The organism is Streptomyces sp. NPDC099050 (genome assembly GCF_044759865.1).
In the GTDB taxonomy this organism is placed as follows: Bacteria; Actinomycetota; Actinomycetes; order Streptomycetales; family Streptomycetaceae; genus Streptomyces.
In genome coordinates this window covers 55,093-111,372 of record NZ_JBIWAE010000001.1, presented here as the reverse complement: position 1 = coordinate 111,372, position 56,280 = coordinate 55,093, and the positions used below count along the sequence as shown (strand labels likewise).

Sequence of the window (56,280 nt, the reverse complement as noted above, 5' to 3'; positions counted from 1 at the left end):
AACGCCCTGATCCTCGACCGGGAGGCGGTGACCCGGTCCGCGGCCTGGGCCGTCGTCGGCTGGTTCATCCCCTTCGCCTTCCTCCGCATCCCGTACAAGATGGCGAAGGAGATCTGGGCCGCGGGCCCGCCGCACGGTACGGACGGCGCCCGCCGGCCGGTCTCCACGGCGCCCGTCACCACGTGGTGGCTGGTGTGGATCACCGCACTGCTCGCCAACCGCGTCTTCGACCTCTTCCACGACCGCGCCGACGACGCGGACGGACTGGCCACCGCCGCGACCGCCGCCGCCGTGTACGGCGTGGTGCTGTTCGCGGCCTCCGTCTTCGCGATCCGCTTCGTGCGCGCGCTGACGGCGGCGCAGACGGCGATGCAGACGGCGGTACACACCGCGACGCAGACCGCCAAGGGCGCGCAGGCCGACCCGTACGCGGCCGAGTAGCCCGCGAAACCCCTTCCTGCCGATCCCGATCCGGATCCCGGATCCCGGATCCCCGATCCCGATCCCGCTCGCTCAGCCACCCGCCCCCGCGGGCCCGCGCCTACCCGGTCCCGGGTTCCCGGGACGGGAGGGCGGAATCCCGGCCGGCGGCATCCCCGGGCGCGGGATCAAGGACGGCGGGAGCCTGGAGCGTTGCATCAGGAGCGGCGGGAGCCCGGACGGCGAACTCGCACCACACGCACTTGCCGCCGCCCCGCGGCTCCACGCCCCAGGCGTCCGCCAGCCGGTCCACCAGCATCAGGCCGCGCCCCGACACCGCCCAGTCGTCGGCCTCCCGCCGCCGCGGCAGGGCGCTGCTGGTGTCCTCCACCTCGATCCGGATCCGGCCCTCCGGGGTCAGCCGCATGCTGACGGCGCCGACTCCGTCCGTGTGGACCAGCGCGTTGGTCATCAGCTCGTCCGCCGCCAGCTCGATCTCGTCGGCCTGGTCCCAGGCACCCCAGGCCGCGGCGGCGGCCCGGATCAGGTGGCGGGCCAACGCCGGGGCGTCCGGGTCGCCCGGGGTGAGGCGGTGTCGCAGCGGGCCGCCGCCGCGCGGGAGCGGGGTGCCGCGCCGGCGCAGCAGGAGCAGGGCCATGTCGTCGCCGCCGCCCGAGTCCCCGACCAGGTCGCACAGCGCGTCGGCGAGTTCCTCCACGTCCGCCGGCCCGTCCCGGACCGCCTCCATGAGGGCGCGCACACCCGTGTCGGGATCCCGGCCGGGTCGTTCGGTCAGCCCGTCCGTGCACAGCAGCAGGGTGTCCCCGGGGTGCAGTTCGAGGCTGGTGACGGGGTATCCCGTACCGGCGGCGGCGGCGGCGACGGAAGCACCCGGAGCCCGGAACCCACCCGCACCGGAGCCACCCGCACCGGAGCCACGCGCACCGGGCGCGTCCGGCTCGCGCGCCGACAGCCCCAGCGGCAGTCCGCCCGCCACCTGCACCCGGTGGCAAATGCCGTCGCCGCGCCGCACCACGGGGTCGAGGTGCCCGGCGCGGACCAGCCGGGCCATGCCGCTGGTGAGGTCGATGTCGGCGTACGTGCAGGTGGCGAAGCGTTCCGTCTCCAGGTCCCGCAGGAAGGCCGAGGCCCGCGCCATGGCCGCGCCGGGGGTGTGGCCCTCGGCGATGTACGCGCGCAGGGCGATGCGCAGCTGGCCCATGACGGCGGCGGCGTCCGTGTCGTGGCCCTCCACGTCGCCGATCATCACGCCGACCCGGCCCTCGCCGAGCGGAACCACGTCGTACCAGTCGCCGCCGATGTCCCGCCCCATCCGGGCGGCCCGGTACCGCACGGCGATCACCGCGCCCGCCACGTCCGGGATCCGGCGCGGCAGCATGGCCTTCTGGAGACCTTCGGCGAGGTCGTGCTCCTGCTCGAAGAGGATGGCCCGCTGGAGGCTCTGCGCGATGCCGCTGCCCAGCGCCATCAGCACGTTGCGCTCCTCGGCGTTGAAGTCGCCCTCCCGCGCGTACAGCAGCCCGAGCGCGCCGACGGGCCGGCCCTGGGCGATCAGCGGCAGGTAGACCCCGCTGCGGACGGCCAGCGGCTCGATGTACGGCCACAGCTCCGGGTAGCGGTGCTGGAACTCCTCGCGGGAGCCGAGGTACACCGGCCGCAGTGTCCGTACCGCCTCGCTCATCGGCAGGGGTGCGTCGATCCGCGTGTACTCGGTCTCCGGTACGTACGCCCCGATCTGCCCCTCCGCGACCAGTTGGATCCGGCCGCCGTCGACCACGCCCAGCATGACGCTGACCGCACCGAGGTGGCCGAGGGCCTCGGGGTCCTTGAGGACGTCGGTGACGTCGTTGACCGTGCGGGCGTGCGCGAGGATCGCCGTGGTCCGCTCGACGACCCCGGTCATCCGGCGCCGGCCCTCGTCGCGCTCACCGGCCGCGCCGGGCTCGCCGGGGTCGTGGACGGCGTCGCGGATGATCCCGATGATCCGGTACGGACGCCCGCGCGGGTCCCGCAGGATGCGGCCCTGGACATGGGTCCAGCCCGGGGCCCCGTCCCGGTCGCGGCTGCGCACGTAGGCCCCGTAGTGACTGCGGCCTGCCTTCAGCGCCTGCGCGATGCGTGCGTCGAGCCGGGCGTCCTCGCCGGGCGCGAGGCGAGTGCACAGGCCGGCCGGGGTGCCCGTGAACTCCTCGGGGCGCAGGTCGAAGACCCCGAGGGCGGTGGTGTCCAGAAACATCTGCCCGCTGTCGAGGTCCCAGTCGAAGGTGCCCATGTGGTTGAGCGCGAGGCTCGTGTCCGTCCGGGCAGGCCACTCGACCTGGGGGGTCACTCCCCTTTCGGCCACACCTTCAGGGTCTCACTCCTGCACGGTCCGCGCCGGTCCGCGGGGCCGTGCCGGGGCGGTACGGGAACGGGCGGTACGGGAACGGGCGCGGGTTCGCGGGACGCGAAGGGGGGCTCCGGCGTGTCGGCCGGACTTCGCCGCCCTCGTGCGCCAGCGCCCCCTCAGGGTGCCGAAAATCGGGACGAAAAAGGTCAGAAGTCCCGGCCTGTCGCGACTTTGACCTAATGAGCTACTTGTACGATTTCACGAAGATCGATCCGTTCATGATCATCTTTGCTGGCGTCAGCAACCCCTCGGCACGGGGTCATTGACGCCCACGGCTGTGTGGGGTGTGGCTTGTCGCAAGCGCCGAAGAGGACCGGAGAACCGGCCGGAATACCTGAGGGAGGGACGGAAGGAGCGGAGAAGAGGACGGAGGAAAGCGCGGAGGAAGGGACCCGGACCCGCGGACGGATATCCGCCCCGCTCACCGGCACCCCGCTCACCGGCACCGCGCGCACCGGCTCCCCGCACCTCGAGACCGACGCACCCGACTCCACGGGCTCGGGCCGACCCTCCGGCTCCGGCTCCGGCTCCAGCTCCGGCTCCGGCTCCGGCTCCGGCTCCAGCTCCGGCTCCGGCTCCGGCTCCGGCTCCGGCTCCGAGGACAGCTCTACCTCTGGGCACAGTTCGACCTTCGGGGACAGCTCGACCTTCGGGGACAGCGCGGCTTCCGACTCCGCCTCCGGGCCCCGCACCGGGCGCGGGAGTCTGGTCGTGCGGCCGTACCGGGATCCGCTGGTCTTGGGGCCCCTCTTCCGCGACGAGGAACCGGCCGAGGCCCGCGTCGCCGCGAACGCCGACCGCACCGCGGGCCCCGCCGCTCCCGGAGGCGCGGCCCGCTCCGGAGGCCCGGGCGGGCCCCACCGGGCCGGTGGTCCGCCGGCGGACCCCGACACCCTCCGGCAGGACCCCGTCCGCGCGGCGATACCCCGGCCCGCTCATCCGGCGGCGGATGCGGCCCCGGCCCACCCCCGGACCCTTCCCGCCGTACTCGACCCCGAGCTCACCGAACACCCCGCGCGAGCCTGTTCCGGCTGGTGGGCGCTGCTCACCGCCGCGCTCGCCACGCTTGGCGCCGCCGCCCTCGCCCGGCTGGAGGAGCTCCGGCCCTCCACCTCCGCCGCCGAGGCCTGGCCCCTGGCCGCCGTCGCGTGCTGCGCGCTCCTCACGCTCAGCGCGCTCTGCGGACTGCGGCGCGGCCGCGCCGGTCAGGCCTGGTCGCTGACCCTCTTCGGCCGCTACCGCGGCACGATCCGGCGGACCGGCCTCATCTGGTCCAACCCGGTGCCCCGGCACACCCGCGTCGACGTGCGGCTGCGCCACTGGCGCAGCGAGCCGCTCCGCGTCGTCGACTCCGAGGGCACCGCGCTGCGGTCCGTGGTCCTCGTCGTGTGGCGGCTCAGGGACACCGCCCGCGCGCTCCTGGCGGTGGACGACCACACCGCGTACCTGCGCGGACAGGTGGAGTCCGCGACCGCCCGGGTGCTCTCCCGGATGCCCGCCGACTCCTTCGACCCGGAGCCGGACGGACCAGACCGACCGAACGGTCCGAACCGTCCGAACCGTCCGAACACCCTGCGCGACACCGAGGCCGTCGGCGACGAACTGACCCGACTCCTCGCCGCCGAGTGCAGGGCCGTCGGCATCGAAGTCTTCTCCGCCCGGCCGCTGCACGTCGAGTACGCCCCCGAGGTCGCCGCGGCGATGCAGCGCCGCCGGGTCGCCTCGATCGACGCCCGGCACCGGGACTCCGTCCTCACCTCCGTGCTCGACGCCGTCGACGACACCGTGCACCGGATGTCGGACCGCGGGCTCGTGAGCCTGGACGACTACGAACGCAAGGCCCTGGTCAAGGACTTGACCGTGGCCTTCTACACGGCGCGCGGCCCTGCCGCCGACGCCCGCTGAAGACACCCCCGATGGAAAAGGAATCATGCATGCGCACGCCCGAGTTCACCGAAGAAATACCCGACAGCTGTGACTGCACCGGCTGCGCGCGCGGCACGACGGCCATGACGGCCCCCGCGGCCCGCCGCCGTCGCTGCACCCTGCGCGGCGCCGTGGTCGCGGCCGTCGGCGCCACGCTGCTGATGGGCACCGGAGTGGGCACCGCGTCCGCCGAGCCGGCGCCGGCGCACGCCGGCTGGGACGGCTCGAAGTACTGGTACAAGGACGCGACCGGCTGGTGGCGCTGGACCCAGCACTACAGCAAGTACGTGGCGAACAGCGGCCGTTCCTCGGCCGGCCCCTCGTCCTCCTCTTCTTCCGCGACCTCCTCCGTGCGCACCACCGAGCCGACCTTCCGCGGCCGTGCGGGCTGGGACGCCACGGACCGCGTGTACTGGTACAAGGACGGCACCGGCTGGTGGCGCTGGACCCAGCACAAGGACAAGTACCTGCGCTTCGCCGGCGGCTCCGGGTCGGGCTCCGGGTCGGGATCCGGCTCCGGCTCTTCCTCGGGCTCGTCCGGTTCCTCGGGATCCTCCGGCTCCTCCGGTACGCCCATCCGCCAGGGCACGGAGGGCGCCATCTCCTTCGCCAACGGCCACCTCGGCGATCCGTACGTCTGGGGTGGCAACGGCCCCCGCGGCTGGGACTGCTCGGGCCTGGTCCAGGCCGCGTACCGCTCCGCGGGCATCACCCTCCCCCGCGTGGCCTCCGACCAGTACCGGGCCACCACCCCGATCTCCCGCTCCGACCTGCGTCGCGGGGACCTGGTGTTCTGGACCTCGAACGGCAGCGTCTCGGGCGTCCACCACGTCGCCATCTACCTCGGTGGCGGCAAGTACATCGAAGCCCCCCGCCCGGGCAAGCAGGTCCGCGTCTCCAGCTTCAGCGCGTACAACCCGAACCTGTACGGGCGCGTCCGCTAGCAGCCGCCTCCGCACGACGGCGGGACGAGACCTCCCCGAGGGCCGATGGCCCTCGGGGAGGTCTTCGTGTCGGGCGGGATCCTACGGGTTGCCGTTACCGGCGCCCGGACCTCCGTCCGAACCCTGCTGGTCGGTGCCGGCTCCGGGCCCGATCGGAGAGGGCGCCGGCGGGGGCGCGATCAGCGAGGTGGCCGGAACGGGCTTCGGGGACGGCGGGGGCGGCGGAGGCGGCGGGGGCGGCGGAGGCGGCGGAGGCGGCGTCGGCAGTTCGGGCTGCGGCGACACCAGCGGCGGTGGCGTCGGCTTGGGCGGCTCGGGCCGGACCGAGGTCACCGGGGGCGGCGGCGCCGCCGAGGAGGTCCTGGGCGGGGGCGTCGGCTCCGGCTCCTCCGAACTGCGCGACGGCGAGGGCGCCACCGCGCTCTTCGAGGGCGACGGGGAGGGCGACAGGGACAGTGACTCCGACGGTGACTCCGAAGGGGACTCCGACCCGTTCACCGACGCCGAAACCGACTCCGGCGGCGACACGGACGGCGACGCCGACGCCGAATCCGAAGGCGACGTGGACGGAGATGCGGACGAGGAATCGGAGGGGGACACCGACGGGGAAGGCGAGGTCAGCGTCGGCGACGGCGACGGCGACGGCGAAGTGACCGTCGGGGAAGGCGAGGTCAGCGTCGGCGACGGCGAAGTGACCGTCGAGGAAGGCGAGGTGAAGGTCGGCGACGGGGAAGTGACCGTCGGGGAAGGCGAGGTGAAGGTCGGGGACGGCGAGGTGAACGTCGGCGACGGCGGGTGGGTCGTGAAGATCGGGGTCGGGATCACCGGCGGCGGGATCGGCCGGTCGTGGCGGCCGCGGTGGTCGCCCCGGTCGCGCTCGAACCAGCGGCTGTCGCGGTAGTCGTAGATCACGAACTTGTTCACGATGGTCACGGACGGTGCGATGACCACGACCTGCGAGGGCTGGTACGAGGTCCAGGGCTGTCCGAACCGCTTCGGGTTGGCCTTCAGCGCCACCGGCGGCCCGAGCGGGTTCCCGCAGGCGCACCGCACCCGCGGCACCCCCCGGTCGTCCACGAGCACGGCGGTCCCGGCCTGGAGGACGGACTGGTAACTGGTGGAGCGGCCGTCCACGTAGCCGTGGTTGGTGACCCGGGTGTCCACCCGGAGCTGGACCGGTGTGAGGGAACGCAGGTACCCCGGCACGGCCGTCGGCGCGATGCCGAGCGACGAGGCGAAGGCGGCGTTCTTGGCGGGCTGCGCCGACAGCACCCGGACCTGCTTCTCGACGTCACAGGCGGGCACGGCCGGCGTGCCCCCGTACAGCTCGGGCGAGGCGCCGCTGACGCTGCGGGTGGCCGTGGTTCCCGTGGGCGCCGGGGCCGTCGGCTCCGGCTGCGACGGGGGCTTCGAGGGCGGCGGGCTCTCGGGCGGCGGCGTCGCCTGCTTGGCGGCGGTGGACTCGGTGAAGGGGTCGGGCCCGGAAGCCGCCGCGGGCTGCAGGAAGACCTCGTTGCCCGCGGAGGTGGTGGTGCCCCCGCCGCCGCTGGGCCTGGTCAGTACGACGACCAGGGTCACGGCGGCGGCGAGGGCGACGATCGTGGTGGCGAGCCGGGGCACCGAGCGCCACCAGGCCTTGTGCGGGGGCTCGGGGGGCCCGGGGGGCACCCCGCTGCCGGATCCTCCGGGAGGGGCCGGCGGAGGCGGGGGCGGGGGCCCTTCCCGGCCCCCGGACAGGGGTCCGGAAGGCGGGCCCGTGGGGCGCCCGGACGAAGACGACGGCGGCTGCGAGGGCGGCTGTGTGGGCCACGGCGGCTGCTGGCCGGAGGGTTGAGTGGTCACGGGCTCTTCTTCCCAGGCGGAGGGGTTCCGGTCCCCTGTGGATGCTCCGCTGCGGACCCTTCGTGCCCTTCGTGCGGTGCTCCGCGGACGTTCCGTTATGGAACTTCCGCGGGTCATCAGCAGAAATCTCCGGATTTCATGCACTCCTGGCGACCATTGTGTGCGCCGTCCGGGTGGTGGCCGCAAGCGGAGCTGCCTACGGTGGCAGGGTGAGCCCTACAACGGCACCGGTCGCGCGAGCCTGGCGCGACGCCCTCGTCGCGGTCCTCGCCGGCTTCGTGGTGATGGCCGTGGTGGCCTCCGCGGGGCTCGCCCTGGCAGGCGCCGGTGATCTGCCCGGCGGCGCGTTCCCGCACGTGGTGGCCGCCGTCGTGCTGATGGCGGCGGGCGGCTCGGTCGACGTGACGGGCGGTGCCGGCTTCCTGGCGGATGCCGACGCGAGCCTGTCCGTACTCCCCCTCTCCGTCAGCCTGGCGGGCGCGCTGACCGTCGGCTGGCTCTTCCTGCGCCCCCTGCACAACCGGGCCGTGGCCGGGGCTCGCGAACTCCTCGCCCGCGCGGTGCCCTTGGTGCTCCTCTGGCTGGTGGCGCTGACCGGTGTCGCCCTGCTGTCCCGGCAGGACTTCACGGTCTCCACCGGCGATTCGATCATCGGCGACATCGGCGAAGTCCTCGACGCGGGCCCGACGGTGGGCTTCGAGGCCGCGATCCCCGCCAGTCTCGGCTTCGGACTGCTGTGGATCCTGGGCCTGTTGCTGATCTCCCTGCTGGTGTCCCGGCGCGCGCCGCTCCCGGCGGGGCTGGTCCGCTTCCACGCGGCGGTGCGCCCCGCGGCGTTCGCCGTCGTCGCGCTGCTCCTCGCGTACGTCGTGATCGGGATCGGCGTCGGCCTGGTGGTGGCGGGGACCCGCGGGCACGCGGACCGCACCCTGGCGGTGATCCTGCTGGGCCTGCCCAACCTGGTCTGGCCCGCCCTGACCCTCGGCTTCGGCGGGGCCTGGGAGGGCAAGGCCGAGGGGCCGTTCGGGCTGCCCGTACCGAAGGTCCTGGACGAGGTGCTGCGCGCGACCGGCCAGGGCTCCGCCCCGGACCTGTCCACCATCGACGTGGCTTCGCTCGCGGAGCGGGACTCCCGGGCCTGGTGGCTCGTGGTGCTCGCCGTCGTCCTGCTGCTCGGCGCCGGCGCGCTCGCCGCCACCCGTTCCCCCGCACACGTCCGCCCCTGGCAGCACGCGCTCCACCTGGCCGTGGCCCTCGCCCTGGGCACCCTGGTGGTGTGCCTGCTGGCCCGGATCCAGGCCCAGTTCGGGCTCTCCCTCCTGGGCATCGGCGACGCGAGCGACCTCGGCGGCCAGGTGGAGCTCCGCCCGCTGCTCTGGCGTACGGTCGGCTTCGCCTTCCTCGCCGGCGCGGTCGCGGGCTTCCTCGGCGCCCTGCTCCCCCGGCGCCGCCGCAACGAACCCGGCCGCCGGGCCCCCGCCGAGCCCGCCCCGCCCACCGTTGCGCCGTTCGAGTGAACAGTCGCACATCGGCTCATCGGCTCATCGGCTCATCGGCTCATCGGGGGATCGTTTCCCCATGACACGCTCGTCCCCGTGAACATGACCAAAGGCGGCCTCTTCCGGCCGCTCCACGCCGCCGGCCTGATCGCCCTCTCCGCGCTCGCCCTGACCCTCTCCACGGCCCTCCCCACCCAGGCGACCGGTCCCGGCGCCCGCCACCTCTCAGGCGACACCGGCCGCAAGGACACCTCCGCCCAGGCCGTGTCCGCCAGCAGGGTGTTCTGTCCCCGCGGCACGGCCGTGCAGTCCGGCGGATACTCCACCACGCACTGGGACCACGGCCGCGACGGCACCCCCCGGCACACCGTCCTGGCCTCCCACCCCGTCGTCGCCGAGGACGGCCGCAGGGGCTGGTACGCCTCCGCCGCCCACGCCGATGTCACGGCCCACGTCGTGTGCGCACCGTCCCCGGAAGAGGACTAGGGGACAAGGGGACTAGGGGACTAGGGACTAGCAGGGGCCAGAGGACTGGCGGGACGGCCTAGAACACCGGCAGTGCCCACCTCGGCGGTGGCGGCGGCGGCCCGTCGGACGGCGCCGGGGCGGGCGCACGGGCGAAGGCCGCCACGCCGACTCCCGCGCCCTCCCCGGCGCCCGCCCGGCGCAGCGCCCCCGTGAACTCCAGGCAGCTCCCCCACCGGTCCTCGGGCAACTTCGCGAGGGCCCGGGCCAGCACCTCGTCCACCCCCGGCGGGAGGTCGGGCCTCAGCGAGGTCAGCGGCGGTGGCGGATCGTACTGGTGGGCCCACAGCAGCGCCATGTCCTCGTCCCGCTGGAACGGCGGGACGCCCGCCATCATCTCGTAGACCACGCACCCCAGGCTGTAGACGTCGCACCGACCGTCGACCGGTTTCCCGGCGATCTGCTCGGGCGCCACGTAGTCCAGGGTGCCGACGAACTGCCCGACGCTCGTGAACCCGGTCAGCGACAGCGACTTCTTCGTCAGGCCGAAGTCCGTCAGGTAGACGTGCTCGGGGTGTTCGCTGTCGGTACCGCCCGCGACGAGGATGTTGCCGGGCTTCACGTCCCGGTGCACCAGGTCGTGGGCGTGCGCCGCGTCCAGGGCCGAGGCGACCTGGCCGGCGATCCGGGCCGCCGCGTCCACCGGCAGCGGGCCCGTCCGGTCCAGCATGGCCCGCAGGTCCTGTCCGGCCACGAACCGCATGGCGATGTACAGCATGCCGTCGGTCTCCCCCGCCTCGAAGACGGGCACGATGTGCGGGTGGTCGATGGCCGCCGCCACCTTCGACTCGTGCGCGAACCGCTGCCGGAAGACGTCGTTGCGCGCCAGTTCGGGCGCGAGGAGCTTCAGGGCGACCGTCCGGTCCAGCCGTACGTCGTGCGCCCGGTAGACGACCGCCATCCCCCCGCGCCCGATCTCGGCCTCCACCACGTACCCGGCGATCCGCCGCCCCCGCAGGTCGGACTCGCGCCCGCGGAACGGCTCCGGGGCCGGACCGGAGCCCATCAGCGCGCCTCGGGCCCGGGCAGCCGCACGATCTTCGTGGGTTCGTGCGGAACGTCCGGCACGTGCGGTGCACGCGGAACATCTCTTACGTCGCCCTGGCCCTCGGTGTCGGCTTCCTGCGGCGGTGTCTGCGGCGCGGGCGGGGCACCGGGTCCCGCGACGACCGCGTAGGTGGCCAGACGGCTCCCGTCCCCGTACATCCACCGTCCCGCCGTCTCGTCGTAGAGCCACACGGACTCCCCGTCGACGACGACGCCGACGCGCAGTCCCCGCAGGGAGCGCCGGAAGGATTCGGGGTCGAGCCGTCCGGCCGCGAGGTCGGTGACGGCCCGCCGGTAGCGTTCCAGTTCCTCGGCGCACCGGGTGAGCAGCGGCTGCGGGTCCTCGACGCGGGTCAGCGGGCGCCCGCCGGTCGGCGGGGGCTGCGGCACGGCGAGGAGCAGGCGTCCGTCCACCCAGGCGGACCAGCCGTTGGCGCACAGGATCTCCCCCCATTCCCCGCGCCGGGACAGCAGCCGTACGGGCAGGAAGGCGTCCAGGGGCACCGTGGGGCGCGACAGGTCCGGGGTCTCCCACGCGGGGAGTCCGTCCTGCGGGACGATGTGGGTGGGCCGGAATTCCGCGGCTTGGCCGGGGCTGGTCATCGCGGCTACTTCCGCATGACGGCCGGCTCGTGGCGGCGCAGCACGCGGCCCACCAGGAAACCGAACAGCACGGCCAGGCCGGCGAGGGCCGCGACCTCCATGAGCCACAGACGGGGTTTGTGGTCGAACATCGGGTCCTGCGTGATCTTGCCGGGCACGATCGCGCCGATGTCGATGGTGGCCGACATCGCTCCCATGGCCCAGCGGGCCGGCACGAACCAGGCGAACTGTTCGATGACGGGGACCCCGGTGAGTTTCAGCAGGGAGCCGCAGAAGACGACCTGCACGATGGTGAGCAGGACCAGCAGCGGCATGGTGACCTCTTCCTTGGTCACCAGGGCGGAGATCAGCAGTCCGAGCACCATGGCGGTGACGGACAGCAGGGCGACGACGAGGGTGATCTCGATCAGCGGGGGCATGAAGAGCCCCTTGCCGCCGGGGGCGTTGGTCTTGACCCCGGCGAGACCGACCAGGGTGAGGACCACGGCCTGGCCGATGGTGATGGCGCCGAGGACCACCACCTTGGACATCAGGTAGGCCGACCGGGACAGCCCCACGGCACGTTCGCGCTGGTAGATGACGCGTTCCTTGACCAGTTCGCGGACGGCGTTGGCGGCTCCGGTCAGGACCCCGCCCACGCAGAGGATGAACAGGGCGTTGAGGGCCGTCTCCGCGTTGAGTTCGCTGCCGGCCAGGGCCCGGGCCATGGCGCCCATGACGAACGGCAGGGCGACCATGATGATCAGGAAGGTGCGGTCGGCGCTGAGCACGGCGGCGTAGCGGCGGATGAGGGTGGAGAGCTGCGAACCCCAGCTCTGGGCCTTGGGCGGCGGCTTCGGCGGGATGCCCGCGGCCCATGCGTCGACTCCCGCGGCCGGCACCCGGCCGGCGACGTCGACGTAGCGGCCGTACAGCGGTGAGGCCCGGTGCTCCCCGGCCCAGTCGCGTTCGCGCTCGTTCTCGAAGGCTTCGAAGGCCTCGGGCCACTGGTCGAAGCCGAAGAAGCCGAGCGCCTCGTCCGGGGGCCCGTAGTAGGCGATGCGGCCGCCGGGCGCGAGGACCAGGAGGCGGTCGCAGACGCTCAGGTTGAGCACGCTGTGGGTGACGACGATGACCGTGCGGCCGTCGTCGGCGAGGCCGCGCAGCATGTTCATCACCGAGCGGTCCATGCCCGGGTCGAGCCCGGAGGTGGGTTCGTCCAGGAAGAGCAGGGAGGGCTTCGTCAGCAGTTCCAGGGCGACGGAGACCCGTTTGCGCTGGCCTCCGGAGAGGCTGTGGATGGGCTGGTCGGCGCGCTGCTGGAGGCCGAGTTCGCCGATCACCTCGTCGACCCGGGCCTCGCGTTCGGCCTTGGCGGTGTCCTGCGGGAAGCGCAGCTCGGCGGCGTAGGCGAGGGCGCGGCGCACGGTGAGCTGGGCGTGCAGGATGTCGTCCTGCGGGACGAGGCCGATGCGGCTGCGCAGTTCGGCGTAGTCCCGGTAGAGGTCGCGGCCGTCGTAGAAGACGGTGCCGTGGTCGGCCGGGCGCAGGCCGGTCAGCGCGCCGAGCAGGGTGGACTTTCCTGCGCCGCTGGGGCCCACCACCGCGAGCAGGGTGGTCGCGCCGACGGGGAAGGTGACGTGGTCGAGGAGGGTCTTGCGGCCGTTGTCGACGGCCACGCCCAGGTCCTGGACGTCGAGGGAGACCCGGCCGGTGTCCACGTACTCCTGCAGCTGGTCGCCGACCAGGCAGAAGGCGGAGTGGCCGATGCCGACGATGTCGCCCTCGCCGATGGCGGCGGCCCCGGTGAGGCGGGCCCCGTTGAGGTAGGTGCCGTTGTGGCTGCCGAGGTCCACGATCTCGTACCCGCCGCCGGGGCGGGCGCGCAGTTCGGCGTGGTGGCGGGAGACGACGAGGTCGTCGATGACGAGGTCGCTGTCGGGGGCGCGGCCGATGCGGACGGCGGCCCGGTCGGCCAGCGGGCGGACCGAGGTCGGCTGCCGGAAGGTGCTGGTCATGTCCGGGCGGGAGACCGAGGAGGGCCGGGAGGTGGCGGCGGGTTCGGCGAAGCGGACGCGCGGTCCGTCGGCGGCGCTGCCGAAGCGGAGCTCGCTGCCGACTCCGACCGCCCACTCGCGGATGCGGTGGCCGTCGACCCACGTGCCGTTGGTGCTGTCCTCGTCCTCCAGCGTCCAGTGGTCGCCGTCCGGGCGCAGGATCGCGTGGTGCCAGGAGACGCGGGCGTCGTCGAGGCAGATCTCGCAGAGGGGGTCCCGGCCGACGTGGTACGTCCGGCGCGGGCTCATCGCGGTGGAGCCCCTGTCCGTTTCCAGGAGGAGCTCTGGGGCGGTCGGCACACCGGGGCGCTGGGCCATGGGGCGATTTTCCCACGATCCGGAGCACCCGGCATAACCGCAGGTCAGGGCGGCGTTATGGGTAATGACAACGGTCCCCGTTGCAGCCTTTGCCCATCGCCTCCAGGTGCGCTTCACTTCAGGCGAAGCGGAACGCGCGAGCGATTCGCCACGACTCACGGGGGACACCATGAGCACGCACGATCCCGCGCCGCACGACCACGGCACCGCCGGCCACGAGGGCTACGAGGGCTACGAGGGCTACGAGGGTCACAAAGGCCCCGACGGTCACGGCCACGGTCACGCGGGTCACAGCCACGGTGTCGCCGCCGACGCGGACCGGCGCTGGCTCGGCATCGCCCTCGGGCTGATCGCGGGCTTCATGGCCATCGAGGTGGTCATCGGCGTCCTGGCGCACTCGCTGGCCCTGATCTCCGACGCCGCGCACATGCTGACGGACGCCGTCTCGATCGTCCTCGCGCTGATCGCGATGCGGCTGGCCGCCCGGCCGGCCCGCGGCGGTTTCACGTACGGCCTCAAGCGGGCGGAGATACTCTCCGCCCAGGCCAACGGCCTCACCCTGCTGCTGCTCGCGGTCTGGCTGGCGTACGAGGCCGTACGGCGGCTGCTCGATCCGCCGCCCGTGGAGGGCGGGCTGGTGCTGGTGACGGCGCTGGCGGGGATCGTCGTCAACATCGTGGCGGCCTGGTGCATCTCGAAGGCGAACCGCACCTCCCTGGCCGTCGAGGGCGCCTACCAGCACATCCTCAACGACCTGTTCGCCTTCATCGGCACCGCCGTCGCCGGTCTCATCGTGCTCACCACCGGTTTCCGGCAGGCCGACTCGATCGCCTCGCTCGTCGTGGTCGTCCTGATGGTCAAGGCGGGCTACGGACTGGTCCGCGAGTCCGGCCGGATCCTCCTGGAGGCCGCCCCGGCGCACGTGGATCCGGACACGGTCGGCGACCGGCTGGTCGGGCAGCCGCCGGTCACCGAGGTCCACGACCTGCACATCTGGACCATCACCTCCGGGCAGGCCGCCCTGTCCGCGCACGTGCTGGTGGCCCCGGAGGGCGACTGCCACGCCGTGCGCCGGGACCTGGAGGCGCTGCTGGCGAAGGAGTACGGGATCACGCACACCACCCTCCAGGTGGACCACGCCCACGACTCCCTCCTCACGGTGGGCCGCCCCGGCGAGGACCGGGCGTCCGACACGCACTGCGCGGACGCCCACGGCCCGGTCCACCGCCAGGGCCCGCACGACCACTGAGGTGGGCCCGGACGGGGTAGGCATCGGGTCATGACCGCGAAGCGCAGCGCCGGGCTCCTCCTGTTCAGGCAGCCCGGCACGACGGACGGCACGTCCTCCCTCCTTTCGCCCTCATCCATCGAGGTACTGCTGGGCCATATGGGCGGCCCGCTCTGGGAGCGCCGCGACGCGGGCGCCTGGGCGATCCCCAAGGGCGAGTACGGCCCCGAGGAGACCCCGCGCGACGCGGCCCGCCGGGAGTTCGAGGAGGAGATCGGGCTGCCGCCGCCGGAGGGTCCGTACCTGCCGCTGGGTGAGGTGCGGATGACCGGCGGGAAGCTGGTGACGATCTGGGCGGTACGCGCGGACCTGGATCCGGCCCTCATGGTGCCCGGCACCTTCACCATGGAGTGGCCGCCGAAATCGGGGCGGACGGCGGAGTTCCCCGAGCTGGACCGGGTGGAGTGGTTCACCCCCCAGGTGGCCAGAACCAAATTGGTGGTGTCTCAGATTCCGTTCGTGGAACGGCTGTTGGACCTGCTGGCGACCGAGGGTTGACCTGACCTTTACTTGCCAACAAACCCTACATGCATGGACATTGCACGCATGACGAACGTCGTGCTGGTGGGAACCCTGGACACCAAGGGTGTGGAGTACGGCTGGCTGCGCGAGAGGCTGCTGCGCGCCGGCGTCGAAGTGATCACGGTCGACACAGGAATCATGAACGAGCCCCGGGTGCCCGCCGACATACCGCGTGAAGCGGTGGCGCGGGCCTCGGGAACGGAACTGTCCGCACTGCGCGAGGCCGCCGACCGGGGTGCGGCCGTGACCACGATGGCCCGGGGCGCGGAAGCGACCCTCTTACGCCTGCACGCCGAAGGCCGGCTGCACGGAGTCCTCGCGATCGGCGGCAGCGGCGGGACCTCCATCGCCACCCGGGCGATGCGCGCCCTGCCGCTCGGCGTCCCGAAGGTGATGGTCTCGTCCATGGCGTCCGGGGACGTGGCCCCGTACGTCGGATCCGCGGACATCACCATGATGTACAGCGTCGTGGACATCGCGGGGATCAACAGCGTCTCCGCGCCGGTCCTCGCCAATGCCGTCGCGGCCGTCGCCGGGATGGCCGAGGCCTACGCCCGCTCCACCCTGGAGCTGCGCCGGCCGGCCCAACTGGGCTCGGGGCCGAGGCCGCTGATCGCGGCGAGCATGGCGGGAGTGACCACGACGGGCGTGGACGCGGCCCGGGAACGCCTGACCGAACTGGGATACGAGGTCCTGGTCTTCCACGTCAGCGGCACCGGCGGCCGGACCCTGGAGACCCTGGCCGGCCAGGGGATCTTCGCGGGCGTCCTCGACCTCACCCTCAGCGAGCTCGCCGACGACCTGTGCGGCGGCATCCTCACCGCCGGGCCCGACCGGCTCAGCGCCGCCGGGCGGGCCGGGATCCCGCAGGTGGTGAGCCTGGGGGCGCTGGACATGGTGAAGTTCGGCCCGATGGAGAGCCTGCCCGAACGGGTCCGGTACCGCCGGGTCCGCGTCCACAACCCCTCGATCACGGTGATCCGTACGACCGAAGCCGAGTGCGCCGAACTGGGCCGCCGGGTCGCCGCCAAACTCCGTACCGCCACCGGTCCCACGGCCGTCTGCGTGCCCCTGCGCGGGCTGTCCACGCTCGGCGCCCCGGGCGGGCCCTACCACGACCCCGACGCCGACGGGGCACTGTTCTCGGCGCTGCGCGACGGGCTGCGGGGCAGCGCCGCCCGGATCCACGACTACGACACCCACATCAACGATCCCGACTTCGGGCGGGCGGCGGCCGACCGGCTGCACTCCATGATCGGAGCACGGGCCGCGGCGGCCTGACCCCGGGCGCGGAGGTACCCCCGACAGGGGAACCGGCCGTGGCGGAAATGTGTCCCAGGTGGTGGCCGGTCCACGGAACGACGGGCTCCGGGGCGCGGTCACGCCACGGCAAGGGGGAAGGCATGAACGGCGTGTGGTCGGTTCCCGGTTACTCGGAGGTCCGCGAGCTCGGTTCGGGCGCCAGCGGCCGTGTCGTCCTCGCGGTCCACGAGGGCACCGGCACGGCCGTCGCGGTGAAGTACCTGAACGACCGGATGCTCGAAAACCCGCTCTTCGTCCGGGAGTTCCGGGCGGAGGCGCAACTGCTCGGCGCCCTGCGCTCCCCCTACGTGGTCGGGCTGTACGAGTACGTCGAGGCGCCCGGCGGCGCCGCGATCGTCATGGAGCTCGTCGACGGCATCCCGCTCAACGCCCTGCTGAAGCAGTGCGGACGGACCGGCCCGGAGGCGGCGCTGGTGCTGCTGAAGGGCTCCCTGCTGGGCCTGGCCGACGCCCACCGGGCCGGCGTGGTCCACCGGGACTACAAGCCGGCGAACGTCCTGGTCGCGGCCGACGGAGCCTCCAAGCTGGTGGACTTCGGGATCGCCACCCCCCTCGGCACGACGCCCGGGGCGGCGGGCACGCCCGCGTACATGGCCCCGGAGCAGTGGCAGGGCCGGCCCGCGTCGCCCGAGGCCGACGTGTACGCGGCGACGGCGACCTTCTTCGAATGCCTCACCGGCCGCAAGCCCTACGACGGACAGAACTTCGCCGAGCTCGCGGTCCAGCACATCGAGGCCCCGGTCCCCGAGACCGAGGCACCCGAGCCGGTGCGCCCGCTGATCCGGCGGGGACTGGCGAAGGCTCCCGAACAACGGCCCGAGAACGCCGAGGCGTTCGTCGTGGAACTGGAGTCGGTGGCCCTGGCGGCGTACGGGCCCCAGTGGGAGGAACGCGGACAGCGCAAGCTGGCCGCGCTGGCGGCCCTGCTGCCCCTGCTGTTCCCCTCCGCGGGAGCCCCGGCGCAGGGCACCACCGCACTGGCCACGACGGTCCTGCCGCCGCCCGCGCCGGGCTGGGCTCCGGGCGGGCGGGGGCTGCTCGCGGCTGGAGCGGCGCTGGTGCTCGGGCTGGTGGCCGTACTCGGCTACCAGGCGGTGGGCTCGGAGCCGCGCGGCGCGCAGGCGCTCAACGCGTTCGCCACCTCGAGCGCGTCGGCGCCGGGCCCGGCCACACCGGCGCCCGGCCCGAGCCCGTCGGCTTCACCGACGCCGACGCCGACGCCGAGTCCGAGTCCGTCCGCGTCCCCGTCGGCGACCCCGAGTCCGGGCTACACGATGCCCCCGCCGACACCCACCCCCACGCCCACACCGAAGCCGACCTGGACGGTGACCAAGCCGCCCACCACGACCCCGACCCCCACGCCGACCCCGTCCCCCTCCCCGTCCGTCAAGATCTCCGCGGTGAACGTCACCTCCTTCCGGCAGACGGCACCGGGCACCACCGCGGCCTCCTTCTCCGTCGACAGCGACGGCGCGGGCCCGTACACCCTGGTCGTCGAGTGGTTCACCGGCGACACCCAGGGCGCCCTGACCGTTCCCGACGGTCGCCAGAGCGTGGAGTTCACCGCCGGAAGCCCCGGCACGCAGACCCTCGCGCACACCTTCGCGCAGGGCGCCGGCTGCTACTGGAGCGTGCGCGCCACCACCAAGCCGGCCGCCGCCAACCAGAGTTCCGTCCAGAGCATCTACATCCGGGGGTGCAAGCCGGCATGAGCGATCCCCACGCCCCGCAGGGCGACGACGACTACAGCGCCACCGTGCTCGGCAGCCACTGGATCACCGGACCCCCCGCGGGCACGGAGCGGACGGCGCGGCTCGGCCTCGACGGCGGGACCGAACGCACCGGCTCCACCGCGCGGTTCGAGGTACCGGTCGGGGCCGTGCCGGACCGGGTCGAGGGCTCGGTCCTGCGCTTCGGACCGGGGGTGACGGCCGCGCTCCCCGCGCCGTTCCCGCCGTACCCCGCCCCGGCCCCCCGCCGGCGGCGCGAGTGGCGGCGCTACACCCTGGCGGCCGCGGTCCTGATCGGAGTCCTCTGCTACCTGGGCTGGCAGCGCTACGGCCCGGCCCTGGAGGTCGGGGACGTGGTGGTGTCCACCGAGGCCGCCGACGCCGGCGGGCCCGGCTGCGACGGGACCGCCGATGTGGTGGCCGTCGTACGGACCAACGGGCGGCCGGGGGTGCTCGCGTACCGCTGGCTGCGCAGTGACGGAACGCACTCGGAGCAGCTCAGCGAGCGGGTGCCGAGCGGCCGGAAGGAGGCCCGGCTGCACCTGCTGTGGACCTTCCAGGGCGCGGGAACCTACCCCGCGAAGGCCGAACTCCAGATCGTCTCCCCCGTACGGCGGACGGCCGCGGCGGAGTTCACGTACCGCTGCCGCCCCTAAGTCGTCCCTGGCGGAAGTCGTCACGGCGAAGGCCATGCCCCTTGCCCAACCCCGGTCCGCCTTTCGGCCAACGGCCCGAGCACGCCGTCCCGTCCTTCCGGCCGGGGTGACCGTGGCCGTGCGGCCGAGGCGCCGCCACCCCCGCCCCTGGAAGACTGGAACGTGTTGGCGAGGGCATCAGGGATGCGGCCCTCACGGCACCCTTGCTGCCACGTTCCAGCCGGCGACACACCCCAACGGAACGTGGCCGTCCCGCACGGATGCCAAGTCCGCGCGGGAGGCCCGCAGCCGCTTTGGGGAGTGGCTGCGGGCCATTTCCGCCTGCCCGTCCGTGGCGGGCGGCAGCTCGGTCCCGCTCCTCCCTCAGAAGCGGGCGTGTGCGGTGATGTCCGCCGCGAACTCCCCCGTCATCGCCGGGGTCACCGTCGGCCGGCACTGCGCCACCGCCTCCAGGTAGTCCTCCGTGCTCGCGCCCAGCTGGGCCGCCGCCGCGCCGCGCGCGCCCACCGCCTCCAGGTCCCGCTCGAAGGACACCTGCGCCGCGATCCGCGCCGCGTGCTCGATGTCGGCCGGGGTGAACAGCTCGCTCGCCGCGACCAGCGCCGCGACGTCCACATCGGGACGGCCGGCCGTGTACCGGGCCCAGATCGCGGCGCGGGCGCCCGCGTCCGGGGTGCCGATCGGGATCAGGTAGTCGAAGCGTCCGGGGCGCAGGAAGGCCGGGTCGAGGGAGCGGATGGAGTTGGTCGCGCAGACCAGCAGCCGTTCGTCGCCCTCGCGGAAGCCGGGTATGAGTTTGAGCAGCTCGTTGGTCACCCCGTGGATCCCGCCGGGCTGGGCGGGCTCGGTGCGCACGGGCGCGATCTCCTCGACCTCGTCGATGAAGACGAGGACCCGCTCCAGCTCGGCGATGCGGGCGAACGCGTCGCGCAGCGCGGCCGCGAGGTTGCCCTCGTCGGCGAGGCGGGAGGGCAGCAGTTCCACGAAGGGCCAGCCCAGCCGCGAGGCGATGGCCCGGGCGAAGGTGGTCTTGCCGGTGCCGGGCGGGCCGAAGAGGGTGATGGCGCGCGGCGGCCGCACCCCGTGCGCGGCGGCCCGCTCGGGCTCGGCGAGAGGCAGCACCACGCGCCGTTCGATGAGGTCCTTCTCCGTCTCCATGCCGGCGACCTTGGCCCACAGGTCGTTCGGCAGGAAACGGCCGCCGAGGTCGTCGAGGAGACCGGCGGCCGGACCGTGCAGCGGCTCGGTCTTCTCGAAGTAGGCGACGGCGGGCTGGCGCGTGTAGCCGGCGTTGAGCAGGCCCTCGCCGAGCAGGTCCTCCTCGGGCAGGACGTACGCGATGCGCCCGACGCGGGCGGCGATGAGCCGCCGCTCCAGCTCCACGAGCAGCGCGCTCGCCAGGCCCCGGCCGCGCCAGCCGGCGGCGATGGCGATGCGCATGACCCAGGCGCGTTCGCCGGTGACACAGGCGAGGGCGGCGCCGATGGGGACGCCCTGGTGGACGGCGACCACGCAGGGCTGCCGGTCGGTGAGGGCGCTGATGCATTCGGCGAGTGAGAAGACCGACTCCTGGCCGAGTTCGGCCGTGGTGTCGATCAGATGGACAACGGCCGCGAGATCGCTCTCGCGGTAGTCGTGGATCAGCCAGTTCACCGGGTACCGCCCCTCGTTCGTGCTCCTGCGTGCCTGCTGCGCACCTTGCTGCCGCGAGGCTAGGGGCGGGCGGGCCGCTCGATCACGCTCCGTCGTGCACAACACCCGGTCGGGGAACCCTCCGTATCGTCCATAGACTGGTGCTTTCCGCCCGAACCGCTGCCCGAGGATCGTCGAGCTTTCATGAGTTCCCACATATCCGCCGCCGCCCGTGTCCGGCGGCCGTACCTCGTGTGGCTGGTTCCGGTCCTCTGGACCCTGGCGCTCGGGGTGTGGGGGCTCTCCCGGCAGAACAGCGTGTGGCGGGACGAGGCGGCGACCTGGCAGGTGGCGGAGCGCTCCCCGGGCGAGATCTGGCACCTGCTCGGACAGGTGGACGCGGTCCACGGCCTGTACTACCTGCTGATGCACGCGCTCTTCGAGGTGTTCGGGGCGAGCACGACCACCCTGCGCCTGCCCTCGGTGCTCGCGGTGGCGGTCGCCGCGGGCTGTGTGGCGCTGATCGGGCGCCGGCTGGCGGGTCCGTGGGCGGGACTGGGCGGCGGGCTGGCCCTCGGGCTGCTGCCGGCCGTGCAGTTCCAGCTCCAGGAGGGCCGGTCGTACGCGCTGGTCGCGGGCGGCGCCGGACTGTCCACGCTGCTCCTGGTCTCACTGATCGCGGCCGCCGGCTCCGGCACCGGAGCCGGCGTCGGAGCCCGTCCCGGGCGACGGACGTGGCCGCGCTGGACGGCGTACGGGGCCCTCGTGCTGGTCTGCGCCCTGCTGAACTGGTTCTCCCTGCTGATCCTGCCCGCCCACGCGGTGACCCTGTGGTGGGCGGGCGCCGGTCGCCGTGTGATGGCGCCCTGGCTGCTCGCCTCGGCGGCGGCCGTGGCGGGGGCGCTGCCGCTGATCCTGTTCAGCCGGACCCAGTCCGGGCAGGTCTCCTGGATACCGCCGCTGACCTGGCACATGCTGATCGGCCCGGGCGTCCTGCTGGCGGTCGGCGGCCTGGCCGCGTGGGCGGACCTGCGGGGCGGGCCGCGCACCGGGCTCCCGGCCCGGCTGACGGCGGCCTCGGTCGGACTGCCGCTGCTGGCGGTGCCCCTGCTGGGGCTGACCGCCGCCTCGCTGATCCAGCCACTGTTCCTGGACCGGTACGTGCTGTTCTCGATGCTGGGCATGGCCCTGCTGATCGGAGCGGCGCTGAGCGCGGCCGTACGGGCCCTCGCGCCCCGGTACCCGAGGGCCTCGGGCGCGCTCGTGCCGGTCGTGGTCGCGGTCTCGGCGGTGGCGCTGCTGCCCGTGGCACTGGCCGACCGGTCGCCGGCCAGCCGGGTGGACGACGTCCTGGCGGTGGCCGGGGAGGTGTCCGCCCTGAAGCGCGACGGCGACGCGGTGCTCTTCGTCCCGGCGGCCCGGCGGGACACCGCGCTGGTCTCGCCCGGAGCGTTCGCCGGCCTGAAGGACATCGCGCTGGTCCGGAGCCCCGCCGAGTCGGGGACCCTCAAGGGTGAGGAGGCCTCCCCGGCACGCATCTCGGCGGCCCTGCGCGAGCAGCGGCGGGTCCTCCTGGTGACGGACTCGGGGAAGAAGGCGAAGCCCTCCGCGTCCCCCGCGGACCGGGCGAAGGCGGCCGTGCTGCGGGCGGAGTTCACCGTGGTGGAGGACCGGCAGGTCCGCGGCCGCCGGGTGACGGTGTACGAGCGGCGCGGCTGAGGGGCGGCTGACGGGCGGCACCCCTTCGGTCGGCCGCCGCAGCACCGCCACGGGGGGGGTGACGCACGGCGGATCCCCGGCGCGGATCCCCGGCGGATCCGCGCCGGTGATTCACAGCGGATTCACAGGGACTCCCCGGCCCCGGTCACAGGTTGCCCGGCAAGGCTCGGAGCATGATCCAGCGCCTTCCCTCCCGACCGGACCGCCGCTCCCGCGCCCGTGCCCGTGCCCGCGGCAGGCGCCTCGCCCGGATCCCGCTCGCCCTGGCCGTCATGACGGCCCTGCTCGGCGTCGACGTCCCCCACGCGCCCGCCGGACCTCCGCTCGGCGTCACGGTCACGGCCCCGGCCGACGAGACGGCCGGGCGGGTCGGCGCGCTCTTCGCCGGCGGCCTCGACGACGGGCACTTCTGCACCGCCTCCGTGGTGCGCAGCCAGGACCGGGACGTGATCGTCACCGCCGCGCACTGTCTGGGCGGCCCGGAGACCACCACCTTCGCCCCGGGCTACCGCGAGGGCAGGGCCCCGTACGGCCTGTGGAAGCTGACCGGCACCTACGTGGCTCCGGGCTGGACGGACGGCGAGGACCCCGACCAGGACATCGCCTTCGCGACGGTGGCTCCGCTGGACGGTGAGCAGGGGGCTGACCTGCGGATCGAGGACCTGGTCGGGGGCTTCCCCGTCGCGCCGCGGCAGCCGGCCGGCGCCACGGTGTCCGTCGTCGGCTACCCGAGCCGCGACGACTCCCCGCTGTACTGCGCCAACACCACGACCCTGTCCTCCGGGACCCAGCGCCGCATCGAGTGCCCGGACCTCAGCGGCGGCACCAGCGGCAGCCCCTGGCTCGTAGACGGCGCCTTGGCCGGCGTCCTCGGGGGCTACGAGGGCGGCGGGACCGTGCCGGAGGTCTCGTACAGCGCGGTCATGGGCGACCAGGCGGTGGAGCTCTACCGCGAGGCGTCCGACAACGGCTGAGCGGGGGCCGCGAACCAGGTCGGCTCGTCCCGCAGGGCCTGGCGGATCCGGTCCACCGCGAAGGACTCCAGCGGCTCGGGCAGCGCGTCCGGTGCGAACCAGGCCACCTCCAGCGACTCGTTGTCGTTGACCCGCGCCTCGCCGCCCGTGGCCCGGCAGCGGAAGGTGATGTCCTGGAACTGGCAGACGTCCCCGTTCGGATAGGTGATCGGCGGCAGCATCTGCACGAGCACCACCCGGTCCGGTACGCACCGCACGGCCGTCTCCTCGTACACCTCGCGCACCGCCGTGTCGGCCGGCTGCTCCCCCGGCTCCGCGATCCCGCCGACGACCGACCAGCGCCCGGTGTCGGCGCGCCGGCCCAGCAGCACCCGCCCCTCGTCGTCGACGACGACGGCGGTCACCCCGGGCAGCAGCAGCAACTGGTGTCCGGCGGTGGCGCGCAGGGTGCGGATGAAGTCAGGTGTGGTCATTCCCCGACCTTACGGACCTTACGAGGCCCGGCGCATCCGGCGTACGAGGGTCCAGCCGAGTCCGGCCGCGGCCACGGCCAGCAGGAGGTACTCGGCGAGCGGGCCGAAGCGGGTGGCGGGGGTCTGCGTGGAGCGCAGCGGGATCTCCGCGACCAGGGCGTCGGCGGTGAACATCTTGGTCTGCTGGACGATCTCGCCGTCGGGGCGGATCACGGCGCTGACCCCGCTGGTGACGGGCACCAGGACGGTCCGGCTGTGCTCCACGGCCCGCACCCGGTCCATGGCGAGCTGCTGGTAGGTCATCTCGGTGCGGCCGAAGGTGGCGTTGTTGCTGGGGACCGCGAGGACCTGGGCGCCGGCCCGGACGGTGGAGCGGACGGCGTCGTCGAAGGCGGCCTCGTAGCAGGTGACCATGCCGACTCCGCTGCCCGCCATGTCGAAGACCCCGGGCTCCTTGCCGGGGCCGAAGTCGCGCTGCACCCGGTCCACGTCGGAGCTGAAGAGCCGGACGAGGGAGCGCATCGGGATGCGCTCGCCGAAGGGCTGGATCTTGCGCTTGTCGTAGGTGTCGACGGGGCCCTTGACCGGGTCCCACAGGATCATCGTGTTGCGCAGCGGGCCCGTCTCCGGGGCCAGTACGGACCCGATGGCGACGGGCACGCCGATGGTCTTGACCGCGTTGTCGATGACGGCGTAGGCGTCGGGCTCGGCGTACGGGTCGATGTCGGAGGAGTTCTCCGGCCAGACGACGAAGTCCGGCTTCGCGACCTTGCCGAGCTTGATGTCCTCGGCGAGCCGGATCGTGCGGTTGGCGTGGTTGTCCAGGACCTGGCGGCGCTGGGCGTTGAAGTCGAATCCGGCGCGGGGCACGTTGCCCTGGATGACGGCGGCCACCACGGTGCCGTCCTCGGCGGCGTCGGAGACCAGCGGCCGGGCGGCCAGCGCCCCGGCGAGCGGGGCGGCCACGGCGGTGGCGGCGAGCAGCGCGGCGGTGGCCCGGCGGGTGTCGGCGCCGACGCGCAGGACCTCGTACAGCCCGAATCCGCACAGGGCCACGGCGAAGGAGAGCAGCGGGGTGCCGCCGAGCGCGGCGAGCGGCAGGAAGACCCCGTCGGGCTGGCCGAAGGCGAGCTTGCCCCAGGAGAAGCCGCCGAAGGGGACCCGGGCGCGCAGCGCCTCGCCGGCGATCCAGACGGCGGCGCCCCACAGCGGCCAGGCGGGGAGCCGGCTGACGAGGGCGATGCCGAGGGTGGTGAGGCCGATCAGCAGGGATTCGAGGGTGACGAGCGCCAGCCACGGCACCGGGCCGACGCCCTCCCCGGTCCAGACGAGCAGCGGCAGCAGGAATCCGAGCCCGTGCAGCACGCCGAGGCCGAACCCGGCCCGCGCCCGGCGCCCGTACAGGCACCAGCCGAGCAGGGCGAGGGCGAGGGGGGCCATCCACCACAGGGGACGGGGCGGGAAGCTGAGGTAGAGGAGCACTCCGGAGAGGCCGGCGAGCGCGGGCCGCGCGAGCCGGGCGGCCCGGCGCCGCAGGGGGGAATCCGCCACGGGCTCCCGCACCGGCCCCCGCCCTTCGTCGTTCGGGGCTTCGTTCACGGCTTGGTTGCCGGCTCGGTTGCCGGCTTCGTTCCCGGCTTCGTTCCCGGCCGCGCGGGTCGCACTGCTGCTCATCTGGCGGAGTGTACGTCCCCTGCCTGTGCCTGTGCCGGTGGCGGTGCCTGTGCCGGTGCCGGTGCCGGTGGCGGTGTCAGTGGGCCAGGGCGCGCAGATGGGCGCGGATCACGAGGACCGCGTTCTGCGCGTCGTCGACGGTGACGGTGAAGAGCTTGCCGTCGCCGAGCCGCAGCTCCAGGCCCTCGCCGCGCCGGACGATGACGGCGGTGCCGCGCTCGGGGCGCCAGCGGTAGCCCCATCCGCCCCACTGCTGCGGGGTGATCCGGGGCACGTACTCGGCGGCCTCCACCTCGGTGAGCCGGATCCTGCGGCGCGGCAGCCCGATGTGCCCGCAGCGCACCTCGACGGCCTCGGCGTCGACGGTGACGGCGGCGTGCACGAAGGCGAGGGTGCCGAAGAGGATGAGCAGACCCGCGGCGAGGCAGCCGATCACCGCCATGAGCAGCGCGACGATGCCGACGTCCCAGGCGTGGTCGACGGCGATCTCGATCCCGAGCGCCAGGAAGGCCGCACCGGCTCCGGCGAGCAGCCACTGCACACGGTTGGAGGCCCGCCCCGTCCAGAGCGGCCCCGGAGGGTGACCCGTCATGTGTAGCAGCGTACTCACGTTCCCCAGGGACGCCACCGACCTCTCTACCGGAGTCGCACGTGAGGTTCCGGCCGACCGACCGGCCGGGGCAATACAGCTAGCCCGGCAGCAGGCCGACGAGCGCGTCGCGCAGGGCCGGGCGGCGGACGGTCATGAAGCGGTGCAGGGTCCGGGAGCCGAGTGCCACCCGCTGGGCGCTGCGGCGGCGCTCGCCCTCGTACGCGCGCAGTGCGGCGGGCAGTCCCCCGGGGCCGTGCGCGGCGACCGCCCGGGTGAGGGCCTCCGCGTCGAGGAGCGCGGTGCAGGCGCCCTGGCCGAGGTTCGGGGTCATGGCGTGGGCCGCGTCGCCGACGAGCGCGACCGGTCCGGGTCCGGCCGTGCGGGTGAAAGCGGGCAGCGCCGGGTGGAGGTGGCGCATCCGGTAGCGGATCCAGGTCTGCGGGTCGGTGTCGGCGAGCACGCGCGGGATGGGGGCGTGCCAGCCGGCGAAGGCGGCCCGCAGTTCCTCGGCCGTGGTGGCCTCGGGAACGGTGGCGTACCAGTTGGTGCGACCGGGTTCGACCGGTGTCATCCCGAAGAAGCGGCCCCGGCCCCAGGTCTCGCCGTAGACGCCGGTCTCGAAACCGGCGGTGCCGATCCAGGCCGTGGTGCCGAGCTCGTGCGGCCGGCTCCCGCCGTCGAAGCGAGCGGTGCGGACCGCGCTGTTGATCCCGTCGGCGCCGACGAGGAGGTCGGCGCCCCGCGCGGCCGAAGCCTCGTAGGCCCGGCCGTACGCGATCTCCGTGCCGCCGAGCCGTGCGAGCTCGGCGAGGAGCGCGTCGATCAGGTAGGGCCGTGAGATGAGGAGTTCGGGGCGGCCCGCCTTGCGTTCGATCCGCTCCAGCGGCAGGGCGGCCAGCACCCGGCCGTCGGGGCGCCGGATCAGCGCGTCGCGGTACGGGACCGCGCGCTCCCGCAGCGCCCCGCCGAGGCCCAGCCGGTCCAGCGCCGCCTGGGCGGTGGGGTGGATGCCGAAGGCGGTTCCGTACCGCTCCGGCTCGGCCCGGCGCTCCAGAACGGCCACCGCCCATCCGGCCCGGCGCAGGCCGATGGCGGTGGCGAGACCACCGACGCCGGCGCCGACGACCACCGCGGAGCCCTGCTCCGCACCCTTGCCCACAACGCTCGCGCCCATGGCGCACCCCCTCGCTCGAGTCGCCCTCACTCGACTACCACAGCTGTGGTGCCACACCTGTGGTACCACGGGTGTGGTTAAGCTGGCAAGGTGAACCAGGACCGCAGGGACCGGCTGCGCGACGCGGCCATCGAGGTGCTCGCCGAGGCGGGTGGGCGGGGCCTGACCCACCGGGCCGTCGACGCGGCGGCCGACGTGCCGCTCGGCACCTCCAAAAACTACTTCCCGACCCGCGACACGCTGCTGCGCGCGGTCGCCGAGCGCTGCCTGGAGCAGTACCGGGAACTCGCCGCCCGGCTCGCCGGGGCCGGCCCCGGACCCGGCGACCGGGACGGACTCTCCGCGCTGCTCGCCGGGCTGCTCCGCGATACGGCCGGAGCCGGCCGGCCGCGCGTCGTGGCGTACATGGAGCTCCAGGCCGAGGCGACCCGGCGACCGTGGCTGGCCGCGCTGCTGGACCCGATCGCGGCGGCGGACTTCGCGGCGTTCGGGCACCTGCTGGCCGCCGCCGGACTGTCGGCCGGTCCGGAGCGGGCCCGCGCACTCACCCTCGCGCTCCACGGAGCCGTCCTCCACCTCCTGACGGGCGCCCCGGCCACTCTGGTCACGGCCGGGCTGGACGACCTGGACGCCTTCGCCCGTGGTCTGCTGGACTCCGTATCCCCATCCCCATCCCCATCCCCATCCGCATCCCCATCCCCATCCCCCTCACCCGGACCGGAGGAGGAGGGCCCGTGACCGACCGGACCGACCGGATCGACCGTGCCGTCGGCGCCGTGCTCGGATCGGCGGCCGGGGACGCGCTCGGCGCGCCCTACGAGTTCGGGCTCGCCGGGCAGTTGAGTGCCCGCGGCGAGGAGATGCGCGGGGGCGGCGGCTGGGATCCGGGCGAGGCCACCGACGATACGCAGATGGCGGTGCTGGTCGGCGAATCCCTGCTGGAGTGCGGCGGCCTGGAACTCCCCGACGTCTTCGCCCGGTTCCGGCGCTGGGCGGCCGGGGACCCCAAGGACATCGGGCTGCAGACGGAGATCGTGCTGACGAGCGGCGACCCGTGGGACCTGGCCGCCGCACTGCACTTCCAGGTCAACGCGCGGGCGGCGGGCAACGGTTCCCTCATGCGCGCCTCGACCTCGGCGGTGTACTTCGCCCCCGCCGGCCGGGACGCGACCATGGCCGCCGCCCGGCGGATCGCCGCGCTCACGCACGGGGACCGGGCCGCGTGGGAGGGGACGGCCGTCCTCCACGAACTCGTACGGGTGGCCCTGGACGGCGGGGACCCCCTCGCCGCGCTCCCCCCGGCCTTGACGCAGGTGCATCCGGACCACCGCGAGCGGTACGCGCGGGTCCTGGCCCCGGACTGGCATCCGGACCTGGCCACCGAGTTCAACGGGGCGGTGTGGCCCTGCCTGGGCTCGGCGGTGTGGGCGCTGCGCACCACATCGGGCTTCGCGGACGCCTTACGGGCCGCCGTGGACCTGGGCGGCGACACCGACACGGTGGCGGCGGTGACCGGCACCCTGGCCGGGGCACGGTACGGCGCGGCGGCGGTCCCGGAGTCCTGGACGGCCCCGCTGCACGTCCCCGTACCGGGCTACGGGGACCACGTACTGGACGCCGCCGGGCTACGGGACCTGGCCCGGCGCCTCGCGACGGCCGGGGCCGGGGCCGCGGTACGGAACCGCTGGGCAATCCTCAGACCCCCGTGGCGGAGCCCGGACGGATGATCATCAGGACGGTCACCGTGGCCCACAGCAGATTGAAGACCCCCGTGAGCATCGCGAGGCGCGAGGCGGACCGGGCACCGGGACGGGGACCGGGATCGGGATCGGATCCCTGCTGAGGTCCTTGCTCCGGCTCCTGCTCCTGCTCCGGCTCCGGCTCCGGCTCCGGCTCCGGCAGCGCGGTGAGGGCGGCGTCCTGGCCCGGAAGGATGAGCAGGGCGAGGTCGGCGGCCGCCGCGGTGGTCAGCACGATCGAGAAGGTCTTCACCCGTACCCGCCTGCCGGACGGGCGCCCGGGCTACCAGATCCGGGTGTGCGCGGAGCAGCCGGAGGTCGACGCGGGTTCCTTCGCCCTGCGCGCGCCGTGGGGGCTGGAGGGGCTCCAGGGCGCGGACACGATCATCGTGCCCGGTACCGACGTCCCCACGGCCCCGCTCCCGGCCGCCGTCCGGGCCGCGCTGCTGTCGGCGGCCGCGCAGGGCACGCGCATCGCCTCGATCTGCTCGGGCACGTTCCCGCTGGCCGCGACCGGGCTCCTGAACGGCCTGCGGGCGACGACCCATTGGATGGAGGCCGGCCTCCTCGCCGCCACCCATCCACCGGACATCGAGGTCGACCCGGACGTCCTGTACGTCGACAACGGCCGGATCCTCACCTCGGCCGGCGCCGCCGCGGGCCTGGACCTGTGCCTGCACATGATCCGCAAGGACTACGGCTCGGCGGTCGCCGCCGACGCGGCCCGGTTGTCCGTCATGCCCCTCGAGCGGGAGGGCGGGCAGGCGCAGTTCATCGTGCACGACCACGCGCCCGCTCCCAGGGGTTCCGTGCTGGAACCCGTGCTCTCGTGGCTGCAGGAGAACCTGGCCCGCGACCTCACGCTGGCCGACATCGCCGCCCGCGCCGGAACCAGCACGCGGACCCTGATCCGCCGCTTCCGCGAACAGACCGGGACCACCCCGCTCCAGTGGCTGCACCGCGCCCGCATCCGCCAGGCACAGCACCTTCTGGAGACCACCCGGCATTCCGTCGAACGCATCGGCGCCCAGGTCGGCTTCGGTTCGCCCACCGCCTTCCGCGACCGCTTCAAGCGAACCACCGGGGTCAGCCCCCACGCTTACCGCCGCGCGTTCAGCTGACCACTTCAGGTGACGTCTTAAGCCGACCACTTCGGCTGACCTCTTCGGCTGACCTCTCAGCCGAGGTCGCGCCGCACGACGTCCGAGCCCTCGGGGGGGTCGGTCACCCCGTGACGGATCCTCCGACGACTTCCCCGACCCCGGTGCTCCGCCCGGCCAGCAGACGGCCTTCGGCGTACCCGAGGGCCGGCCTCGGCAGCGTGCCGGGGCGGCCGCTGAGCAGGACGGTCAGGCTGCCGGTGGCCGGCAGGCCGGGCTCCGGTCGGGCGCCGAGCCGGCGCAGGGCCTGGACGGCGACGGGCTCGGCGGAGCCGTGGAAGACGTACGCACCGCCGCCGGTGCGACGGTCGAGCGCGGCCCGGATGGGGGCCTCGACCAGCTCGTAGTGGGTGCAGCCCAGCACCACGTCGGTGACGTCGGGCGGGGTCAGCGCGGCGGCCGCGGCCACGGCCCGTACGACGGCGGCCTCGTCGCCGGCCTCGACGGCGTCGGCCAGCCCCGGGCAGGGCACCTCGGTGACGCGCGCCCCGTCGGCGAAGTCACGGATCAGGCCGCGCTGGTAGGGGCTGCCCGTGGTCGCGGGGGTGGCCCAGATGGCCACGCGCCCTCCGGCGGCCGCGGCGGGCTTGATCGCCGGTACGGTCCCGATGACCGGGATCGCGGGCTCCAGCGCGGCGCGCAGCGCGGGCAGGGCGTGTACGGAAGCGGTGTTGCAGGCGACGATCAGCGCGTCCGGCCGGTGCGAGGCGGCGGCCCGCGCGACGTCGAGGGCCCGCCCGGTGAGGTCCTGCGGGGTCCGCGGACCCCAGGGCATCCCGTCGGGGTCGCAGGACAGCACCAGGTCCGCGTCCGGCCGCAGCCGCCGCATCGCGGCGGCCGCCGCGAGGAGGCCGATGCCGGAGTCCATGAGGGCGATCTTCACTTGGTCACCTTAATCGATCCCCCCACCCCACCCCAGGCAACAGGCCCCACCACCCCCTTGCCCGCCCGCGCGGAACCCCGGCCGCCCCACCCCGGTGTCCCGCCGCTCCCCGCGGCCTCGCGCGCGGCACACTGCCGGGATGGGTTACCTCCTCGTCGCCGCGTGCGCCTCGCTCGCCGTCTGGCTCTGGCTCACCCTCGGCCAAGGCATGTTCTGGCGAACCGATACGCGCTTGCCTCCCCGGCACGCCCCCGCCCGCTGGCCGTCCGTCGCGATCGTGGTCCCGGCCCGGGACGAGGCCGGGGTGCTGCCGTACAGCCTGCCCTCGCTCCTCGCGCAGGACTATCCCGGCGAGGCCCAGGTCATCCTGGTCGACGACGGCAGTACGGACGGCACGGGCGACCTCGCCCGGCGGCTCGCCGACGCGCACGCCGGGCTGCCCCTGACGGTCCTCTCCCCCGGCGAGCCCGGCGCGGGCTGGACCGGCAAGCTCTGGGCCCTCCGGCACGGCATCGCACACGCCCGCTCCGGCGCCCGCCCGGGCCCCGCGGCCCGCCCGGGCCCCGGGCCGGACCCCGCCCCCGGTTCCAGCCCGGGTTCGGGTCCGGGTTCCGGTCCGGGCCCCGCACCCGAGTACCTGCTCCTCACCGACGCCGACATCGCCCACGAACCCGACAGCCTGCGCGAGCTCGTCGCCGCCGCGACCACCGCCGACCTCGACCTGGTCTCGCAAATGGCCCGGCTGCGCGCCGTCAGCGTCTGGGAGCGGCTGATCGTTCCCGCCTTCGTGTACTTCTTCGCCCAGCTCTACCCCTTCCGCCGGATCAACCGCCCCGGCTCGCGCACCGCGGCAGCCGCCGGAGGGTGTGTCCTGCTGCGCACCGAGGCCGCCGTGCGGGCCGGGATCCCGGAGTCGATCCGGCAGGCGGTCATCGACGACGTCTCGCTCGCCCGGGCGGTCCAGCGCACCGGTGGACGGATCTGGCTCGGCCTCGCGGAGCGGGTGGACAGCGTGCGCCCGTACACCTCCCTCGCCGACCTGTGGCGGATGGTCTCGCGCAGCGCCTACGCGCAACTGCGCCACCAGCCCCTCCTCCTGGCCGGGACGGTGGCCGGGCTGGTCCTGGTCTACCTGGTGCCGCCGGCCGCGCTCCTCGCCGGCCTCGCCGGCGGCCGGCCCGCCGTCGCCTGGGCCGGCGGCCTGGCCTGGCTGCTGATGGCCGGGACCTACCTGCCGATGCTGCGCTACTACCGCCAGCCGGCGGTCCTCGCGCCGCTCCTCCCGGTCACCGCGCTGCTCTACCTCCTGATGACCGTCGACTCGGCCGTGCAGCACTACCGCGGACGCGGAGCGGCATGGAAGGGCCGTACCTATGCCCGCCCCAGTGACGCCTGAAACCGGACGCCCCCCTTCGACTTCACGTCCTCCGAGGTCACGGGGTTATGACGCTTCGTCAGCGCCAGGTCGGCGCATCATCCGTGCAACACCCAACCGGTGAGTACGAGTAGGAGCAAGACGGGGCGGAAGTGGCCAAATCGTGCACGTGAACAAGAAGTGAAAGCTGTGGCCCTGACCTGCGAATATGCAGGTCAGGGCGGTGTTGACGGCACCTCGCTATGGACCCGGTGAAGTCGTGGGCTTAACTTAGGTCCATGACCTCCCCCCGCTCCACTTATGGCGGCGGTTACTACTCCGCGCCCTCCTTCCCGGACACCCCTATCTACGACTCCCTCGTCGCCGAACGCGGGACCCCGCAGATCGCCCCGATCCGGGTCCCCGCCGCCTACGACTCCCCGAGTGCCGGCTACTCGAGCGGTGGGTACCTCCCGGCCCTCGCGTCCGCGCTCCCCGCCCTCCCGGCGGCGCTGCCGCCCGCCCGGCCGCAACAGCAGCAGGCCCCTGCGTACGGGTACCCGTACCAGCAGCAGGCCGCGCCCCAGCAGATGCCGCACATGCAACAGATGCAGCAGATGCCGCCCATGCCGCAGCCCATGTCGATGCCGATGCCGCTCCAGCAGGCGCCGGTGCCGTACGTGCCACAGCAGCCGCAGCCGTTCGCGGCCCGCACGGGTTACGTTCCGCAGCCCCAGCCGCAGCAGCCCCGCCCGGTCGCCACGGGCACCGGGTACGAGGCGATGCGCCCGGCCGCGCCGCGTCCGATGCAGGCGCAGCCCGCGCCCGTCCCGGCCGCCTCGTTCGAGGATCCGTACGGGCGCCCGTACCAGCCGCAGGGGCGCGGTTACTGACCGCCGCTCCGGGCCGGCCCCCCGCGACGAGGTCGCCGCGGAGTCCGTGAGGGAGGCTGGCAGTATTTGCCCATGGTGAAACTGCGTGTCCAGGCGCTCCACGTCCATCCCGTCAAATCGGTGGCGGGGACGGCACCCGACGAGGTGGCCGTGGAGCCCTGGGGTCTGTCCGGTGACCGCCGCTGGGCGGTGGTGGACGCGGAGGGCGCGGTCATCACCCAACGCCAGCAGCCGAGGCTGGCCTTGGCGCGGGCCCGCCCGCTGGGGGGCGGCGGGTTCGAGGTCTCGGCGCCGGGCATGGCGGATCTGACGGTGGAGGTCCCGGGGCGGGGTCCGCTGGAGCCGGTGATGCTCTTCGGCAAGAAGATCGAGACCGTGCCCGCCGCGCGGGCCGCCGCCGACTGGTTCTCCGCGTACCTGGGCGTACCGGCCCATCTGGTGCACCTGGACGACCCGGCCGTCCGCCGGCCGGTCGATCCCCAGTACGCGCTGCCCGGCGAGACCGTGAGCCTCGCCGACGGCTATCCGCTGCTGATCACCACCCTCGCCTCGCTGGACGCGCTCAACGCGCTGATCGCCCAAGGCGGCCATCCGGAGGAGGGTCCGCTCCCGATGAACCGGTTCCGCCCGAACGTGGTGGTGTCCGGAGCCGAGGCGTGGGCCGAGGACGGCTGGGAGCGCCTCGCGATCGGCGACGCCGTCTTCCGCGGGGCGCGCGAATGCGGGCGCTGCATCGTGACGACCACCGACCAGACGACGGCGCTCCGGGGCAAGGAGCCCCTCCAGACCCTGGCCAGGCACCGGCGGATCGGGAAGTCACTGGCCTTCGGGCGGCAGCTGGTGCCGGTGCGGCTGGGGACCCTGCGGGTCGGCGACGAGGTCCGCGTCCTGGCGTGAGGGAGCCTCCACAGGGCCGGTGGGACCACTCGGAATGACACCTTCGAGGGGCTCTCGCGCCACCCTGGAACCAACCGCCACTGCCTGCCCGTTGGAACATTCGGGACGTGAGCACCGGATCGGGTGACACACGTCTCGCGCGTCCCGGAATGCGGGTGGCCGGGGCATGCGGGAGGCTGGGACGGCAGGCAGGCGGAGACTGGCACAAGTAGGGGGAGCCGGACCGTGCGGACAGCAATGGGAGTGTGGCGTTGGCGGCGCAATCCGCTGCGCCGCCAGACGGATCTATTCGAGGCCTGGGTGGCCTTCGCGGCACTGGTGTGCGTCCTGCTGGTGGCTCCGGCCATCGGCTGGGCGGCCGGCCTGAGGGTGGACGGCACGCTGCAGCGAGCCGTGCGCGAACAGCGCGAGGAGCGTCATCTCGTACCGGCGGTGGTGGTCCGGCAGACACCGGATCCGCTCCTGGGCGCGGCCACCGAACCGGCGGCGCAGCGCCAGGCCCCGCAGCGTACGCAGATCGTCGCCTCGTGGACGGCGCCCGACGGCAGCAACCACCAGGGCACGGTGCCGGCCGCGGAGGAACCGCCGCATCCCGGCGACCGGTTCCGGATATGGACCGATACGCGCGGCCGGCTCGTCGGGCAGCCCCTGGAGCCCTCCTCCGCCAGTTTCCACGCGGGTGTGGCCGGGCTCGCCGCGGCCCTGGGCATCGCCGCGCTCGTGGAGACGCTTCGCCGTCTGGTCGTACGAAGGCTCATGCATCGGCGGTACATCCGGCTGGACCGCGCGTGGGCCGCGGCGGGACCCGACTGGGGCCGGGCGGACGCGGGCAACTGACCTGGCAACTCACCGGCCCCGCGCGCGCTACGGTGGAGCGCCGGAGCGGCTGCTCCGACCAGCGGCCGGACATGACCAGCAGCCGGGCACGACCAGCAGCCGGGCACACGGAACCGGACACACGGAACACGAGGGTGGGGGCACGACAGCACCATGGCTCAGGGCACGGTCCAGGTGACGCACGGCGGTTCCTCGCGGTGGCGTCGCCGCTCCGGTGATTATCCGACGCTGACCGCCGCGCTGGCCGCGGCGGGCGACGGCGACGTCCTGTCCATCGCGCCCGGCACGTATCGGGAGAATCTGGTGCTGCACCACGCCGTGACCCTGCGCGGCCCGGAGGGCTCGCTGGGGGGTTCGGTGCGGATCGCACCGCTCGACGGGGTCGCGCTGACCGTCCGCGCCTCCGCCGTCATCCAGGACCTCCACCTGGAGGGCCAGGACCCCACGGCGCCCGCGCTCCTCATCGAGGACGGCTCTCCCGAGCTCAGCGACCTGCGGGTGAGCACCCGCTCGGCGGCCGGCATCGAGGTCCGCGGGAGCGGTGCGCGGCCGCTGGTCCGGCGCTGCACGGTGGAGAACTCCGCCGGATCCGGCATCGCCGTACTGGACGGCGGCGGCGGGGTGTTCGCCGACTGCGAGGTCGTGGCCGCCGGCCAGACCGGCGTCTCCGTGCGCGGAGGCGGCCGCCCCCGGCTGGAGCGCTGCCGGATCCACCACGCCACGGGCGCCGGGATCGCCGTGACCGGCGACGGCTCGGGCCTGGAGGCGCTGGGCTGCGAGGTCTACGAGATCAAGGGCGCCGGCGTGCAGATCGCCGCCCGGGCCTCGGCCGTGCTCACCGACTGCGCGGTCCACCGCACCACGGCCGACGGGGTCACCCTCGACACGGACGCCGTCCTCACGCTCGCCGGCTGCGACATCCACGACATCCCGGAGAACGCGGTGGACCTGCGCTCCCGCTCCGTACTCACCCTCAGCCGCACCACCGTCCGCCGCTTCGGCCGCAACGGCCTGTCGGTGTGGGATCCGGGCACCCGCGTCGTCGCCGACTCCTGCGAGATCCACGACAGCACCGGCGACTACCCGGCCGTCTGGATCAGCGACGGGGCCGCGGTCTCGCTCGATTCCTGCCGGGTGCACGACGTACCGGACGCTCTGTTCGTCCTGGACCGGGGTTCCCGGGTTGACGTCGTGGACAGCGACATCTCCCAAGTGCGCAACACCGCCGTCTCGGTGAGCGACGGGGCGACGGCCCAGCTGGACGACTGCCGGATCCGGGAGGCCGCCACGGGCGCCTGGTTCCGCGACCACGGCAGTGGCGGCACCCTCGCCAACTGCTCCATCGACTCCGTCCAGACCGGCGTGATCGTCACCAAGGGCGCGGACCCCGCGCTGGAGCGGTGCACGGTCAGCTCCCCTGCCGAAGCCGGCTTCTACGTGTCCGCGGGCGGGCGCGGCACCTTCACGGCGTGCCGGGTCACGGGCAGCGCGGGCTTCGGTTTCCACGTCATCGACGGCTGCCGCACCTCCCTGCACCGCTGCCACACCGAGCGCTGCGCGCGCGGGGGCTACGAGTTCGCCGAGGATGGCCCCGTCGCCGAGGACTGCACGAGCGACGAGTCCGGACCGCGCCTGGCGGCCCGGACGGGCTCCGGCGCGGGCGCGGGCGCCGACCCGGGTGCGGGTACGGGTACGGGTGTGGGCTCGGCGGCGGCCGGGGAGCGTACGGCGATCCGTACGGTATCGGCGGCGCCCGGCCCCCTGGCCGCGGCCACGGCCGAGCGGGTGCCGGCCCAGCGGCCGGCCGACGAGGCGGACGGCGCCGCGGCCGGACAGAGCGCGGCCCGCGGTTCGATCGAGGTGCTGGGGCACCTGGACGCCCTCGTGGGGCTGGACAGCGTCAAGCGCGAGGTCCGCGCGCTCACCGACATGATCGAGGTGGGCCGGCGCCGGCAGCAGGCGGGGCTCAAGGCCGCCTCGGTCCGCCGCCACCTGGTCTTCACGGGCTCCCCCGGCACCGGAAAGACCACCGTGGCCCGGCTGTACGGGGAGATCCTCGCCTCCCTCGGGGTACTGGAGCGCGGCCACCTCGTGGAGGTGTCCCGGGTCGACCTGGTCGGCGAACACATCGGGTCCACCGCGATCCGCACGCAGGAGGCCTTCGACCGGGCGCGCGGCGGGGTGCTGTTCATCGACGAGGCGTACGCGCTGGCGCCCGAGGACTCGGGCCGCGACTTCGGACGCGAGGCGATCGACACGCTGGTGAAGCTGATGGAGGACCACCGGGACGCGGTGGTGGTGATCGTCGCCGGGTACACGGCGGAGATGGACCGCTTCCTCACCGTGAACCCGGGGGTGGCGTCCCGCTTCTCGCGGACCATCACCTTCGGGGACTACGGGCCCGGGGAGCTGCTGCGGATCGTGGAGCAGCAGACCGAGGAGCACGAGTACCTGCTCGGCGAGAAGACCGCCGAGGCACTGCTGACGTACTTCACCGACCTGCCCAAGGGGCCCGCCTTCGGCAACGGCCGCACGGCCCGCCAGACCTTCGAGTCGATGGTCGAGCGGCACGCGGGGCGGGTCGCTCAGCTGTCGGAACCGAGCAAGGAGGATCTCACCCTGCTCTACCCGGCGGACCTACCGGAACTCTGAACCGAAGCGGGTTCGCCGTCCCGCGGGCGGACAACTGACGGACCGACAGCTAGGGTGACAGCCCGCCGTCGACTGCACCGGCCGTCCGCCGAACCGAGGGAGTTTCCCATGGCCCGCCGACTCCGCCCCGTAGGGCTGGACTTCATCGAGGTGGCCCCCGCCCGCCTGGTCTTCGCCGGCCGGACGACGGCCGCTCCCGAGGACGTGTACCGGGCGCTGGCGGAGGAGTTGGAGGGCTGGCCGAGCTGGTTCCGGGCCGTCACCCTGGCCCGGCCCACCCACGGCGGGGCCGGGCGCGAGATCAGGCTGGCGGGCGGGGTCCGGTTCCAGGAAACGATCATGGCCGCGGATCCCGAGCGGCGCTACGCGTACCGGGTCGACGAGACCAACGCCCCCGGCATACGGGCCCTGCTGGAGGAGTGGCGCCTGACCCCCTCCGGCTCCGGCACCCACGTCCAGTGGACCTTCGCCGCGGACGGCCCGACCGCCGTCCGCTTCGCGCTCACCGCGGCCCGCCCCGCATTCGGGCACTCCTTCCGCTCGGCGGTGCGCGCGCTGGACCTGCGGCTGGCGGAGCGGCGGCGCGGCGCGGACCAGTAGGAGACGGGCAGGAGGCGGATCGGTACGGGGCTTCCTGCCGGGAGGAGCCGTCGGGGCGGATGCCTGCCGATCGACACGAGCACCAGGGCCACACCCGGCAGCCCGCCCCTGGACGGACGGGGCGGGCGGGGCGGGCGGGGCGGGCGGGGCGGGCAGGGTGGGCAGGGTGGGCGCGAGGGCTCCGGGCCAGGCGCGAGCCGACCTCGAAGACCGCACAGCGCAAGCAGTCGGCGCCGCCGCGCCTACGGAGTTCTCGCTACGGGCCCGTCACGGTTCAGACCGCGGGGTGCCGCACGGCCAGGTCCCCGTAACCGCCCGCCGACCAGACCCGGGTCCGGAACTCCTGCAAGGACATGGCCCGTTCACCGGTGAAGTGGACCGTGCCGCAGCGGCCGCAGTACCAGCCCTCCGCCCAGACCTGGTCCGCGGCCACCCGGCCCGGTCCGGTCCGGCGGCGCCATGCCCGTACGGCCCGGCCCGACAGCGCCAGCAGGACCGGGGCCAGGAGCAGCGAGGCCGCCGAGATCCAACCCAGGTAGGTCGTGGGGTCCTCGACTCCGAAGGGGAGGTCGCCGTCACCCCCGTAGAAACGTGGGGTCGCCTCGCCCTCGAACCATTTCCCCGCCATGCCGCCCCAGACGAACGCGCCGATCGCCACCAGGACGAACACCGCCCCGAGGCAGCCCATGGCGCTGTCGTCCGGCTCGTCTGGGGCGATCGCGAGGACCAGGCGGTCAGGGCAAACGTTTCAGCCGATCGGCTCGCTCCACACGCCGGTCTCCAGCATGGTGTCGAGCGTCCGCGCGTACGGGGTGATGTCGAGCCCCTGCTCCGCCAGCCACGCGTCGGAGTAGTACTTGTCGAGGTAGCGCTCGCCGCCGTCGCAGAGCAGGGTCACGACGCTGCCCGTGCGGCCCTCCGCGACCATCTCCGAGATGATCTTCAGCGCGCTCCACACCCCGGTACCGGTGGAACCGCCCGCCTTGCGGCCGATCACCCGCTCCAGCGCCCGGCACGCCGCGACGCTCGCGGCGTCCGGGACCCGCATCATCCGGTCGATGGCCCCGGGGACGAAGCTCGGCTCCATCCGGGGGCGGCCGATGCCCTCGATCCGCGAGCCGCAGTCGCTGGTCGCGTGCGGGTCGTTACGGGTCCAGCCGTCGAAGAAACAGGAGTTCTCCGGGTCCGGGACGCAGATGCGGGTGTCGTGCTGCATGTAGTGCACGTAGCGGGCGATCGTCGCGGAGGTGCCGCCGGTGCCGGCCGTGGCCACGATCCACGCGGGCTCGGGGTAGCGCTCCAACCGCAGCTGCTGGTACATCGATTCGGCGATGTTGTTGTTGCCGCGCCAGTCCGTCGCCCGCTCCGCGTACGTGAACTGGTCCATGTAGTGGCCGCCGGTGCGGGCGGCGAGCTGGGCCGACTCCTCGTACATCTTCATCGAGTCGTCGACGAAGTGGCACTCGCCGCCGTGGAACTCGATGAGCCGGCACTTCTCGGGGCTGGTCGTCCGCGGCATGACGGCGATGAACGGAACGCCGATCAGCTTGGCGAAGTACGCCTCCGAGACCGCTGTGGACCCGGACGAGGCCTCGATGACGGGGCGGCCCGGCCGGATCCAGCCGTTGCAGAGGGCGTAGAGGAACAGGGAGCGGGCGAGGCGGTGCTTGAGGGAACCCGTCGGGTGGGTGGATTCGTCCTTGAGGTACAGGTCGATGCCCCAGGCCTCGGGGAGCGGGAAGCGCAGCAGGTGGGTGTCGGCGGAGCGGTTCGCGTCCGCCTGGACCTTGCGGACGGCCTCTTTCAGCCACGCACGGTAGTCCGCGTCGCTCCGGTCGACGTCGATGGTCGTGGCGGTCCTACCGGTGGTGGTGCTCATGCGCCGTGCTCCTTCGTACTTCCCGAGGTCCCGAGTGCGCGCCGGGCGTTTGCGCCCACCGCCCGCTTTCGAAATGTACTCCGCCCACCTGCACAAACGGTCACTTTGGGTATCTATGCGAAACGCTTTCGATCGCGTTCGGTTGCACACCGGCCCACAGTGGGTGACCCTGGGGAGGCGTCACCGAGGGTGCAGCACCCGTAACACTGATGTCGGGGAGTCGCAGCCGTGATCAGTCATTCCCGCAGGCACTGCGTCGTCGAACTGCAGGCCCTGCCCTTGCGGATCGGACAGATCCGCCGAATCGTTTCGGCGCAACTGCGCCACTGGCAGCTCGACCCGCTCATCGACCGGGCCGCGCTCGGCGTGACGGAGCTGCTCAGCAACGTCCACCGTCACGCGCAGCCGGACAAGACCTGCACGGTCGAGATCGAGCTGCGCCTCGGCCGGCTGACCGTCTCCGTCTACGACAGCGATCCACGCCTCCCGCAGCTCAGGGACTCCGCGGCCGCCGGGGCCACCCGGTCCGCGGGCACTTCCCCGGTCGACGCTCTGGAGACCTCCGGCCGCGGGCTCGCGCTCGTGGAGGCCCTCAGCGAGGCGTGGGGGGCCCGGCAGCAGGACGACTGCCCGGGCAAGGTGGTGTGGTTCTCCCTGCGCGCCGCCCCCGGCCCGGCCGCACCGGAACACCACCCGGTGCTCCTGGCGGAGAAACCGGCGCACCGGGCCGCGAAGACGCCCGTACGGGAACCCGCCCCGGCCCGGCCCGTCGCCGCACCCCCCGAGCCGGTCTCCGCCGGCCTGTCGGTGACCGCCTCGGTCGGCGCCCGGCCCGGGTAGCCTCCGGTCGCCGAACCCGCCCGGAGCCTCGGGAACAGCGGTCAGGCCGCCGCGCCCAGGGTCCCGAGCGGGTCGTCCAGCACCGGCTGCCACGCCAGCTCGGCGGCGCCGACCAGGCTGTTGTGGTCGAGCGTGCAGGGCAGGATCGGCACGCCGCCGCTGCGCCCCCACAGGCTGCGGTCCGCGACCACCGCGCGCAGCCGCTCGGGGTCGGCGTAGAGCAGTTCGCGGTGGAGTCCGCCGAGGATGATCCGGTCCGGATTCAGGATGTTGACCAGGCCCGCGAGGCCCAGGCCGAGCCGGTCGATGAGCTCCTCCGTGGCGGCCCGTACCCCCGGGTCCGCGGCCTCCTCGCGCAGCAGGTCGCGGGCCTGCTGGAGCAGGGACACCTCGGGGCCCGGGGTGCGCCCGGCGGCATTGAGGAAGGCCAGCGGGTCGGCCTCCACGTCGAGGCAGCCGCGGCTGCCGCAGTGACAGGCGCGCCCCTCGGGGTTCACGGTGAGGTGGCCGACCTCCAGGGCCAGGCCCGAACTCCCGCTGTGCAGACGGCCGTCCAGAACCAGCGCGCCGCCGACCCCGCGGTGCCCGGTGGCCACGCACAGCAGGTGCTGCGCGCTGCGGCCGGCGCCGTGCCGGTGCTCGGCGAGCGCGGCGAGGTTCACGTCGTTGCCGGTCAGCGCCGGGCCGTCGATGCCGGCCTGCTTCACGCAGTCGGCGAAGATGGCCCGGACGGGGGAACCCGCGGGCCAGGCCAGGTGCAGCGGGTTCAGCGCCGTGCCCTCCGGCTCCGCGACCGCCGAGGGCACCGCGAGCCCGGCGCCGATGCAGCGCCGGCCGGTCTGCGCGAGCAGCGCGGCCCCGGCTTCGACGACCGCGCCGAGCACCTGCGCGGGGTCGGCCGACACGGGGACCCGGCCGGGAGCCGTGGCGACGATCCGGCCGCCGAGGCCGACCAAGGCGGCCCGGAACCCGTCCGAGTGCACCTGCGCGGCCAGGGCCACCGGGCCGTTCTCGTCCACGGAGAGCCGGTGCGAGGGGCGGCCCTGGGTTCCGCCGGCCCCGCCGGGGCGGGAGTCCACGCGGATCAGCCCGAGCGCCTCCAGCTCGGCGGCGACGGCGCCGGCGGTGGCGCGGGTGACGCCGAGCTCGGCCGTCAGGACCGCGCGGGTCGGGGCCCGGCCGGTGTGGACGAGCTCCAGCGCCGGGCCGAGCGCGCCACGGCCCCGCTCCAGCTTGGTCCGCGCGGAGCCGGCTGCCGCAGCCGCAGCCGCTGCCGCTGCCGTGGAAACCGCGGCGGCCCCGGAGGCGGACGCCTTCGGCGCGACGGACGCATCGGCCTGGCCCGGTCCCTCGGCCGTGCCGGGTCCCTCGGCCCTGCCGGATCCCTCGGCCGTGCCCGGTTCATCGGCCTTGCCGGGTCCCTCGGCCGTGCCGGGTCCTGCGGTCCCGTCCGTCCCAGCGGACACCGCGGTCACTTCCCCCACCCGCCGCGGGGCCCCGTTGCCGTTCATGAGAGCGATCCTCGCATGATCGGAGCGTCCAAAACGCCGCCCGCTATCCGAGCCCGCCGACCCGGAGCGTGATGTTCAGCCGCCCGGTGAGCCCGAGGCCCGGCGGAGCGGTGCCGGGCAGGACTTTCGGCACCCCGTGAAAGGCCCGTCGGACGGGCCCGCCGAAGACGAACAGATCCCCGCTGCGCAGCTCAACGTCCCGATACGGACGTCCGCGCGAGGCGGTGTTGCCGAAGCGGAAGAGGCAGGAATCACCCAGGCTCAGCGAGACCACCGGGGCATCGGAGCGCTCCTCGGCGTCCCGGTGCATGCCCATGCGGGAGTCGCCCTCGTAGAAGTTCACCAGCGCGATGTCGTAGGCGATGCCCGGATCCGGAGCCCGCCCGTACGCGTCGGCCACGGCGCCGCGGCCCAGCAGCGCGAGCCAGTCGGGCATCGGCTTGACCGGAGCGCCGTCCCCGTCGACGGCGTTGAGCGCGTATCCGTACGGGTACCAGTGCCGCCCCAGGCACACCTGCCGGGCGCTCATCGTGCCCCCGCCCGGGGTGCGCACCGTACGCAGCCCGGCGGGCGGCCGGGCCCATCCCCGGCAGGCCTCCACCAGCTCCCGCTGCCGCCCGGGCCCCAGCCAGTCGGGCACGTGCACGGCCCCGGGCACGATCTCGGTGCGCTCGCGCGGGAAGAGCCCGTGCGGGAAGGGCTCGTGCGGGAAGGGCTCGCCGTCCCGGTCCTCCATGGCTTCCTCCCACATGACTTCCTCCAACCGCTCCGCCACCCCCGTCACAGCCTCCATCATCCTTCGTTGTGCGGGGCCGCGGGCGGCTGAGAGACTCCCGCCATGGAGATCATCAGCTATGTGAAGACCGTGGCCCGCGAGGGCGAGCAGCTCGCCGACATCGCCGAACGGGCCGGTACGGACGCCCTGGTGCCCACCTGTCCGCAGTGGCGGGTCGCCGATCTGCTGCGCCACACCGGCTCCGTGCACCGCTGGGCCACCGGGTACGTGGCGCGGGGCCTGACCGAGCGGGCTCCGTTCCCGGACGCGCCGGAGCTGGTGGGCGCGGAACTGCTGGCCTGGTTCCGCGAGGGCCACGCGACGCTGGTGCGGACCCTGACCGGGACCTCCGCCGACGCGCGGTGCTGGACCTTCCTGCCGACCGCGCCGCCTTCGCCGCTGGCCTTCTGGGCGCGCCGCCAGGCGCACGAGACCACGGTGCACCGGATGGACGCGGAAGCCGCGCTCGGCGTGCCCTTCGGGGCGGTGGACCCCGGTTTCGCGGAGGACGGGGTGGACGAGCTGCTGACCGGGTTCCACGCGCGGCCGCAGAGCCGGGTACGGACGGCGGAGCCGCGGGTGATGCGCGTACGGGCCTCCGACACGGGCGCGGTGTGGACCGTACACCTGTCGCCCGAGCCCGCTCGCACGGTGCGCGCAGACGCCTACGGCACGGACGGCACGGACGGCACGGAGGCCGACTGCACGCTGACGGGCGAGGCCGCCTGGCTCTACTCGGCGCTGTGGAACCGGCAGCCGCTCACCGGGCCGGGTGTGACGGGCGACGCGGAACTGGCCCGGCTCTGGGCGGAGACGGCCGGAATCTGACCCTGGGCGCACCGTGGGCGCCCTTGTCGTGGTGCGGCCCGCGCGGCGAGACTGCGCACATGGATCAACGCAGTCAGGCCGACCGGGACGCGGTCACCATCGAGATCGTGTTCGCCTTCGTCAGCGGCGCCTTCGCCGCCGGACTCGCCTTCGCGGCACTGTACGGCCCCGCCCTGGCCTTCGACCTCTCCCCCACCACCGGCCGGACCCTGGCGATGGTGGGCGGCGTCCTGGCCGGGACGGTGTTCCTGCTCCGGATCACCCACGTCCTGTGGCGCTTCGCCCGCCGCCCGGGGAAGTACGGCGACCCGGCATGATCCGGGCCCGGGGCGCCCGTCCGGACCGGGCAGGCGGCGCGCGGGTATCGCTCCTGGTGCTGTACACACCGCGGGTGGAGGAATGCCGCCGGTTCTACGGCTCCGCCGCGCGGCCGCGGATCGCCCCGGGGCGCCACCGGCTCGTGGATCCCGACGGCCGTACCGTCGAGATCACCGCCGTCGGGCGGACGGAGTCCGGCTCAGCCCAGGGTTGAGGCGTACGAGGTCTGGGCGCGGTACTTCCAACCGGGCTGGGCGTCCCAGGGGTTCGGCATCCGCGCGCTGGTAGCGTAGGCGTAGCCCGCGCCGCGCTCGAAGGCCGTACGGAGCGTCGCGCGCATCGCGGCGGCGTCCGGGACGTCGTGCACGAGGTGCCAGAACGCGGTGCCGCTCGGGTCGAGTTCGGCGCCGGAACGGTAGCCGGTGAGCGCGTTGAAGACGTTGCCGCCGAGCCAGCCGGCGCCCGTGTGGGCCGCGTACGTGTCCTCGAAGGTGACGAACACGTCGGCGGTGCGGCGGCCGGGCTCCAGGAAGCAGTCGGCGATGGCCGTCCCCGGGTTGTTGACGACCAGGTCCGGCGTGCCGGGGGCGATGGCCTCCATGATGTCCTGCACGTAGTGGCGCAGCTCCGCGTAGTGGTCGCGGGTGGCGTTGGCCGGGCCGCAGTCCCGGCTGACCACGTCGAAGAAGATGCCGTCCACGTGGAGGCGGCCGTCGGGCGTCTTCAGGTAGTTGTCCACGGAGGCCTTCACGGCGCCGATGTCGCGGTTGCCGTGATCGGTGTGGACGTAGCCGAGCACCTTGGTCTTCTCACCGGTGGCGGTGGTGCCGGTGCGCAGGACATCGGCTCGGGCCCGCCAGGGGGCGTCGAACGGGGAGTCGCCGTTGCCCGGGTTGAGGACCACCACCGAGGCGGCCGGACTGGTGGCGGTGAGGTCGACGAGCATCGGGTCGTTGGCCCAGACGTACGCCGGGACGGCTATCTCCAGGCCCCGTACGCCGGCCGCCCGGGGCGTGGGTCTCACCTCGGGGGTCGGAGCCGGGGCGAGGGCCGGGGTACGGTCCCGGGCCTGGGCCCGGCCGGGCTCCGAACTCGCCGACGCGGTGACGGCCGGCGCCGGCGCGGCGAGTAAGAGGGTGGCCAGGATGGCGTAAACGGCCTTCGCGGCGCGGGTCATGGCTGCTCCTCGGGGCGGCGGCAGAGCGACGGAGGGGTCGGCGCCGGGGCGATGGCCGGGCGCCGGGGACGGCAACCGGGACGGACCCCGGCCCGAGAAACACTAGACGGGCCGCCGGGCACGCCAGGGCCGATTCCCCCGCTTCCGTACGACGAACTGACAAGCGAACTTTCCCCACCCCCGCCGGTGCCGCCCGGCCCTGCCCTGGGGACTGGCGTCACGCTCCCGCCGTCGCCCGAAGGGCGGCCGCGCGGCGTCCGGGAGTTTGACGACGGGCCCTAGACGGCGGGCAGGCCGACCCCGTGCGCCAACTGCCCGGCGGCGTGCGCGAAGAAGGCGTCCCGGTCCTCGACGACCCGGTCGAACTGGCCGAACAGCTCGAAGGAGACCAGTCCGACGAGCTGCGCCCAGGCGGCCACCAGGGCCGCGGCGGCCTCCGGCGGCAGCCCTTCGGCGAAGTCCGCGGCCATGCGGGCGGCTTCGGGGCGCAGCTCGGCGGAGAGCGGCGGGAGGGCGATGCCACGGCCCTCGTAGGCGGCGCGGACGATGCCGATGAGGGTGTTGCCCACGCGGGAGGCCGGGCCGACGGTGTCGATCGGGGCGGTGTAGCCGGGGACGGGCGAGCCGTAGATGAGGGCGTACTCGTGCGGGTGCTCCAGGGCCCAGGCGCGTACGGACGCGCAGACCGCGGCCCAGCGGGCGCGGGGGGTGCCGGCGGCGGCGAGCGAGCGGGCGTCGGCGGCCTCGGCGGCGCCGCCGACGCTGTTGTAGGCGTCGACGATGAGGGCGGTGAGGAGCTCGTCACGGCTGGGGAAGTAGCGGTAGAGGGCGGAGGAGACCATGCCCAGCTCGCGGGCGACGGCGCGCAGCGAGAGCTTGGCGGCGCCCTCCGCGGCTAGTGCGCGGCGCGCCTCGTCCTTGATGGCGGCGGTGACTTCGATGCGGGCTCGTTCCCTCGCCCCTCGCACGGTGCTCATGGGGGCCAGTGTGCCACGCGACCAGAGCACCGCCCACCAACGAGAGCGCCGCCCCATTTCGAGAGCACTGCTCTTGTTTCGGAGCGCCGATCCGTGCACACTGTTCTCAAGCGAGAGCAGTGCTCTCCCAAATGCCCCGGAGGCCACCATGAACGCGCCCAAGCCGTACTACGTCCAGGCCGGCCCGCTCGGCACCCGCTTCAACGCCCTCATCGGCAAGCTGGCCCGCTCGGGCATGAGCCTGGCCGGCACCGCCGAGCTGTCGGTGCGCGGCCGCACCTCCGGCACGATGCAGCGGATCCCGGTGAACCCCTACCTCCATGACGGCACCCGGTACCTGGTCTCCGCCCGCGGCCACTCCCAGTGGGTCCGCAACATGCGCGCCGCGGGCGGCGGCGAACTCCGGTTGGGCCGCACCGTGCAGACCTTCACCGTCACCGAACTCAGCGACCCGGCGGAGCAGGCCGTCATCCTGCGCGGCTACCTGAAGAAGTGGGGCTGGGAGGTCAACCGGTTCTTCAACGGAGTCACCGCGAAGTCCTCCGATACCGACCTCCGCGCCGCCGCCCCCGACCACCCGGTCTTCCGCATCACCCTCACCCCATGACCCACCCGCCGGCCCGCCCAGGCGATCCGCGCGCGCCCTCGAGCCAGGCCCCGGCCCCGAGAACGAGGCGGCGGCTCCGCCGGTGGACCCGGCGAGACCGCCACACTGCAGTACTTCGGTGCCACCGCTCCTCAGCGGGAGCGGCGACTCCAGCCCGGGGCGCGCCCCGGGTCACGCCCCGGGCTCACCCCTTGGCCCCGCCCTGAGATCCGTCCTGCTCCCCGGACTTGGACCCGGTTCCAGAGCCGGACCCGGCCCCGGCACCGGCACCGGAAGCCGAACCGACCTCCGCCCCACCGCCGGCCCCACCGCCGGCCTCAGCGCCGGCCTCAGCGCCGGCCCCGCCCCGGCCCCGCGCCTGCCGCGCGTCCAGCACGTGCAGCGCCTTGCGCGCCAGCGGGTACGTACGCACCATCTCCGCCAGCGTCAGCGACCCCCGCGCGATCCGCGCGAAGGCCAGCCAGGCCGGCCGGAAGCCGGTGATCGCCGCGTGCAGCAGGCCCGGCTTGGCCTCGAAGAGTTCCAGCATCCGCTTGCCGACGCCCATCTCCACACCCAGCCCCGCCTTGACGGCGAAGGCGTAGTTGAGGGCCTGGCGGCGCGCGTCCACCGCGTCCTGCGCCTCGGAGATCTTCACGGCCCACTCCCCCGCGAGCCGCCCCGAGCGGAGCGCGAAGGAGATGCCCTCCCGGGTCCACGGCTCCAGCAGTCCGGCCGCGTCGCCCGCTACCAGGACCCGCCCGCGCGAAAGCGGCGATCCGGGCTTGCGGCAGCGGGTCAAGTGCCCGGAGGAGACCGCCGGTTCGAAGCCGGACAGGCCCAGCCGGGCGATGAAGTCGTCCAGGTACCGCTTGGTCGCGGCGCCCTCGCCCTTCGCCGAGATGACCCCGACGGTGAGGGTGTCGCCCTTGGGGAAGACCCAGCCGTAGCTGCCGGGCAGCGGCCCCCAGTCGATGAGGACCCGGCCCTTCCAGTCCGCGGCGACGGTCTCCGGGACGGGGATCTCCGCTTCCAGGCCGAGGTCGACCTGGTCCATCTCGACGCCGACGTGCGCACCGATCCGGCTCGCGCTGCCGTCCGCGCCGACCACGGCCCGGGCCAGTACGGTCTCGCCGTCACCGAGGACCACCGCGACGGTCCGCCGGTCCGGCACGGACGCCCCGTGCTGTTCCACCCGCGCGACGGCCGTACCCGTACGGACCGTGGCCCCGGCCTTCTCCGCCTCGGCGACCAGCGCCGCGTCGAACTCGGGCCGGTTGATCAGCCCGAACAACATCTGCTTCGAGCGCCGGGTCCGGGCGAACTTCCCGTCCAGCGAGAAGGTGACCGCGTGGACGCGGTCCTTGAAGGGCAGCACGAAACCCGGCGGGAGCGCATCGCGCGAGGGGCCGATGATGCCTCCGCCACAGGTCTTGTACCGGGGCAGTTCCGCCTTCTCCAACAGCAGAACGCGCCGCCCCGCGGCGGCCGCCGCGTGCGCGGCCGATGATCCGGCCGGCCCGGCCCCGACCACGACCACGTCCCACACCTCGCCGGTCTCCCCGGCCGTCTGCGCGTCCGCCCCCTGAGCGGTCTGTCCTGCCGCCGCGTCGCGTACGTCGCCGCTGTCGCTCTCGTCGCTGCTCACGATGTGCTGCTGCTCCTGATCATGCGGTTCATGCCGTTGCTCCGATGCCGGGGAAATCCTACGGCGCGAGATCGACTGCCCCGTTGTGCGAGGATCGGAAGAGTCTTTTGCCGTAGCCCGCATACGCACACCCCGCGCATGCGGGTCGCGTATACGTAACCCGTACACGTACACGTACACGTACCCCAACGTCGCACCCAAGAGGAGCGTGCCCATGCCGTCTCAGTCGATCGCCGAGACCGTCGCCTCGCTGATGCCCCGCGCCAAGCAGGAGCTGTCCGAGCTGGTGGCTTTCCAGTCGGTGGCGGACTGGGCCCAGTTCCCGCAGAGCGAGAGCCAGGCGGCCGCGAACTGGGTGGCCGACGCGCTGCGCGCCGAGGGCTTCCAGGACGTGGCGCTGCTCGACACCCCCGACGGCACCCAGTCGGTGTACGGGTTCCTGCCCGGTCCGGCGGACGCGCCGACCGTCCTGCTGTACGCGCACTACGACGTGCAGCCCCCGCTGGACGACGCGGCCTGGATCTCCCCCGCCTTCGAGCTGACCGAGCGGGACGGCCGCTGGTACGGCCGCGGCAGCGCCGACTGCAAGGGCGGATTCATCCTGCACCTGCTCGCGCTGCGCGCCCTGAAGGCCAACGGCGGCGTCCCGGTGAACGTGAAGGTGATCGTCGAGGGCTCCGAGGAGCAGGGCACCGGCGGTCTCCAGCAGTACGCGACGGCGCACCCCGAACTGCTGGCCGCCGATGCCATCGTGATCGGCGACGCGGGCAACTTCCGTACGGGCCTGCCGACGGTCACCGCGACCCTGCGCGGCATGTGCCTGCTCAAGGTCAAGATCGACACCCTGGGCGGCAACCTGCACTCCGGCATGTTCGGCGGGGCCGCCCCCGACGCGATGGCCGCCCTGATCCAGCTCCTCGCCTCGCTGCGCGCGCCCGACGGTTCGACCACAGTGGACGGGCTGGCCTCGGACGCGGTGTGGGAGGGGCTGCAGTACCCGGAGGCCGACTTCCGTTCCGACGCGAAGGTGCTCGACGGGGTCGAGCTCATCGGCGAGGGCACGATCGCGGACCGGCTGTGGTCCCGGCCGGCCGTCACCGTGCTCGCCATCGACTCCCCGCCGGTGGTCGGCGCCACCCCCTCGGTGCACGCGAGCGCGGGCGCGCTGGTGAGCCTGCGGGTGCCGCCGGGCACGGACACCGCCGAGGCGATCAAGCTGCTGGAGGCGCACCTGGTGGCGCACACCCCGTGGAAGGCGCACCTGGAGCTCGAAGTCGTCGGCCAGGGGCAGCCGTTCCAGGCGGACACGGCCAGCCCCGCCTACGCCTCGATGGCGCAGGCCATGCAGGAGGCCTACCCGGGCCAGGAGATGCAGATCAGCGGCATGGGCGGTTCCATCCCCCTGTGCAACACGCTGACCGAGCTGTACCCGGACGCGGAGATGCTGCTCATCGGCCTGAGCGAGCCGGAGGCGCAGATCCACGCGGTGAACGAGAGCGTCTCCCCGCAGGAGCTGGAGCGCCTGTCGGTGACGGAGGCGCTGTTCCTCCTCAACTACGCGGAGTCCAAGCGCGCCTGACGGCGTCGCGGGCGGTTCCCCGGCGCTCCGCTACTGGCGAACCACGCTACCGGCGCAATCTCCGCCGATGGCGTGGCTCGCCCCCGTACGTTCGAGTGATGGATCTCGTAGAAATCATCCGCGGCCGCCTCCACATGCTCCGCTTCCCCATCGGCCAGGCCTACCTCTGGCGCGACGGTGAGGCCCTGACCCTGATCGACGCGGGCCACGCCGGTTCGGCGGACGCGATCGAAGGGGCGATACGTTCCCTCGGGCTGCTGCCGGAGCGGCTGGAGCGCGTCGTCGTGACCCACTGCCATGGCGACCACTTCGGCTCGGCGGGCGAGCTCTCCGCTCGCTGGGGCGCCCCCGTACTGGCGCACACGCTGGACGCCCCGGTGATCCGCGGCGACCGGCCGGTGCCGGATCCGGTGTTGCTGGACTGGGAACTTCCGCTGTGGGAACACGCCATGACGGCTCCTCAGGCCCCTGCGACCCCGGTGGAGCAGGAGTTGACGGACGGGGAGGTACTCCCCTTCGGCGGCGGGGCGGTCGTCGTCCATGCTCCGGGTCACACTCCGGGCAGCATCGGCATCCATCTCCCCGCACACGACGTGCTGTTCACGGGTGACTGCGTCGCCGGTGTCGGCCAGGTGATGCTCGGCGTCTTCAACGTGGACCGCACCCGGGCCGTCGAGTCGATGCTCCGGCTCGCCGCGCTGGCCCCGTCGGTGGCCTGCTTCGGCCACGGCGACCCCCTCACGTCGGACACCGCGGCCACCCTCCTCGCGGCGGCGGAGACGGCGGCGAAAGCGGAAGCCGGGTCGGAAGCCGGGGCAACAGCCGCCGCTCAGGCTCCGCCGACCCCGACGGGCTGACGCGGACCGTGGCGCCGGGGCCGGGCCCGCCCCGGCCCCACGCGCCCCACGTCCCCCGCCCCCACGCCCGCCGACCCAGGCCCCGGACCCCAGCCCCCGCCCGCCCGCCCGGCCGCTACGGGACCGCCCGCCCCGCCTCCAAGTACGCCGCCCGTCCCCGTTCGCGTGCCCGCAGGGCCCACCGGAGCCGCTCGTACCGCACCTGCGGCAGCAGGTCCGCCGCTTCCCCCTCCGTCACGAACCGCCAGGCCCGCAGTTCCGGCCCGGGCAGCCGCAGCCGCCCGGTCTGCGCCGCCGACAGCCGGCCCCCGTCGAACAGCAGCCGCAGCCCGCCGTAGCCCGCCGGAGGCTCCGGCGGCTCCCAGTCCACGACCAGGAGCTCCGGGAGGGCCTCCAGTACGAGGCCGAGTTCCTCCTCCACCTCCCGCACCCCCGCGCACGCCGGTGCCTCCCCGGCCTCGACGACCCCGCCGGGGAACTCCCACCCCGGCTTGTACGTTGGGTCGACCAGCAGCACCCGGTCCGCGTCGTCGAAGAGCAGCACCCCGGCCGCGACCGTCTCGCGCGTCGGCTGCGGGGTCTGCACGATGTCGCAGACCCGGGCCGCGTCGGTGCGTACGGCCTCGGCGATCCGCTCGGCCGTCTCCCGTACGGTCAGGGCCCCGTTGTCGATGACGTGCGCGTCGGCCGCCAGCCAGCCCAGCGCGTGCCGGTAGGCCGGCATGTGGTCGTAGCACCACTGCCGCACCCGCAGGTCCACGTCCGCGGGCGCCCCGGGCTCCTCACGGGTCGCGATCCGCTCACGCAGGATCGTTTCCTCCGGGGCCAGCAACACATGTCGCACCGCGATCCTGCGCGCCGCGAGCCCGCCGAAGATCTCGTCGCGGTACTCCTGCCGCAGCAGCGTCATCGGGACGACCAGCACCCCGCCCAGCTCCGCCAGCATGGCCGCCGCCGTGTCCACCACGAGCCGCCGCCAGCTCGGCAGGTCCTGGTAGTCGGTCACCTCCGCGAGGCGTTTGCGCGGCAGCAGCACGCGGAGCGCGTCGCCGATGAACTCCGGGTCGAACAAGGTGCTCTCCGGCAGGAGGCCGGTCAGCTCGCGCGCTGTGCTGCTCTTGCCGGCGCCGAACGTGCCGTTGATCCAGACGATCACGTCTACCCCTCTCCCGATGCCCCCAGTGGCTTGCCCGCACCACCCTGCCACGGAAACCCCGGCGCCCCGCCGAGTGCTTATCCTCAAGGTCAGGGGCCCGTCCGCAACGCCGGGCCCGCACCGTCCCCACACCCAGCCCTCCCGGAGGTCCGACACCGTGCCGCACACCCGCCGCCCGTCCGAACCCCGCTACGGCAACCGGCCGACCATGAAGGACGTGGCGGCCCGGGCCGGCGTGGGCCTCAAGACGGTGTCACGCGTGGTCAACGGGGAGCCCGGGGTCACCCCGGACACCGAGCAGCGGGTCCAGGAGGCCATCGACGCGCTCGGTTTCCGCCGCAACGACAGCGCGCGCGTGCTGCGCAAGGGCCGCACCGCCACCGTCGGCCTGGTCCTGGAGGACCTCTCCGACCCCTTCTACGGGCCGCTCAACCGGGCCGTGGAAGAGGTGGCCCGCGCCCACGGCGCCCTGCTCATCAACGGCTCCAGCGCCGAGGACCCCGACCGCGAGCGGGAACTGGCGCTCGCGCTGTGCGCCCGCCGGGTGGACGGCCTCATCGTGATCCCGGCCGGGGACGACCACCGCTATCTGGAGCCGGAGATCCGGGCCGGGGTGGCCACGGTGTTCGTGGACCGCCCGGCGGGCCGGATCGACGCGGACGTCGTCCTGTCCGACAGCTTCGGCGGCGCCCGGGCCGGTGTGGCCCACCTGATCGCCGGCGGCCACCGCCGGATCGGCTTCATCGGCGACCAGCCGCACATCCACACGGCGACCGAGCGGCTACGGGGCTACCGCGCGGCCATGGCCGACGCCGGCCTGCCGGTCGCCACCTCCTGGGTCTCCCTGGGGACGACGGCCCCGGAACGCGTCTCGGCCGCGGCCCGCTCGATGCTGTCGGGCCCGGAGCCGGTGACGGCCCTCTTCGCCGGCAACAACCGCGTGACGGTCACGGCCGTACGCGTCCTCGCGTCCCTGCCCCGCCCGGTGGCCCTGGTCGGCTTCGACGACTTCGAACTCGCCGACCTGCTGAACCCCGGCATCACGGTCATCGCCCAGGACGCCGCGGCGCTGGGCCGCGTGGCCACGGACCGCCTCTTCCAACGCCTCTCGGGCGCCGACCTCCCCCCGTCCCGCATCGAACTCCCCACCCGCCTGATCCCCCGCGGTTCGGGCGAGATCCCGCCGGTCACCGGATGAGACCGCGCAGCACGGGCACCGCGGCCCCGGCCGCGGTCAGTCCGGCGAGCACCGAGAGCGCGGCGACGGTCCCCCCGAGGTAGGTGAGCACCCCCGCCGCGAGGCCGGTCAGGACGGCGCCCAGCAGGACGACCGCCGTGTGCAGGGAAAGGAACGGACCGTGGTCCGACGGGTCTTGATGTGTGGTCATGGTCCGATTCCAGCGGACCGGGGGCCCGAACCCGCACGGGCCGAACGGATCCGCCGGCCTCTCGATCACTGCCGGACCGGCGAACACTTCCGCCGGTGTCCGGCACCGTTCCGACAAGTCCGGGACCGTTCGGCGGATCACGCTCTAACCTGATGGCCCGAACGGTCCGGGGGGCACGGGTGGGCACGGTACAGAACGGCTTCGACGAGGAACTGAGCCGCCTCGCGGGCGACTTGCGGGAACTGCGGATCGAGCGCGGCAATCCCGCCTATCGGAAACTGGAGGCCCGGGCGTCGAAGTCCGGGGCCGGGATCCGGCTCCCGGTGGCCACGCAGAGCGACGCGTTCCGGGGGAAGCGGCTGCTGAGCCTCGACACCCTGATGGCGCTGGTGCGGATCCTGTACTCCTACGACGAGTTCGGGCAGGAGACCGTTGTCCCACCGCACAGCTCCCCCCAGTTGGAGCCCTGGCGGAGCCGCTGGCGGGCCCTGGCCTCCCTCCAGCCGACGGCGCCCGACCGCGCGAGGGCCGTACCCGCGCTCGCCCCCGGGGACGCGAAGGCCGTGCCCGGGGACGCGCCCGGCTCCTGGCCCGCCAAGGCCGTGCCCGCGCCCGGCTCCTGGCTGGTGGCTCCCGCGCCGCCGTACACGCCGACCGGTGGGAGCGGGTTCTCCGTCGCCCACCGGCTGACCGTGCGCGAGTACCCGAACCACGGCGCGGTGTTCTCCCCCGACGGACGGATGCTCGCGACCGTCGGCGGTGGGGACGTGCACCTGTGGGATCCCGTCCGCGGCCGGCTCGTGGGCGAGATCGGCCCCGAGGAGCACATCGTCGCGGTGACCTTCTCGCCGGACGGCCGGACCCTGGCGACGGGCGACGACCAGGGTGCGGGAAGGCTGTGGGACCTGTCGGACCTCACGCCCGTGGGCCCGGCCCTTCTCGGCCACGAAGCGGCCGTCGGCGTGCTGGCCTTCTCGCCCGACGGCCGCGTGCTCGTCACCGCCGCCGACGACGAGAGCGTGCGGCCCTGGAACACCGCCACCGGGGAACCGGACGGGGCCCCGTACATCGGGCACTTCGGGGAGGTCCGGGCGTTGGTCTTCCTCCCCGGCGGTGATCTGCTGGCCGGGATCAAGGGAAGGCACGTCCTGCGGCTGTGGGACCCCGTCGCGGGAGCGAGCGTCGGGGAGCCCATGCCCGGGCACGAAAACGAGGTGATGGCCTTCTCGCCGGACGGGAGACTGCTCGCCACGGTGGGCCTCGACGGGACCCGGCTGTGGGACACCTCCACCGGTGCCGCCCTCGGCGGGCCGCTGGTGGTACCGGACGGTTCGACCCTCGGAGCGGCTTTCTCCCCGGACGGCAGGCTGCTGGCGACGGCCTGCGACGACGGCACCGTACGCCTGTGGGACACCGCCACGGGCAGTCCGGTCGGCGACCCACTGGCCGGGTCCGACATGGCGCTCCACGACGTCGCCTTCTCGTCCGACGGCCGGATGCTGGCCGCCTGCGGCGAGCGGGACACCGTGGTGGTCTACCACCGGAACCCGGTCACCACCGGGTCCGTGCCTTCCCTCGGAGCGCGGTCCGCGGCCGCGATGCTGCGCCAGGGGCACGCCCTCGCCCTGCCCCCCGTGTCGAGCGGGACCGGGAAGCCACTGGGCCGACTCGCCTTCTCCCCGGACGGCTCCCGGCTCCTCGTCCAGACGGCCGACCGGAGGATCCTGACCTGGGATCCGGAGACCCGGACCCGGTTGCAGGAGGTTCTGACGCTGCCTCTCGGCGGCCCGTGGGGACTGGAGTTCCCCGATGACGGCGGCCCTGCTGCCCTGTGGAGCCGGGAAGCACCCCGGACCGCGCCCCTGCGCGCCCCGGTGTCGCTCCTGCCGCACGTGTCGTTCAGCGCGGACGGCCGGCTGGTGGCCACGGTCCGCGCGGGCGGCCTGTCGCTCCTCCCTACGGCCGTCGACCCCACGGACGTGGTCACCGAGGGACCCGACCCGGTGTCGGCCCCCTTCGCGGTGGCCTTCTCTCCCGAAGGCCGCACCCTGGTCGCCGCGCACGACACGATGGTGACGCGGTGGGACCTGACCCAACGGGACCCGGCCGGCCGGGACCTGGAAACCCACGGGCCCAAGCTCGGCGCCATGGCCCTCTCCCCTTCCGGCCGGCTGCTGGCCATAGGCGATCTCGTCGGGACCCTCCAGCTGTGGGACCACGCCACCCAGCGACCGCCCAACCAGCGACTCGTCGCGCATGCCGCGCGGGTCTACGACCTGGCCTTCTCCCCCAACGGGAGACTGCTCGCCAGCGCCGGTGCGGACGGTGTCGTCAAGGTGCTGGACACCCGCACCCGCGGGTTTGCCGTCCATCCGCCCCTGACCGGACACTCCGGCGCCGTCCGAGGCGTCGCCTTCTC

49 protein-coding genes and 2 pseudogenes (2 of these 51 cut by a window edge) are annotated in these 56,280 nt (G+C 74.0%); 30 read left to right on the top strand and 21 right to left on the bottom strand.

Going from position 1 to position 56,280, the window contains the following annotated elements; all coding sequences use genetic code 11:
* Positions 1-441: the 3' portion of a DUF4328 domain-containing protein gene (locus ACIQV3_RS00520; protein WP_403708195.1), read on the top strand. Its footprint begins 366 nt before the window's first position; only the last 441 of its 807 coding nucleotides appear in the window; its start codon lies off the left edge, out of view; its stop codon occupies positions 439-441.
* Between the two features lie 100 nt (positions 442-541).
* Here ACIQV3_RS00520 and ACIQV3_RS00515 read toward each other — a convergent pair whose 3' ends face one another.
* Positions 542-2,785, bottom strand: coding sequence for a SpoIIE family protein phosphatase (locus ACIQV3_RS00515; protein WP_403708192.1), 2,244 nt, complete (start codon positions 2,783-2,785; stop codon positions 542-544).
* Positions 2,786-3,121: 336 nt separating this feature from the next.
* Between ACIQV3_RS00515 and ACIQV3_RS00510 the strand changes: the two genes are divergently transcribed.
* Together ACIQV3_RS00510 and ACIQV3_RS00505 are read left to right on the top strand one after the other, a co-directional pair.
* On the top strand, positions 3,122-4,735 hold the full coding sequence (locus ACIQV3_RS00510) for an SPFH domain-containing protein (RefSeq protein ID WP_403708190.1): 1,614 nt from the start codon (positions 3,122-3,124) through the stop codon (positions 4,733-4,735).
* Between the two features lie 29 nt (positions 4,736-4,764).
* Positions 4,765-5,700, top strand: coding sequence for a C40 family peptidase (locus tag ACIQV3_RS00505; RefSeq protein WP_403708187.1), 936 nt, complete (start codon positions 4,765-4,767; stop codon positions 5,698-5,700).
* A gap of 465 nt (positions 5,701-6,165) precedes the next feature.
* On the opposite strand, the pseudogene ACIQV3_RS00500 reads toward ACIQV3_RS00505, so the two are convergent.
* A pseudogene (locus ACIQV3_RS00500) lies at positions 6,166-7,542 on the bottom strand (DUF6777 domain-containing protein); the annotation flags it as partial.
* Positions 7,543-7,751: 209 nt separating this feature from the next.
* Here ACIQV3_RS00500 and ACIQV3_RS00495 point away from each other — a divergent pair.
* Together ACIQV3_RS00495 and ACIQV3_RS00490 are read left to right on the top strand one after the other, a co-directional pair.
* A complete protein-coding gene (locus tag ACIQV3_RS00495) occupies positions 7,752-9,059 on the top strand; it encodes a streptophobe family protein (protein WP_403708184.1) in 1,308 nt (435 codons plus the stop codon).
* 78 nt (positions 9,060-9,137) lie between these two features.
* Entirely contained in the window at positions 9,138-9,527 is a 390-nt protein-coding gene (locus ACIQV3_RS00490; protein WP_403708181.1) for a hypothetical protein, read from the top strand.
* A gap of 58 nt (positions 9,528-9,585) precedes the next feature.
* Here ACIQV3_RS00490 and ACIQV3_RS00485 read toward each other — a convergent pair whose 3' ends face one another.
* Genes ACIQV3_RS00485 through ACIQV3_RS00475 form a run of 3 tightly spaced genes read right to left on the bottom strand, consistent with a single transcriptional unit; the run spans position 9,586 to position 13,570 of the window.
* On the bottom strand, positions 9,586-10,572 hold the full coding sequence (locus ACIQV3_RS00485) for a serine/threonine-protein kinase (RefSeq protein WP_403708178.1): 987 nt from the start codon (positions 10,570-10,572) through the stop codon (positions 9,586-9,588).
* Positions 10,572-11,216, bottom strand: coding sequence for a hypothetical protein (locus ACIQV3_RS00480; protein ID WP_403708175.1), 645 nt, complete (start codon positions 11,214-11,216; stop codon positions 10,572-10,574). The genes ACIQV3_RS00485 and ACIQV3_RS00480 overlap by 1 nt, the downstream gene beginning before the upstream one ends.
* Before the next feature lie 5 nt (positions 11,217-11,221).
* On the bottom strand, positions 11,222-13,570 hold the full coding sequence (locus ACIQV3_RS00475; RefSeq protein ID WP_403708172.1) for an FHA domain-containing protein: 2,349 nt from the start codon (positions 13,568-13,570) through the stop codon (positions 11,222-11,224).
* Between the two features lie 169 nt (positions 13,571-13,739).
* Here ACIQV3_RS00475 and ACIQV3_RS00470 point away from each other — a divergent pair, with 169 nt between their 5' ends.
* The 5 genes from ACIQV3_RS00470 to ACIQV3_RS00450 all read left to right on the top strand — a co-directional run bounded on the left by ACIQV3_RS00470 (position 13,740) and on the right by ACIQV3_RS00450 (position 19,089).
* On the top strand, positions 13,740-14,819 hold the full coding sequence (locus ACIQV3_RS00470; protein WP_403708170.1) for a cation diffusion facilitator family transporter: 1,080 nt from the start codon (positions 13,740-13,742) through the stop codon (positions 14,817-14,819).
* A 30-nt stretch (positions 14,820-14,849) separates the two neighbouring features.
* A complete protein-coding gene (locus tag ACIQV3_RS00465; protein WP_403708167.1) occupies positions 14,850-15,356 on the top strand; it encodes an NUDIX domain-containing protein in 507 nt (168 codons plus the stop codon).
* Between the two features lie 48 nt (positions 15,357-15,404).
* Complete coding sequence (locus ACIQV3_RS00460; RefSeq protein ID WP_403709105.1) at positions 15,405-16,661, top strand: Tm-1-like ATP-binding domain-containing protein; 1,257 nt, start codon at positions 15,405-15,407, stop codon at positions 16,659-16,661.
* A gap of 122 nt (positions 16,662-16,783) precedes the next feature.
* Positions 16,784-18,415: a serine/threonine-protein kinase gene (locus tag ACIQV3_RS00455; RefSeq protein ID WP_403708164.1), complete on the top strand. Its 1,632-nt coding sequence runs from the start codon at positions 16,784-16,786 to the stop codon at positions 18,413-18,415.
* Positions 18,412-19,089: a hypothetical protein gene (locus ACIQV3_RS00450; RefSeq protein WP_403708161.1), complete on the top strand. Its 678-nt coding sequence runs from the start codon at positions 18,412-18,414 to the stop codon at positions 19,087-19,089. The genes ACIQV3_RS00455 and ACIQV3_RS00450 overlap by 4 nt, the downstream gene beginning before the upstream one ends.
* A 363-nt stretch (positions 19,090-19,452) precedes the next feature.
* Here ACIQV3_RS00450 and ACIQV3_RS00445 read toward each other — a convergent pair whose 3' ends face one another.
* On the bottom strand, positions 19,453-20,742 hold the full coding sequence (locus ACIQV3_RS00445; protein WP_403708158.1) for an ATP-binding protein: 1,290 nt from the start codon (positions 20,740-20,742) through the stop codon (positions 19,453-19,455).
* 183 nt (positions 20,743-20,925) lie between these two features.
* On the opposite strand from ACIQV3_RS00445, the gene ACIQV3_RS00440 reads away from it, so the two are divergent.
* Both ACIQV3_RS00440 and ACIQV3_RS00435 read left to right on the top strand, forming a co-directional pair.
* Complete coding sequence (locus tag ACIQV3_RS00440; protein WP_403708155.1) at positions 20,926-22,440, top strand: hypothetical protein; 1,515 nt, start codon at positions 20,926-20,928, stop codon at positions 22,438-22,440.
* A gap of 173 nt (positions 22,441-22,613) precedes the next feature.
* On the top strand, positions 22,614-23,414 hold the full coding sequence (locus tag ACIQV3_RS00435) for a trypsin-like serine peptidase (protein WP_403708152.1): 801 nt from the start codon (positions 22,614-22,616) through the stop codon (positions 23,412-23,414).
* On the opposite strand, the gene ACIQV3_RS00430 is transcribed toward ACIQV3_RS00435, so the two are convergent.
* From ACIQV3_RS00430 to ACIQV3_RS00415, 4 genes are all read right to left on the bottom strand, one after another.
* Positions 23,387-23,887 carry an NUDIX hydrolase gene (locus ACIQV3_RS00430; protein WP_403708149.1) on the bottom strand — a complete coding sequence of 167 codons (501 nt, stop codon included), beginning with the start codon at positions 23,885-23,887 and terminating at the stop codon, positions 23,387-23,389. The two genes, ACIQV3_RS00435 and ACIQV3_RS00430, sit on opposite strands and share 28 nt — an antisense overlap.
* A gap of 18 nt (positions 23,888-23,905) precedes the next feature.
* A complete protein-coding gene (gene lnt / locus ACIQV3_RS00425; protein WP_403708147.1) occupies positions 23,906-25,561 on the bottom strand; it encodes an apolipoprotein N-acyltransferase in 1,656 nt (551 codons plus the stop codon).
* Positions 25,562-25,637: 76 nt separating this feature from the next.
* Positions 25,638-26,153, bottom strand: coding sequence for a hypothetical protein (locus ACIQV3_RS00420; RefSeq protein WP_403708144.1), 516 nt, complete (start codon positions 26,151-26,153; stop codon positions 25,638-25,640).
* A 97-nt stretch (positions 26,154-26,250) separates the two neighbouring features.
* On the bottom strand, positions 26,251-27,327 hold the full coding sequence (locus ACIQV3_RS00415; RefSeq protein ID WP_403708141.1) for an FAD-dependent oxidoreductase: 1,077 nt from the start codon (positions 27,325-27,327) through the stop codon (positions 26,251-26,253).
* Positions 27,328-27,417: 90 nt separating this feature from the next.
* Here ACIQV3_RS00415 and ACIQV3_RS00410 point away from each other — a divergent pair, with 90 nt between their 5' ends.
* Together ACIQV3_RS00410 and ACIQV3_RS00405 are read left to right on the top strand one after the other, a co-directional pair.
* A complete protein-coding gene (locus tag ACIQV3_RS00410; RefSeq protein ID WP_403708138.1) occupies positions 27,418-28,065 on the top strand; it encodes a TetR/AcrR family transcriptional regulator in 648 nt (215 codons plus the stop codon).
* Positions 28,062-29,054 carry an ADP-ribosylglycohydrolase family protein gene (locus tag ACIQV3_RS00405; protein WP_403708135.1) on the top strand — a complete coding sequence of 331 codons (993 nt, stop codon included), beginning with the start codon at positions 28,062-28,064 and terminating at the stop codon, positions 29,052-29,054. Before ACIQV3_RS00410 ends, ACIQV3_RS00405 begins: the two co-directional genes overlap by 4 nt.
* Here ACIQV3_RS00405 and ACIQV3_RS00400 read toward each other — a convergent pair.
* Positions 29,023-29,307 (bottom strand): annotated as a pseudogene (locus ACIQV3_RS00400) (protease); the annotation flags it as partial. The gene ACIQV3_RS00405 and the pseudogene ACIQV3_RS00400 sit on opposite strands and share 32 nt — an antisense overlap.
* Here ACIQV3_RS00400 and ACIQV3_RS00395 point away from each other — a divergent pair.
* Positions 29,291-30,187 carry a GlxA family transcriptional regulator gene (locus ACIQV3_RS00395; protein ID WP_403708132.1) on the top strand — a complete coding sequence of 299 codons (897 nt, stop codon included), beginning with the start codon at positions 29,291-29,293 and terminating at the stop codon, positions 30,185-30,187. The pseudogene ACIQV3_RS00400 and the gene ACIQV3_RS00395 sit on opposite strands and share 17 nt — an antisense overlap.
* A 103-nt stretch (positions 30,188-30,290) precedes the next feature.
* Here the strand turns inward: ACIQV3_RS00395 and ACIQV3_RS00390 are convergent, their stop codons facing one another.
* Positions 30,291-31,109 (bottom strand): glutamate racemase, encoded by an 819-nt coding sequence (locus tag ACIQV3_RS00390; RefSeq protein ID WP_403708129.1) that lies wholly within the window; start codon positions 31,107-31,109, stop codon positions 30,291-30,293.
* 139 nt (positions 31,110-31,248) lie between these two features.
* Here ACIQV3_RS00390 and ACIQV3_RS00385 point away from each other — a divergent pair, with 139 nt between their 5' ends.
* The 6 genes from ACIQV3_RS00385 (at position 31,249) to ACIQV3_RS00360 (ending at position 38,342) form a co-directional block, all read left to right on the top strand.
* Positions 31,249-32,505: a glycosyltransferase gene (locus ACIQV3_RS00385; RefSeq protein ID WP_403708126.1), complete on the top strand. Its 1,257-nt coding sequence runs from the start codon at positions 31,249-31,251 to the stop codon at positions 32,503-32,505.
* Between the two features lie 257 nt (positions 32,506-32,762).
* Positions 32,763-33,356: a DUF6643 family protein gene (locus ACIQV3_RS00380; protein WP_389436859.1), complete on the top strand. Its 594-nt coding sequence runs from the start codon at positions 32,763-32,765 to the stop codon at positions 33,354-33,356.
* A 72-nt stretch (positions 33,357-33,428) separates the two neighbouring features.
* Entirely contained in the window at positions 33,429-34,253 is an 825-nt protein-coding gene (locus tag ACIQV3_RS00375; RefSeq protein WP_403708121.1) for an MOSC domain-containing protein, read from the top strand.
* 225 nt (positions 34,254-34,478) lie between these two features.
* Complete coding sequence (locus tag ACIQV3_RS00370) at positions 34,479-35,090, top strand: hypothetical protein (protein WP_403708118.1); 612 nt, start codon at positions 34,479-34,481, stop codon at positions 35,088-35,090.
* Between the two features lie 153 nt (positions 35,091-35,243).
* Complete coding sequence (locus tag ACIQV3_RS00365) at positions 35,244-37,742, top strand: right-handed parallel beta-helix repeat-containing protein (RefSeq protein ID WP_403708115.1); 2,499 nt, start codon at positions 35,244-35,246, stop codon at positions 37,740-37,742.
* 108 nt (positions 37,743-37,850) lie between these two features.
* The gene (locus tag ACIQV3_RS00360; RefSeq protein WP_403708112.1) at positions 37,851-38,342 is read left to right on the top strand and encodes an SRPBCC family protein; all 492 of its coding nucleotides are present in this window, start codon (positions 37,851-37,853) and stop codon (positions 38,340-38,342) included.
* 274 nt (positions 38,343-38,616) lie between these two features.
* Here ACIQV3_RS00360 and ACIQV3_RS00355 read toward each other — a convergent pair whose 3' ends face one another.
* A complete protein-coding gene (locus ACIQV3_RS00355; RefSeq protein ID WP_403708109.1) occupies positions 38,617-39,030 on the bottom strand; it encodes a hypothetical protein in 414 nt (137 codons plus the stop codon).
* A 60-nt stretch (positions 39,031-39,090) separates the two neighbouring features.
* Positions 39,091-40,221 (bottom strand): PLP-dependent cysteine synthase family protein, encoded by a 1,131-nt coding sequence (locus tag ACIQV3_RS00350; RefSeq protein WP_403708106.1) that lies wholly within the window; start codon positions 40,219-40,221, stop codon positions 39,091-39,093.
* A 228-nt stretch (positions 40,222-40,449) separates the two neighbouring features.
* Here ACIQV3_RS00350 and ACIQV3_RS00345 point away from each other — a divergent pair, with 228 nt between their 5' ends.
* A complete protein-coding gene (locus ACIQV3_RS00345) occupies positions 40,450-41,061 on the top strand; it encodes an ATP-binding protein (RefSeq protein ID WP_403708103.1) in 612 nt (203 codons plus the stop codon).
* A 41-nt stretch (positions 41,062-41,102) separates the two neighbouring features.
* Here the strand turns inward: ACIQV3_RS00345 and ACIQV3_RS00340 are convergent, their stop codons facing one another.
* Both ACIQV3_RS00340 and ACIQV3_RS00335 read right to left on the bottom strand, forming a co-directional pair.
* Positions 41,103-42,572, bottom strand: coding sequence for an ROK family protein (locus tag ACIQV3_RS00340; RefSeq protein ID WP_403708100.1), 1,470 nt, complete (start codon positions 42,570-42,572; stop codon positions 41,103-41,105).
* Positions 42,573-42,615: 43 nt separating this feature from the next.
* Positions 42,616-43,308 (bottom strand): alpha-ketoglutarate-dependent dioxygenase AlkB family protein, encoded by a 693-nt coding sequence (locus tag ACIQV3_RS00335; protein WP_403709103.1) that lies wholly within the window; start codon positions 43,306-43,308, stop codon positions 42,616-42,618.
* A gap of 102 nt (positions 43,309-43,410) precedes the next feature.
* Here ACIQV3_RS00335 and ACIQV3_RS00330 point away from each other — a divergent pair, with 102 nt between their 5' ends.
* From ACIQV3_RS00330 to ACIQV3_RS00320, 3 genes are read left to right on the top strand one after another with little or no spacing between them, the layout of a single operon-like run.
* Positions 43,411-44,175 (top strand): maleylpyruvate isomerase family mycothiol-dependent enzyme, encoded by a 765-nt coding sequence (locus ACIQV3_RS00330; protein ID WP_403708097.1) that lies wholly within the window; start codon positions 43,411-43,413, stop codon positions 44,173-44,175.
* A gap of 59 nt (positions 44,176-44,234) precedes the next feature.
* Complete coding sequence (locus ACIQV3_RS00325; RefSeq protein ID WP_403708094.1) at positions 44,235-44,492, top strand: DUF6332 family protein; 258 nt, start codon at positions 44,235-44,237, stop codon at positions 44,490-44,492.
* Between the two features lie 56 nt (positions 44,493-44,548).
* Positions 44,549-44,707 (top strand): hypothetical protein, encoded by a 159-nt coding sequence (locus ACIQV3_RS00320; RefSeq protein WP_403708091.1) that lies wholly within the window; start codon positions 44,549-44,551, stop codon positions 44,705-44,707.
* On the opposite strand, the gene ACIQV3_RS00315 is transcribed toward ACIQV3_RS00320, so the two are convergent.
* A complete protein-coding gene (locus ACIQV3_RS00315; RefSeq protein WP_403708088.1) occupies positions 44,693-45,670 on the bottom strand; it encodes a spherulation-specific family 4 protein in 978 nt (325 codons plus the stop codon). The two genes, ACIQV3_RS00320 and ACIQV3_RS00315, sit on opposite strands and share 15 nt — an antisense overlap.
* Before the next feature lie 278 nt (positions 45,671-45,948).
* Positions 45,949-46,647, bottom strand: a complete 699-nt coding sequence (locus ACIQV3_RS00310) for a TetR/AcrR family transcriptional regulator (protein WP_403708085.1) — start codon at positions 46,645-46,647, stop codon at positions 45,949-45,951.
* Positions 46,648-46,795: 148 nt separating this feature from the next.
* Here ACIQV3_RS00310 and ACIQV3_RS00305 point away from each other — a divergent pair, with 148 nt between their 5' ends.
* Positions 46,796-47,254 carry a nitroreductase/quinone reductase family protein gene (locus ACIQV3_RS00305; protein ID WP_403708082.1) on the top strand — a complete coding sequence of 153 codons (459 nt, stop codon included), beginning with the start codon at positions 46,796-46,798 and terminating at the stop codon, positions 47,252-47,254.
* Between the two features lie 184 nt (positions 47,255-47,438).
* Here the strand turns inward: ACIQV3_RS00305 and ACIQV3_RS00300 are convergent, their stop codons facing one another.
* Positions 47,439-48,881, bottom strand: a complete 1,443-nt coding sequence (locus tag ACIQV3_RS00300) for a geranylgeranyl reductase family protein (RefSeq protein ID WP_403708079.1) — start codon at positions 48,879-48,881, stop codon at positions 47,439-47,441.
* Between the two features lie 214 nt (positions 48,882-49,095).
* Between ACIQV3_RS00300 and ACIQV3_RS00295 the strand changes: the two genes are divergently transcribed.
* Both ACIQV3_RS00295 and ACIQV3_RS00290 read left to right on the top strand, forming a co-directional pair.
* Positions 49,096-50,460 carry a dipeptidase gene (locus ACIQV3_RS00295; RefSeq protein WP_403708076.1) on the top strand — a complete coding sequence of 455 codons (1,365 nt, stop codon included), beginning with the start codon at positions 49,096-49,098 and terminating at the stop codon, positions 50,458-50,460.
* 98 nt (positions 50,461-50,558) lie between these two features.
* Positions 50,559-51,317 carry an MBL fold metallo-hydrolase gene (locus ACIQV3_RS00290; RefSeq protein WP_403708073.1) on the top strand — a complete coding sequence of 253 codons (759 nt, stop codon included), beginning with the start codon at positions 50,559-50,561 and terminating at the stop codon, positions 51,315-51,317.
* A 115-nt stretch (positions 51,318-51,432) separates the two neighbouring features.
* On the opposite strand, the gene ACIQV3_RS00285 is transcribed toward ACIQV3_RS00290, so the two are convergent.
* Positions 51,433-52,473 (bottom strand): NUDIX domain-containing protein, encoded by a 1,041-nt coding sequence (locus ACIQV3_RS00285; RefSeq protein ID WP_403708070.1) that lies wholly within the window; start codon positions 52,471-52,473, stop codon positions 51,433-51,435.
* 208 nt (positions 52,474-52,681) lie between these two features.
* On the opposite strand from ACIQV3_RS00285, the gene ACIQV3_RS00280 reads away from it, so the two are divergent.
* Entirely contained in the window at positions 52,682-53,671 is a 990-nt protein-coding gene (locus ACIQV3_RS00280; RefSeq protein WP_403709102.1) for a LacI family DNA-binding transcriptional regulator, read from the top strand.
* On the opposite strand, the gene ACIQV3_RS00275 is transcribed toward ACIQV3_RS00280, so the two are convergent.
* Positions 53,661-53,861 (bottom strand): hypothetical protein, encoded by a 201-nt coding sequence (locus tag ACIQV3_RS00275; RefSeq protein WP_403708067.1) that lies wholly within the window; start codon positions 53,859-53,861, stop codon positions 53,661-53,663. The two genes, ACIQV3_RS00280 and ACIQV3_RS00275, sit on opposite strands and share 11 nt — an antisense overlap.
* 179 nt (positions 53,862-54,040) lie before the next feature.
* Between ACIQV3_RS00275 and ACIQV3_RS00270 the strand changes: the two genes are divergently transcribed.
* Positions 54,041-56,280 carry the 5' portion of a WD40 repeat domain-containing protein gene (locus tag ACIQV3_RS00270; protein WP_403708064.1) on the top strand. Its footprint extends 97 nt past the window's final position, so 2,240 of the gene's 2,337 nt are visible here — the first part of the coding sequence; it begins with the start codon at positions 54,041-54,043; its stop codon lies off the right edge, out of view.

Coding starts and splice junctions, on each gene's coding strand:
- ACIQV3_RS00505 (WP_403708187.1), top strand. CDS start 4,765: ATGCGCACGCCCGAGTTCACCGAAGAAATACCCGACAGCTGTGACTGC.
- ACIQV3_RS00485 (WP_403708178.1), bottom strand. CDS start 10,572: ATGGGCTCCGGTCCGGCCCCGGAGCCGTTCCGCGGGCGCGAGTCCGAC.
- ACIQV3_RS00480 (WP_403708175.1), bottom strand. CDS start 11,216: ATGACCAGCCCCGGCCAAGCCGCGGAATTCCGGCCCACCCACATCGTC.
- ACIQV3_RS00475 (WP_403708172.1), bottom strand. CDS start 13,570: ATGGCCCAGCGCCCCGGTGTGCCGACCGCCCCAGAGCTCCTCCTGGAA.
- ACIQV3_RS00470 (WP_403708170.1), top strand. CDS start 13,740: ATGAGCACGCACGATCCCGCGCCGCACGACCACGGCACCGCCGGCCAC.
- ACIQV3_RS00465 (WP_403708167.1), top strand. CDS start 14,850: ATGACCGCGAAGCGCAGCGCCGGGCTCCTCCTGTTCAGGCAGCCCGGC.
- ACIQV3_RS00460 (WP_403709105.1), top strand. CDS start 15,405: ATGACGAACGTCGTGCTGGTGGGAACCCTGGACACCAAGGGTGTGGAG.
- ACIQV3_RS00455 (WP_403708164.1), top strand. CDS start 16,784: ATGAACGGCGTGTGGTCGGTTCCCGGTTACTCGGAGGTCCGCGAGCTC.
- ACIQV3_RS00450 (WP_403708161.1), top strand. CDS start 18,412: ATGAGCGATCCCCACGCCCCGCAGGGCGACGACGACTACAGCGCCACC.
- ACIQV3_RS00440 (WP_403708155.1), top strand. CDS start 20,926: ATGAGTTCCCACATATCCGCCGCCGCCCGTGTCCGGCGGCCGTACCTC.
- ACIQV3_RS00435 (WP_403708152.1), top strand. CDS start 22,614: ATGATCCAGCGCCTTCCCTCCCGACCGGACCGCCGCTCCCGCGCCCGT.
- ACIQV3_RS00430 (WP_403708149.1), bottom strand. CDS start 23,887: ATGACCACACCTGACTTCATCCGCACCCTGCGCGCCACCGCCGGACAC.
- lnt (WP_403708147.1), bottom strand. CDS start 25,561: ATGAGCAGCAGTGCGACCCGCGCGGCCGGGAACGAAGCCGGGAACGAA.
- ACIQV3_RS00420 (WP_403708144.1), bottom strand. CDS start 26,153: ATGACGGGTCACCCTCCGGGGCCGCTCTGGACGGGGCGGGCCTCCAAC.
- ACIQV3_RS00415 (WP_403708141.1), bottom strand. CDS start 27,327: ATGGGCGCGAGCGTTGTGGGCAAGGGTGCGGAGCAGGGCTCCGCGGTG.
- ACIQV3_RS00385 (WP_403708126.1), top strand. CDS start 31,249: ATGGGTTACCTCCTCGTCGCCGCGTGCGCCTCGCTCGCCGTCTGGCTC.
- ACIQV3_RS00380 (WP_389436859.1), top strand. CDS start 32,763: ATGACCTCCCCCCGCTCCACTTATGGCGGCGGTTACTACTCCGCGCCC.
- ACIQV3_RS00375 (WP_403708121.1), top strand. CDS start 33,429: ATGGTGAAACTGCGTGTCCAGGCGCTCCACGTCCATCCCGTCAAATCG.
- ACIQV3_RS00365 (WP_403708115.1), top strand. CDS start 35,244: ATGGCTCAGGGCACGGTCCAGGTGACGCACGGCGGTTCCTCGCGGTGG.
- ACIQV3_RS00360 (WP_403708112.1), top strand. CDS start 37,851: ATGGCCCGCCGACTCCGCCCCGTAGGGCTGGACTTCATCGAGGTGGCC.
- ACIQV3_RS00355 (WP_403708109.1), bottom strand. CDS start 39,030: ATGGGCTGCCTCGGGGCGGTGTTCGTCCTGGTGGCGATCGGCGCGTTC.
- ACIQV3_RS00350 (WP_403708106.1), bottom strand. CDS start 40,221: ATGAGCACCACCACCGGTAGGACCGCCACGACCATCGACGTCGACCGG.
- ACIQV3_RS00340 (WP_403708100.1), bottom strand. CDS start 42,572: ATGAACGGCAACGGGGCCCCGCGGCGGGTGGGGGAAGTGACCGCGGTG.
- ACIQV3_RS00335 (WP_403709103.1), bottom strand. CDS start 43,308: ATGGAGGACCGGGACGGCGAGCCCTTCCCGCACGAGCCCTTCCCGCAC.
- ACIQV3_RS00330 (WP_403708097.1), top strand. CDS start 43,411: ATGGAGATCATCAGCTATGTGAAGACCGTGGCCCGCGAGGGCGAGCAG.
- ACIQV3_RS00325 (WP_403708094.1), top strand. CDS start 44,235: ATGGATCAACGCAGTCAGGCCGACCGGGACGCGGTCACCATCGAGATC.
- ACIQV3_RS00315 (WP_403708088.1), bottom strand. CDS start 45,670: ATGACCCGCGCCGCGAAGGCCGTTTACGCCATCCTGGCCACCCTCTTA.
- ACIQV3_RS00310 (WP_403708085.1), bottom strand. CDS start 46,647: ATGAGCACCGTGCGAGGGGCGAGGGAACGAGCCCGCATCGAAGTCACC.
- ACIQV3_RS00305 (WP_403708082.1), top strand. CDS start 46,796: ATGAACGCGCCCAAGCCGTACTACGTCCAGGCCGGCCCGCTCGGCACC.
- ACIQV3_RS00295 (WP_403708076.1), top strand. CDS start 49,096: ATGCCGTCTCAGTCGATCGCCGAGACCGTCGCCTCGCTGATGCCCCGC.
- ACIQV3_RS00290 (WP_403708073.1), top strand. CDS start 50,559: ATGGATCTCGTAGAAATCATCCGCGGCCGCCTCCACATGCTCCGCTTC.
- ACIQV3_RS00280 (WP_403709102.1), top strand. CDS start 52,682: ATGAAGGACGTGGCGGCCCGGGCCGGCGTGGGCCTCAAGACGGTGTCA.
- ACIQV3_RS00275 (WP_403708067.1), bottom strand. CDS start 53,861: ATGACCACACATCAAGACCCGTCGGACCACGGTCCGTTCCTTTCCCTG.